The 57,671-nt window shown below is 59.1% G+C and carries 46 protein-coding genes and 1 pseudogene (1 of these 47 running past the window's edge); 19 read left to right on the forward strand and 28 right to left on the reverse strand.

Going from position 1 to position 57,671, the window contains the following annotated elements:
* Positions 1-509: 509 nt before the first annotated feature.
* The gene (locus D8U82_RS02740) at positions 510-1,037 is read right to left on the reverse strand and encodes an SH3 domain-containing protein (RefSeq protein ID WP_080923200.1); all 528 of its coding nucleotides are present in this window, start codon (positions 1,035-1,037) and stop codon (positions 510-512) included.
* A 511-nt stretch (positions 1,038-1,548) separates the two neighbouring features.
* Positions 1,549-1,758: a hypothetical protein gene (locus D8U82_RS02750; RefSeq protein ID WP_130901616.1), complete on the reverse strand. Its 210-nt coding sequence runs from the start codon at positions 1,756-1,758 to the stop codon at positions 1,549-1,551.
* A gap of 921 nt (positions 1,759-2,679) precedes the next feature.
* Here D8U82_RS02750 and D8U82_RS02755 point away from each other — a divergent pair.
* A complete protein-coding gene (locus tag D8U82_RS02755) occupies positions 2,680-3,201 on the forward strand; it encodes an isochorismatase family protein (RefSeq protein ID WP_130901617.1) in 522 nt (173 codons plus the stop codon).
* Between the two features lie 663 nt (positions 3,202-3,864).
* Positions 3,865-5,166 (forward strand): hypothetical protein, encoded by a 1,302-nt coding sequence (locus D8U82_RS02765; protein ID WP_130901618.1) that lies wholly within the window; start codon positions 3,865-3,867, stop codon positions 5,164-5,166.
* A gap of 517 nt (positions 5,167-5,683) precedes the next feature.
* Here D8U82_RS02765 and D8U82_RS02770 read toward each other — a convergent pair.
* From D8U82_RS02770 to D8U82_RS02790, 5 genes and pseudogenes are all read right to left on the reverse strand, one after another.
* Positions 5,684-6,160 carry a hypothetical protein gene (locus D8U82_RS02770; RefSeq protein ID WP_241668035.1) on the reverse strand — a complete coding sequence of 159 codons (477 nt, stop codon included), beginning with the start codon at positions 6,158-6,160 and terminating at the stop codon, positions 5,684-5,686.
* A gap of 114 nt (positions 6,161-6,274) precedes the next feature.
* Positions 6,275-8,236, reverse strand: a complete 1,962-nt coding sequence (locus D8U82_RS02775) for an integrase (protein ID WP_130901619.1) — start codon at positions 8,234-8,236, stop codon at positions 6,275-6,277.
* Entirely contained in the window at positions 8,233-10,116 is a 1,884-nt protein-coding gene (locus tag D8U82_RS02780) for an integrase (protein ID WP_130901620.1), read from the reverse strand. The genes D8U82_RS02775 and D8U82_RS02780 overlap by 4 nt, the downstream gene beginning before the upstream one ends.
* Positions 10,061-11,434, reverse strand: coding sequence for a site-specific integrase (locus D8U82_RS02785; protein WP_241668036.1), 1,374 nt, complete (start codon positions 11,432-11,434; stop codon positions 10,061-10,063). The genes D8U82_RS02780 and D8U82_RS02785 overlap by 56 nt, the downstream gene beginning before the upstream one ends.
* Before the next feature lie 187 nt (positions 11,435-11,621).
* Positions 11,622-12,326 (reverse strand): annotated as a pseudogene (locus tag D8U82_RS02790) (mechanosensitive ion channel family protein); the annotation flags it as partial.
* Between the two features lie 191 nt (positions 12,327-12,517).
* Here D8U82_RS02790 and D8U82_RS02795 point away from each other — a divergent pair.
* Positions 12,518-13,858 (forward strand): DEAD/DEAH box helicase, encoded by a 1,341-nt coding sequence (locus D8U82_RS02795; protein ID WP_130901622.1) that lies wholly within the window; start codon positions 12,518-12,520, stop codon positions 13,856-13,858.
* 50 nt (positions 13,859-13,908) lie between these two features.
* On the opposite strand, the gene D8U82_RS02800 is transcribed toward D8U82_RS02795, so the two are convergent.
* Together D8U82_RS02800 and D8U82_RS02805 are read right to left on the reverse strand one after the other, a co-directional pair.
* Positions 13,909-14,184 carry a hypothetical protein gene (locus D8U82_RS02800; protein ID WP_073472880.1) on the reverse strand — a complete coding sequence of 92 codons (276 nt, stop codon included), beginning with the start codon at positions 14,182-14,184 and terminating at the stop codon, positions 13,909-13,911.
* Between the two features lie 89 nt (positions 14,185-14,273).
* Positions 14,274-15,008, reverse strand: coding sequence for a thioredoxin family protein (locus D8U82_RS02805; RefSeq protein ID WP_130887201.1), 735 nt, complete (start codon positions 15,006-15,008; stop codon positions 14,274-14,276).
* Positions 15,009-15,180: 172 nt separating this feature from the next.
* Here D8U82_RS02805 and D8U82_RS02810 point away from each other — a divergent pair, with 172 nt between their 5' ends.
* The gene (locus D8U82_RS02810) at positions 15,181-15,573 is read left to right on the forward strand and encodes a transcriptional regulator (protein WP_130887200.1); all 393 of its coding nucleotides are present in this window, start codon (positions 15,181-15,183) and stop codon (positions 15,571-15,573) included.
* A gap of 120 nt (positions 15,574-15,693) precedes the next feature.
* Here the strand turns inward: D8U82_RS02810 and D8U82_RS02815 are convergent, their stop codons facing one another.
* The 3 genes from D8U82_RS02815 to D8U82_RS02825 all read right to left on the reverse strand — a co-directional run bounded on the left by D8U82_RS02815 (position 15,694) and on the right by D8U82_RS02825 (position 17,749).
* Positions 15,694-16,563 (reverse strand): DUF6279 family lipoprotein, encoded by an 870-nt coding sequence (locus D8U82_RS02815; protein WP_130887199.1) that lies wholly within the window; start codon positions 16,561-16,563, stop codon positions 15,694-15,696.
* A gap of 77 nt (positions 16,564-16,640) precedes the next feature.
* Complete coding sequence (locus D8U82_RS02820; RefSeq protein WP_016771158.1) at positions 16,641-17,357, reverse strand: TorF family putative porin; 717 nt, start codon at positions 17,355-17,357, stop codon at positions 16,641-16,643.
* 203 nt (positions 17,358-17,560) lie between these two features.
* On the reverse strand, positions 17,561-17,749 hold the full coding sequence (locus D8U82_RS02825) for a hypothetical protein (RefSeq protein ID WP_016985943.1): 189 nt from the start codon (positions 17,747-17,749) through the stop codon (positions 17,561-17,563).
* Positions 17,750-18,088: 339 nt separating this feature from the next.
* Between D8U82_RS02825 and D8U82_RS02830 the strand changes: the two genes are divergently transcribed.
* From D8U82_RS02830 to D8U82_RS02840, 4 genes are all read left to right on the forward strand, one after another.
* Entirely contained in the window at positions 18,089-18,925 is an 837-nt protein-coding gene (locus tag D8U82_RS02830) for a S1-like domain-containing RNA-binding protein (protein WP_016771157.1), read from the forward strand.
* A 44-nt stretch (positions 18,926-18,969) separates the two neighbouring features.
* Positions 18,970-19,362, forward strand: coding sequence for a DUF2177 family protein (locus D8U82_RS02835; RefSeq protein ID WP_016771156.1), 393 nt, complete (start codon positions 18,970-18,972; stop codon positions 19,360-19,362).
* A gap of 58 nt (positions 19,363-19,420) precedes the next feature.
* Positions 19,421-19,549, forward strand: a complete 129-nt coding sequence (locus D8U82_RS28575; RefSeq protein ID WP_277751185.1) for a hypothetical protein — start codon at positions 19,421-19,423, stop codon at positions 19,547-19,549.
* A 66-nt stretch (positions 19,550-19,615) separates the two neighbouring features.
* A complete protein-coding gene (locus D8U82_RS02840; protein ID WP_130901623.1) occupies positions 19,616-20,545 on the forward strand; it encodes a DMT family transporter in 930 nt (309 codons plus the stop codon).
* Here the strand turns inward: D8U82_RS02840 and D8U82_RS02845 are convergent.
* Positions 20,493-21,674, reverse strand: coding sequence for an MFS transporter (locus D8U82_RS02845; RefSeq protein WP_130901624.1), 1,182 nt, complete (start codon positions 21,672-21,674; stop codon positions 20,493-20,495). The two genes, D8U82_RS02840 and D8U82_RS02845, sit on opposite strands and share 53 nt — an antisense overlap.
* A gap of 103 nt (positions 21,675-21,777) precedes the next feature.
* Between D8U82_RS02845 and D8U82_RS02850 the strand changes: the two genes are divergently transcribed.
* Positions 21,778-22,671: a LysR family transcriptional regulator gene (locus tag D8U82_RS02850; RefSeq protein ID WP_130901625.1), complete on the forward strand. Its 894-nt coding sequence runs from the start codon at positions 21,778-21,780 to the stop codon at positions 22,669-22,671.
* Positions 22,672-22,813: 142 nt separating this feature from the next.
* Positions 22,814-22,942: a PA1414 family protein gene (locus D8U82_RS28580; RefSeq protein ID WP_003184145.1), complete on the forward strand. Its 129-nt coding sequence runs from the start codon at positions 22,814-22,816 to the stop codon at positions 22,940-22,942.
* Positions 22,943-23,104: 162 nt separating this feature from the next.
* Here D8U82_RS28580 and D8U82_RS02855 read toward each other — a convergent pair whose 3' ends face one another.
* The 4 genes from D8U82_RS02855 to speB form a co-directional block, all read right to left on the reverse strand.
* The gene (locus D8U82_RS02855; protein ID WP_071174740.1) at positions 23,105-24,484 is read right to left on the reverse strand and encodes a sodium:solute symporter; all 1,380 of its coding nucleotides are present in this window, start codon (positions 24,482-24,484) and stop codon (positions 23,105-23,107) included.
* A 159-nt stretch (positions 24,485-24,643) separates the two neighbouring features.
* Complete coding sequence (locus tag D8U82_RS02860; protein ID WP_130901626.1) at positions 24,644-26,146, reverse strand: cytosine permease; 1,503 nt, start codon at positions 26,144-26,146, stop codon at positions 24,644-24,646.
* A gap of 51 nt (positions 26,147-26,197) precedes the next feature.
* Positions 26,198-26,620: a nuclear transport factor 2 family protein gene (locus D8U82_RS02865; RefSeq protein ID WP_122505894.1), complete on the reverse strand. Its 423-nt coding sequence runs from the start codon at positions 26,618-26,620 to the stop codon at positions 26,198-26,200.
* 10 nt (positions 26,621-26,630) lie between these two features.
* A complete protein-coding gene (gene speB, locus D8U82_RS02870) occupies positions 26,631-27,581 on the reverse strand; it encodes an agmatinase (protein ID WP_003222717.1) in 951 nt (316 codons plus the stop codon).
* Between the two features lie 396 nt (positions 27,582-27,977).
* On the opposite strand from speB, the gene D8U82_RS02875 reads away from it, so the two are divergent.
* The gene (locus D8U82_RS02875; RefSeq protein WP_007956593.1) at positions 27,978-28,871 is read left to right on the forward strand and encodes a LysR family transcriptional regulator; all 894 of its coding nucleotides are present in this window, start codon (positions 27,978-27,980) and stop codon (positions 28,869-28,871) included.
* Positions 28,872-28,877: 6 nt separating this feature from the next.
* Entirely contained in the window at positions 28,878-29,474 is a 597-nt protein-coding gene (locus tag D8U82_RS02880; protein ID WP_125925329.1) for a DTW domain-containing protein, read from the forward strand.
* A gap of 34 nt (positions 29,475-29,508) precedes the next feature.
* On the opposite strand, the gene D8U82_RS02885 is transcribed toward D8U82_RS02880, so the two are convergent.
* The 3 genes from D8U82_RS02885 to D8U82_RS02895 form a co-directional block, all read right to left on the reverse strand.
* A complete protein-coding gene (locus tag D8U82_RS02885) occupies positions 29,509-30,870 on the reverse strand; it encodes an HlyD family type I secretion periplasmic adaptor subunit (protein WP_125925330.1) in 1,362 nt (453 codons plus the stop codon).
* Positions 30,871-30,880: 10 nt separating this feature from the next.
* Positions 30,881-33,040 carry a type I secretion system permease/ATPase gene (locus tag D8U82_RS02890; RefSeq protein ID WP_125925331.1) on the reverse strand — a complete coding sequence of 720 codons (2,160 nt, stop codon included), beginning with the start codon at positions 33,038-33,040 and terminating at the stop codon, positions 30,881-30,883.
* A gap of 169 nt (positions 33,041-33,209) precedes the next feature.
* The gene (locus D8U82_RS02895) at positions 33,210-34,568 is read right to left on the reverse strand and encodes a TolC family outer membrane protein (protein WP_016771146.1); all 1,359 of its coding nucleotides are present in this window, start codon (positions 34,566-34,568) and stop codon (positions 33,210-33,212) included.
* A gap of 532 nt (positions 34,569-35,100) precedes the next feature.
* Here D8U82_RS02895 and D8U82_RS02900 point away from each other — a divergent pair.
* On the forward strand, positions 35,101-42,948 hold the full coding sequence (locus D8U82_RS02900) for a retention module-containing protein (RefSeq protein ID WP_130901627.1): 7,848 nt from the start codon (positions 35,101-35,103) through the stop codon (positions 42,946-42,948).
* A 297-nt stretch (positions 42,949-43,245) separates the two neighbouring features.
* Here D8U82_RS02900 and D8U82_RS02905 read toward each other — a convergent pair whose 3' ends face one another.
* Together D8U82_RS02905 and D8U82_RS02910 are read right to left on the reverse strand one after the other, a co-directional pair.
* On the reverse strand, positions 43,246-43,641 hold the full coding sequence (locus tag D8U82_RS02905; RefSeq protein WP_024012057.1) for a YbaN family protein: 396 nt from the start codon (positions 43,639-43,641) through the stop codon (positions 43,246-43,248).
* A gap of 10 nt (positions 43,642-43,651) precedes the next feature.
* Positions 43,652-44,239, reverse strand: a complete 588-nt coding sequence (locus D8U82_RS02910; RefSeq protein WP_016771143.1) for a YecA family protein — start codon at positions 44,237-44,239, stop codon at positions 43,652-43,654.
* A gap of 405 nt (positions 44,240-44,644) precedes the next feature.
* Between D8U82_RS02910 and recQ the strand changes: the two genes are divergently transcribed.
* The 3 genes from recQ (at position 44,645) to D8U82_RS02925 (ending at position 49,277) form a co-directional block, all read left to right on the forward strand.
* Positions 44,645-46,774, forward strand: a complete 2,130-nt coding sequence (recQ, locus tag D8U82_RS02915; RefSeq protein ID WP_024012058.1) for a DNA helicase RecQ — start codon at positions 44,645-44,647, stop codon at positions 46,772-46,774.
* A gap of 132 nt (positions 46,775-46,906) precedes the next feature.
* Positions 46,907-47,341 carry a MarR family transcriptional regulator gene (locus D8U82_RS02920; RefSeq protein WP_016771142.1) on the forward strand — a complete coding sequence of 145 codons (435 nt, stop codon included), beginning with the start codon at positions 46,907-46,909 and terminating at the stop codon, positions 47,339-47,341.
* Between the two features lie 127 nt (positions 47,342-47,468).
* Positions 47,469-49,277: a FimV/HubP family polar landmark protein gene (locus D8U82_RS02925; protein WP_130901628.1), complete on the forward strand. Its 1,809-nt coding sequence runs from the start codon at positions 47,469-47,471 to the stop codon at positions 49,275-49,277.
* 103 nt (positions 49,278-49,380) lie between these two features.
* Here D8U82_RS02925 and D8U82_RS02930 read toward each other — a convergent pair whose 3' ends face one another.
* On the reverse strand, positions 49,381-51,570 hold the full coding sequence (locus D8U82_RS02930) for a patatin-like phospholipase family protein (protein WP_130901629.1): 2,190 nt from the start codon (positions 51,568-51,570) through the stop codon (positions 49,381-49,383).
* Between the two features lie 71 nt (positions 51,571-51,641).
* Between D8U82_RS02930 and D8U82_RS02935 the strand changes: the two genes are divergently transcribed.
* The gene (locus tag D8U82_RS02935) at positions 51,642-51,929 is read left to right on the forward strand and encodes a SelT/SelW/SelH family protein (RefSeq protein WP_130901630.1); all 288 of its coding nucleotides are present in this window, start codon (positions 51,642-51,644) and stop codon (positions 51,927-51,929) included.
* Here the strand turns inward: D8U82_RS02935 and D8U82_RS02940 are convergent.
* Positions 51,923-52,816 carry a DMT family transporter gene (locus D8U82_RS02940; protein WP_016771138.1) on the reverse strand — a complete coding sequence of 298 codons (894 nt, stop codon included), beginning with the start codon at positions 52,814-52,816 and terminating at the stop codon, positions 51,923-51,925. The two genes, D8U82_RS02935 and D8U82_RS02940, sit on opposite strands and share 7 nt — an antisense overlap.
* Before the next feature lie 72 nt (positions 52,817-52,888).
* Positions 52,889-53,653 carry a helix-turn-helix domain-containing protein gene (locus D8U82_RS02945; protein WP_130901631.1) on the reverse strand — a complete coding sequence of 255 codons (765 nt, stop codon included), beginning with the start codon at positions 53,651-53,653 and terminating at the stop codon, positions 52,889-52,891.
* A gap of 135 nt (positions 53,654-53,788) precedes the next feature.
* On the opposite strand from D8U82_RS02945, the gene D8U82_RS02950 reads away from it, so the two are divergent.
* Complete coding sequence (locus D8U82_RS02950) at positions 53,789-54,604, forward strand: UDP-2,3-diacylglucosamine diphosphatase (RefSeq protein WP_071171397.1); 816 nt, start codon at positions 53,789-53,791, stop codon at positions 54,602-54,604.
* A 110-nt stretch (positions 54,605-54,714) separates the two neighbouring features.
* On the opposite strand, the gene D8U82_RS02955 is transcribed toward D8U82_RS02950, so the two are convergent.
* The gene (locus tag D8U82_RS02955) at positions 54,715-55,305 is read right to left on the reverse strand and encodes an HD domain-containing protein (RefSeq protein WP_056783723.1); all 591 of its coding nucleotides are present in this window, start codon (positions 55,303-55,305) and stop codon (positions 54,715-54,717) included.
* 14 nt (positions 55,306-55,319) lie between these two features.
* Complete coding sequence (locus D8U82_RS02960; RefSeq protein ID WP_122611674.1) at positions 55,320-55,631, reverse strand: DUF962 domain-containing protein; 312 nt, start codon at positions 55,629-55,631, stop codon at positions 55,320-55,322.
* A 165-nt stretch (positions 55,632-55,796) separates the two neighbouring features.
* Here D8U82_RS02960 and D8U82_RS02965 point away from each other — a divergent pair, with 165 nt between their 5' ends.
* Positions 55,797-56,858: an AraC family transcriptional regulator gene (locus D8U82_RS02965; RefSeq protein ID WP_201278847.1), complete on the forward strand. Its 1,062-nt coding sequence runs from the start codon at positions 55,797-55,799 to the stop codon at positions 56,856-56,858.
* Here D8U82_RS02965 and D8U82_RS02970 read toward each other — a convergent pair.
* A protein-coding gene (locus tag D8U82_RS02970) for a TrkH family potassium uptake protein (RefSeq protein ID WP_024012066.1) crosses the window boundary here: on the reverse strand, positions 56,815-57,671 show its 3' portion. The gene runs 598 nt beyond the window's last position; the window shows 857 of its 1,455 coding nt (coding positions 599-1,455); its start codon lies off the right edge, out of view; it ends in the stop codon at positions 56,815-56,817. The genes D8U82_RS02965 and D8U82_RS02970 overlap by 44 nt on opposite strands.

The following is a 57,671-nucleotide window of genomic DNA, read 5'->3' on the forward strand; positions in this document are numbered from 1 at the left end:
GTCCCACCCAAAGCCCACCCACGCCTGAGTGCTTCAGAAACCGTCTGTCTGACGCACACCCATCATGTCGAAACAAATGAAACGTCCTTCATCACGACGCCTTCCTACAAATAGGCCTGCCACGGCATTGCAGGCTGCTCATGTAACTCCTCCTGTTGCCCGTACACTGTACGGGCTTTTTTAACCCCTCCGCACGAGTCGCTCATCCTTACGGACTTGTTGGAAAGAAGGTGGTGCACAGATGAGGCCTGCAACTGATCCGAAACAAAAGACGAAAAGGTGCACCCATCCATATATCAGGAAGGGGTATTACCTAGAGTTGTTAAGCGATGTTTATGTCTGCGTTATGTGCGGAGAACAGCGACCAGCAGAGCAATGGGATGACTTTGAGCTCCGCTCCAGAACGCCTCGTGGATTGTCTCCAAAATAGTTGAAGTGACGCTCAGCAAGACAGCACTGGCCAATTTCGACACCACACCACACGTTGGATGGAGCAAAGATTTCGGCATTCAAACGCCGTAACGCTTTTTCCCTCCTGATGTGATGCAGTATCTGCCACCTCGTGGGCCTATACAGACGTTGCCAGACGAGCAGGGACAGGATGAACTGAATTCACGGCTAGGTTTGTACGCAGGTTGTGGTGCGGTCGGTACGGGTCTTGGCTGGGCTTTGGCGAAGCAGTTCGATCCGCTGCAAAGATTTTTGGACGATAACCATCGCGCAGGCTGGCCGTCGATGCTTATCCGAACCCAATCATTCGCTTTTTCGTAGACCTGAACCTTCGCTCCACGCTGCAGCTTGGATATCACCTTTCCACTAGGTTGATCCCTGATGTTGAGTTTGTCCGCGCTCACGTATAGTTCGATTGGCGAGGGTGGTGTAGGGGATGCAATAGCTGTAGGTGAGGCGAGTGAGGTCGGCGTGGTGACGGCACTTGGCTGGGCTTGGGTTGAAGGGTTTTCCTTTTTGCCTATCGCCCAAAGCACGACGAACAAAATAAGAAGCGGGAAAAACCATGACTGGGATTTCTTGCGCATATCCTTTGCTCACATTAGGAACTTACGCTCTAGTGCCTGCTTGGCCAACTCAGCTTGCTGGCTACTGAGAGTTTAGCCACACTTCCAGGCTTTGCAGGCGACCTAGCTCGTATGGTCTCTGTTTTCCTGAGCTCAAAACCGCGAAGAGTGGCTGTCGGTCAGGGTGGGTAGGGAACCACTTGGAGACTTCAATGTTGCGAAGCTCAGCATCGCTGAGAGCCCATCTGACGATCATATCCGCTGGTGCTCGGTATACCGTCTACAGACCAGCCACGCTTTGCGAGCTCTTCGGTTACGCCGATGATTCCGGCGCCATCAAAAAAATCGGCGGTATCTGGGTAGTGAATACCGGCTAGAGACACCTTTGGCACTCCTGCCTCTGGGTCGAAGTGGGATAGAAAATGCCACCCACCAGTAGTGCTTTCAGGGTAAGGAAAGTTGATGGCTGCTTATCCAGTTATGTAATGCTCAAACGAAACGCATTTGAGATCAAGATCGAAGAGCGTCTGACTCATGGGAGCTGTTTAAGCCGGGCTAAACCCTGTTTGATGTGCCCGGCGTTCTCACCAATCGCCCATAAAGCGCCGCGAACATTCTCCCCAACCTCAGCGTTCCCTTGGGCTTCGACATGGAGCGTTAACTCCATCAGAGCCGCCTCTAGGGCGAGCTGATTTTGGTACATCCTTTCCAGCACGTCTGATAACGAATATTCGCCTGCCATTTTTCTTTTCCTTTCCTTGGAATCATCCGGGATTATCTGCACTGGCACGACCTAGGGTTTCAACCGCTTCTCACGTAGTTTGTCAAACACATCGCATAAGCCTGATCGGTTGCCAAGTATGTATTGAAGCCCATAATGGGGCTTTTCGACATATCCCCGACAACTTCGATGGGGCGATCAAGGTCGGCGTCGGTATGCCTTAGGGGATATCAGGCGACTGATGTCGGCTTCTATCGAGCCGCTCTGCGCGAGCTATCTGCGTCCATACGTCCTGGTCACCTGCCATTTTTTCGGGAGAGGCGAGCCGTGACGCAGGATAATTGGTAGCAGACAAGTCGAAGTATTCGGCGATTCGGCCCCACATCCATTTCCAGCGAAATACATCGTCATTGGTAACATTGAATGCCTGGTTTGGCCGCAGCCGGCGGGTGGCCGTTTACAGATTTTGTTTTGCCAACTGCCGGGTACGCGTCATAACGGTGAGTCTGTCCCACTGCCCTCTCGATCCTGGAAACACAAAACGGCGATTGGTTTGTTTGCAAATCAAGGCATAGACGGCGAGGGCGGTTGCCATGTTCGTCATGTTGCCCACGGTAACTCCAGTGACGGTATACGAGCAATGAACGCTCGGAGAAAGTACAACCCATCGCAGTATCCACCTGTCAGGCAAATCGGTCTGATCGAAGAGTCAGCCAGACGTATCTATCCCAAGATCCGGCTTGTCAGTTCGTTACGATATTGCTAGTTTCGATCAATGACTACCTATCTGCTCACCTCGACTACAACCACCACGACCGCTGAAAGCGGAGCGTGCGAGGTTTCGTGAGTCAATAGCAGACGAACTTCAAAGGCCCGCCAGTGATGGACAGGGCCTTTTTTTTACGCCTTGTGTCGCTGGCTCAAACGCAAGGAGACGCACCCATGAACGCCCTATTGATACTCGATATCCAGGTCGGGCTAGTCCACGGCCCAGACAAGCCATGGCGCTGCAAAGAGTTGCTGGAGACAGTGAATAGTCTGATGGAAAAAGCCCGCAGCGCTGGTGCCCCGATTTTTCTAGCACGCCACGTCGGGCCCGTTGGCACACCAATAGAACCAGGTAGCCCCTTAACTTCGCTTGTGCCAGAACTGAAGCTTTCTGGGACAGAAGTGGTATTTGAAAAACGGCGACCCAACGCCTTCGAAATGACTGAACTGGCGGGGAGTTTGCGCTCTCACGGGGCTAGCGGTGTGGTAATCACTGGAATGAAAACTCAATACTGCGTCGACAGCACATGCCGAGCTGCTCGTGATCTTGGCTTGGACGTTGTACTTATCGGCGACGGCCATACCTGTTCAGACACGGCAGTTATGAAGGCTGAGGACATCGTTGCTCACCACAATGCAACTCTTGGTGGGCCGTTCTGCCATGTAGTTCGTGCTGACGAGTGGAGCTTCAATTAAGCCCGGAAATATTGGAGCGGAGTGGGGCGCCGTAAGCACTGGCACCATATGTCACTTCGTACAGTCATAACAGGTTGTCGATAGAACGCTACCGTAAGGCGGCAGCTGTCGCCACCAATGGAGACGAAGGGCCGGCACTGCTCCACACTGCATCTCGGAAGCGGCGCATGTGTCGGCTGGCGTGACACGAAGAAGTGGGCTATCTATTTCTGACTCACACTGGCAGGAGGCCGACATGAGGTTTCAGAGCGATATCGATGCGCTAGCGGCGATCGAGGAAGACGCAAAGGCGATGCTAAACGGATAGGGCTGCCCGACGATGCACACAAGCTTGAGGTAGTCATTGTCCTTCGACAGATCGTCGACTTGGCCACTTACATGGAGTCGGCTGATCGATTCATTGAGACGCCGATCGATGCTTGATGAGGTATCGCGGCAAACCACAGACGGTTAGCACGATTCGTTTACGGCTGTTCCGTCTGTAGGTTCGTATGTTAGAAGGCATTCTCGGGCACAACGCCGGGCTAATCAGAGCGCCACCATTTCCTTTAAGATCGACGCTTCATTTCACATCGTCTATCCGTCGGAAGTACGTAACCAACTGTGTAGTCGCGACGGGTTAGCTACGATCATTTGTTATTCAATCGCTGGATAGTGACCCCTATGGAAGGCTCAGCTAACCCTCAGAACTCAGCGGGTGATATGTCGGATGAAGTAGTGACGAGAGAATCGCTTTTCGATCTGGCTTGGTCGACTCCAATGAGCAAAATTAGCTCGCGATTCGGAGTCTCCCCCAGCTATCTCACGAAGGTCTTCGTCAGCCTGAATATTCCCAGGCCGCCTGTTGGCTACTGGGCGCAAGTCGCGGTAGGAAAAGCTAAGGCTCGCCCAGTCTTGCCTGACGCTCAACCTGGCGAACCGACGGTGTGGCACCGAAATGAAGCACCGCTTCAGGTTCAGCGACCGTCAGCAATCAAACAAAAGAGAGTGAGTCGTACGGCGCCTCGCAATGCTGACGCGCAACCTCGAAGGCACCCACTTTTACTGAACATTGAAGATCACTTCAAAAAAGTGCGGGAGAGCGAGAACGGCTACGATAGGCCTACCAAACGTGCAATGGCGGATTTAATAGCGAGCCGCAGTGGGCTAGCTCATGCGGTCGACTTCGCAAACCAGTTGTTCCTAGCGTTTATGAAAAAAGGCCTCACCGTTACCTTGAGCGATTCCGCCGAGCGCATGAGCCGCGAACAAGTTGATCATAGGGACAACCCCTCATCGAGATATTTCTATCCCTCGCTTTGGCAGCCTCAACGTCCAACAGTGGTTCATGTTGGAAGCGTCGTTTTTGGCTTATCCATTTACGAAATCAGTGAATACGTTGAAGTCAAAAGCGTAGACAAAAGGTTTGTCCGGCTGGGTTCACGTCCAGAGAGAAAACGTGTTGCCCCGTATCGAAACGAATGGGTAATGCGTGCCGACATGCCCAGCGGTCGACTGTGCCTTCAGGTTTACTCTCCTTACTACCGGGCGGAGTGGGTTCAGCGGTGGAAGGAAGACCAGCCTGGCGATCTGGTCAATAAAATCCCAAGCATCGTGAAGCTGTTGATCGCTGAGGCTCCAGGGCTTGCCGAGAAAGTGAAGCTCGAACGGGAGAAAGCCGAGCTCGAAGGGCAAAAGCACCAGCTGCAATTAGCTGAATGGAAAAGAAAGGAGGAGGAAAAACGGCACCTCAAGGCCATACAGGACAGCCGTGAGCAACTCGAATCCGTAATTCAGACGTGGGCAAAGGTGAACAGTGTTCGCGCATTCTTCGCCGATATCGAAAAATCAGCGCAGTGCCTCGATGGTGTGGCGAGAGAGGCTGTCATGGAGCGGCTGGCCAACGCGAAGGAATTGGTCGGCGACCTTGATGCGTTAAAACACTTCGCTGACTGGAAACCACCACTGCTTCAGGGCGGTGAATAGAACGCCCAGCCATCACAATGAGTGAGTGCGCGTGTAGTTAAAATCCGAGTGCGGAAGAATGCAATTGGGTTTAAATCGTAACGCTTGGATTTGCGAGCAGCGCTTTTCCTCTCAAAGTCATTCAGGTTCCTAGGCTTTTCTAGCGGGAATGTTTAGGTGTGGCGCCTATCCAGCTTTTGAGATCCCAACGCATTCAGAATGTCGGTGTTACCGATTAATGCGCACGAGCCTTTGGCACGCGGAGCGCGCAGGCGTGCGGGATGGACGCCCGAAGGGCCGAGATGCCGGCACTTGCGCCAAGGCTCGGCTTACGAAAGCCCCTCCCCGAAGAGGCACGGCCTAATGCTGGTGGTGGGAACAGAGGCCAACACCATACTGGGGTGAGCGTGGGTAGCCGGGGAACCGGCGAGCAAGCTGCAGCTGGATTGCTCCGTGGCTCGGGGCGTAAGAGAGGTCGTCGACGATGATGGAGCAAGGTAGGTTGCTGCGGCCCGCCCTTACCATCACCACGTATGGCTCAGGGTCGGTTCGGCGGATGAATGGGGACTACATTGTCAAGTTGGCGCAGACGGCGCTCCGATTTCTCCCAGGCACGCAGTAGCATGAGCTCGCGGCCCAGCGCCGCTTTGTACTTGTCCTCAAAAGATCCTGCTTCAGATTTGGCTTTTGCTGTCTTGGCCTTGGCCTCACGTATCTTCAACGCACCCGGAAGACTCTGCTCCTCCTGCTCCTTGGCACGCTGCTTGATCTCGCGAATCAACGCTGCATAAACGGAGCGCTGTTTCTTGATGCTGCCCGCGCTCTTACCTGCCTCCATGGCCACCGCGTTGAGTGTGATCTTCGTACCGGGTGGAACCACTTCGCTCTTGCCTGCCACCAGGCGATTTAGGGCAGCGTAATAAGGCTTCAGGGTACTCGATTCTTCAGGGCTGTCCGGCATCGGTGACTCCTTTGAAATCCAGTGTTGGCCGTGGTGGTGATGGTAGCTGGCCATGGTCGATCCTTGGTACAGCTTGGCTGAGGGCATTAGGGGATCCGCGCGTGCAGGCGGGTCGCACCTGATGCCGCTCATATCCCAGATGACATGGCATGGGTCGATAATGCAGCTCTACCCCTTCGCTATGATCCGGTCTCGTATCTCCATGAAATCGACCAGGTTTTGCTGCTCTGCTCGGTACTCTATGCTTTCGGGATCAAGCTGCTCAAGGTCAAACCTCATGATGTTGATGGTTTCCTGCATGACCGATTCCTTGGCTACTAACGCTGAGCACCCTGGACATGTCTCGTAATTGCCGTGAGCACGCTTGTCACAAGGTTCTGCAGACGTACAAATTCCGAGCGGGCTTTCCTTGTGTGATCTGAGCCCCAGCTTTGCCATGCGCTGCATTTCTTCCTCAGTCTCACTCAGCCAGACAGAATCGTTACGTTCCTTCATAAGTTGCCGCCCCCGAGTGCCATAGAGGCGTTCCGACGACTTGTAGACATCCCGAATGAACATAGCCCCATCGGCTTCTTGCTTGGCCTTCCTGAGCTCTTGGGCAAGTTCGGGATTAATGAGCGCAAAATAGTAGTTTTTCGCTGAGCAACCTTTCGTGTAGTACTGAGACATGACCCTGGTGAGGTGCGTCAAGAGTCGCTTCAGCGAGGGCAATGTGATCAATCCACATTGAGCCGCAAATACCGCCATTGACCGGCGGAACTGATGACTGGAAGCGAGCCAAGGCTTTCCAATCTGGTATTTTTTGTCGCTCCGCCAGTCTCTTAGTGGGTCGATCGTCTCCAACTCCAGGATATCCTCATTTGTTATGAGGATAGGATCCAGGCGGAATTCAAGGTTCCGCTTCTTGAAGTGCCCGGCTTTGGCGTCTTTTCTACCATTGCTGACAGGGTGTACTGAGGTGCTCAAAAAGAGTGAATCCTTGTGGGGGGAGAAGGGGGAAAGAATGGAATTGACCTTGGTGAGTACTTCGATGGGCTTCAAAATGGCATCCGTTGTGATCCACTTTGTCGGCTTGGGTTTGCTGTGCAGCTTGGTACTGATGCCGATCACGTACAGAGCTTTTTTGTTCCACCCCTCCACCGGTTCCAAGCAACCTTTGCACAGCCCCGTCACTTCATGATCGCGCATCAAGGTGAAGAGGTGAATGAGATTTTTTGCGCAATGTGCGGCTAGCGAAAGGAAACTCAGAAGCGAAGGAGCGCTGACCAAGTTGTATCTCCGGCATAAGTCCGTCAAGTTCAAATCTGCGACAGCCTGCTCGAAAGTAATCGGACTCTGCATGTGCGAGACTTTTTGAGCTTGGGTGCCAGGGCGACTTAGCTCTCTGTAGTGAGTGTTTTCGTTTTTGGCGAAATAGGGGTTTTCTACTGATCGCCGTAAGAAAATATCGATCTTGTAGTGATTCTGGATATAGTCGTCCAGGCAGTTAGAGTATTGATTGTACTTTTTCAGCAGGATTCGACTCGGAATGATTGGGGTCTGCTGCCCCTCGTTACGGGAACATCGCGCGATTTTTTGCATGTAGGGAAATATCTTCCCATCCAGCATCAGGCCCCTCTGACTGCTATCAAGCTGATTTAGCGTTCTGACCAAAGCTACAAGATCTCGATTCAAGGTCTGGGGGATGGACTGCTGGAAGTCCTTGAATGTTGCGAATGATGAAAAGACGGTTTCAGCAGCAATGTTTGCTCCTGCGCAATAATTGCAAACTTTCTGCAGTAATTGTCTCATCTTGTGCATCGTAGAGAGGCGAAGGGGGAGCCCCGTTTTATTGTTCGTGGCAAACATCTTGGTAATGAATATTTTTTTACACAACAATGTATTGGACAGGGAGTGCGTGTTGGGGGTATAGAACGGCAAGAAGCTGAAATAAGGGTTGTCGCCCACGTGGAAAGAAAAGTCAGCCAGTTTCCACTCATCGTCAGCGAGAAGGGTGATGCCAACTTCATCGCTAGAAATCACGGTCTGCTCACTAAGACGGCGAAAATCCATGCCGTAATAAATGCGGGTGTGCAGGTCTTTTGCGTGGCGCAGGCTATCGAGTCGGGTATCGTTAGTGGATTTGCTCATTGGATCACCTTGGCTCGGATGAGTCGGCTATAGAGTCGCTCCCAGTAGTCGCTAAGCTGAAAGTTGTCTGTGATCTCCTGTGTGATTCGTTCAATTAAGGCCCTGGCCTCCGGTCGGAATTGGATAAGTTGGGCCATTACTGCATCGATGCGGAGAATCGCATTGCCGTGAACGGTGTGGAACTGATGTACGTCGGTGCAGGCGTTCAAGAACTCCGAGGTCACCCAGCGCATACTTAATACCTTCCGGATAGAGTTCTCGTCAGCATGCAGACGGAATTTGCTGCAAAAAATACATCCCACGAAGTTTCGGCAGTTTGGCTGGTAGGCCGTGGGGGGCTCTACGGTCTCCTTGGGTTCCCCACCCCCGCACCCTGATGCTGGGGTAGGCAGAGCGTAGTGGCTTTCGAAGATCTCGCGCGCGAGTGTCATAACCTCGGAGATCTCGTCGATTGCGTTTTTTTCTTCTGCGCCAGCGTAATGCCTGAGAACAGTTTTACCGCTTGTTTGCATAAGGGCCGAGACTACTTCTACAGGATGGCCAGTACTGAGCAAGTAAACGGACTTGTACTTACGCAGTTTCTGATATCCTAGGCCGGAAAACTCTGGTTCCAGAAAGCTCCTGATTTTACCGTTTGCGAAATGTATGCATGAGGACTTAATAGGGGTTGGTTTGGCCGCGTCCTTAGTGATGTTTATGAAGAGGTATGGGTGAGGCAGACCATTGGTGAGGTACTCGCGCAGCTCCAGGAACTTTTTGAAGTCTTTCAGAAATACCTTCTGGATTTCAAAATACTGCTCCATGCCACCAGCACGCTGCTTGATAACGACGAAACCAGCATTTTCACTATTTTCTACAGTGTAATCATTTGACCACACCAGCTCGCGCAATGGAGCTTCATTAATTCCAGTATTGGCTACAAAATGAGAAATGAATGCATCTTGGGCCAACGCGGCTAGCCAAATCCGCTTCCGGTGGCGAAGGTTAAAGTTTGCATCTTCCAGCTCGCGTAACGCTTCGTGCCTCTGCCTGTTTAGATGACGTTCAGTCTGTGATGACCTGGTCTTGCACTCTTCTAAGGAATTGACCCTGCCATCTCGATAATTCCAAAAATTATGATTTCCGACTTTAGCTGTGTGATGAACTGCCGGAGTGGTAATCGCGTACTCTGCTGGAAGGAGAGTGGCTTCAGTGTCCATGTAAGGAATACGGTATGGAAACGCCCGTCCTTTGAGCACGAAGTCTGTTAAGCCTTCGAATAGATAGCGGTAGGGAGTGAGGTGGTCGGTCATTTCCCCCATTGAGGGTGTTTCAGTTGTCTCCTTATTGAGGCTGCTGTGAGAGATGATGGGCAGGTCAGTGAGGAAGTTAAGAGGGGAGCCTGGGAAAAAAATGTAGGCGCTTTTGATCGCCTGACTCTGAAGGCGATTGGCAGTGAAGGTGCCGATACCTTCAGGACTCCGAACTTGTAATTGCAAGTGAATAGAGAACTCGTCCAAGGCAGTTTTGTATGCTTCTGCGTTGGCTAGGAAACCGCAGTGGTGATTGGCATCACACCAGTCGCTGAAATTCACAAATTCGGTCGCGTTGGTATAAAAAGTATACCCACTGCCGATGTGTCGGTTGCCCGTTTCTGCGCACCATGCACGAACAGCGCGTGCACGTTCAGGGCAGAGAGATGACTCATCTACCGGTTTTGGGATCTTTCGGCTGTTGGCGTCGCGGCTGCCATAGCAGAGTGAACCGATACTGATTTGTCGGTCACTGGTGCAGCGAATTACAAGGCGCTCAATCGCGCAAGTGGAGATGACAGTTTGGTATTGGTCATTCGTCAGTGACTCCAGGTTGAGGAGGTGGACGGTTTGCTCGGCGCTGTTCATTCTTCGTCATTTCCGTTCGGACGAGGCTTTCGAGGTGAACTTCGAAGCCTGATTGTGCTTGGGCCAGGCGCGGATGATCCTGGTAGTATTTGAGGTAGCGCATAGTCACGTTTATATCCTCTTGGTTTAATCTATTTTTCAAAATGTCTAAAAGTTCGAGTTGGTTCATCTTTCCGTTCTCCATGTCGCCGCTATTATCTTCGATGAGGTTCATGCCAAAAGTGGCCCTTAGATCATGAAGCTGGTAGTTGAATCTTTTATTCTCTCGCTTCACTACCTCTATGACCTTCTTGCAGAAGTGGCGTAGTGCTGAACCTTTTTCGGTGCTGAAATCGAATAAATGCTCGTCTGCCTTAGCCACGTAATAAGGTTTTCCTGTGCGAGTCAGGAAAATATACTGCTGAGAGTCTTCCGTTATTGGGGACTTGGCCGCGCGTTGTTTGTGTCTGTCGGAATTGATATAAACGTGCAGCATATGGTGAACCCATGCGGGCATCATGACCACTTGCTCTTTACTGTTCTTTGCCTCCACCGGGCTATCTTCGAAGGCTACGTTGATTCCGTACAAGGCATATTTTTCGGGATCATCTTCATCCCCCACCCTTTGCGTGATAGAGTCGTGTCGTAGTGTAAGGTTGGTCTGAACCCGCATTCCGGTTGTCAGCCCAATAATGTGCACTAGCAGCATTTCTGGGTTTCCCAATTCAAACAGTGCCCGCATAACGCGATCCTGGTTTTCGCGAGATATTGGGCAGAGTTTTCCACCGTCAACAATGTATTTTCCTACCGGTATGGACTTGCTTTTTTTGAAGGTCAAGTCAGTTGAGATGACTTCCTTTATGTGGGTGTTGCCATGCCTGTCAGTGTATGGAATCTGCCGAGTCGTACTTACCCACATCACCTGCTTCGGCTTGAAGTTTCGGGTGGTGGTAAGCCAGCGATACAGTCCTTGGACACTGTAAATCTTACGGTTGCAATACCCTTTGCTGCGGGCACCGCTCATGATTTCGCTTTTGAGTGTCGCCCTATATCGGTACGTGGGGCGAAGGGATTGGGGGCCGTCAAAGTTTAGAAAGTCTAAGCCGCTGTCATCCATTTTGTTCATGAAGTCAGCAAGGTCACCCGCAGCGTTCGCTGCCGAGGATTCGCTCATGCCCTGTTCTGTAATTGCCTCGAATAGATAGAGGCTCCCTTCCTGCCACAACGCGCCATTAGGGCGCAGGATTACATATAGATGAGGGGCGTACTCGTCGGAGAGCCGGATTGGCCTGGTGGGATAGGGTTCGGGCTGGCCATCATCAGCATCGTAAGCAGCCATCCAGTCAAAGGCCTCTTCGGGCCTACAGGGCTCCCATAGCCTGACGTTCTTGAGGGCTATCTTGCGGTAGCGGGGAGGCGTTTGTGGTTTCTGGGGGCTCTGGGCTGGCATGGCAGGTTCTTACAGAAGAGGTGTCTGTCCATTGAAGCTCAGCTCCTGGGTAACGTCAAATCACTGGAGTTCACACGTAATTCTGCACTTTGACGGTGTGCAACGTGATGTCGACCACGTCGCCATCGGCGCCGACTTGTGGCATTTCGATCCAGTCGCCGACGCGCAGCATGTCGTTGCTGGTCAGCTGCACGCTGGCGACGAACGACAGCAGCGTGTCCTTGTAGACCAACAGAATCACCGCCGACATCGCACCCAGACCCGACAGCAGCAACAGCGGCGAGCGGTCGATCAGGGTGGCGACGATGATGATCGCGCCGAACACGTACAAAACCATTTTCGCCAGTTGCACGTAGCCTTTGATCGAGCGTGTACGCGCATGCTCGGTGCGCGCGTAGATGTTGAGCAGGGCGTTGAGCAGGGCGCTGACCGCCAGCAGCAGGAACAGGATGGTGAACGCCAGCGCGACGTTGCCGAGAAAATTCATCGCGGTTTTGCTCAGCTCCGGCACCAGGTGCAGGCCGAACTGGATCACCAGCGACGGCGTCATTTGCGCCAGCCGTTGAAACACCTTGTTGTGCCGGAAGTCGTTGATCCAGTGCAGTGCCGGTTGGCGGCCGAGCATGCGGCTGGCATGCAGGATCAGGTAACGCGCCACCCGTCCGAGCACCAGCGCGATGACCAGCAGCACCAACAGCGCCAGTCCCGATTGCAGAAGTGGGTGCTCTTCGAGCGTGCCCCAGAGGCCTTGGGCTTTGAGCCAGAGCTGTTTGATATCCATAAGCGAAACGTTTCTTCTGTAAGACGCGAGGGCCGATTAGAGCATTTAAGACGCTGTGTATTGCTGCGAGTGACAAATCGGGCAACAAAAAAACCACTGATTGTCGGCGTTTGCACAAAGAAACTCGGCCTGAGCGCTCGAAACCGGTAACCTATGCAGCTGTTTTTTTGCATATCTTCGAGGTAGCACCCGTGTTTTCCCAATTCGCCCTGCACGAACGCCTGCTCAAAGCTGTGGCCGAGCTGAAATTTGTCGAGCCAACGCCTGTGCAAGCCGCGGCCATTCCGCTGGCGCTCCAGGGGCGTGATCTGCGGGTGACGGCGCAAACCGGTAGCGGCAAAACCGCCGCTTTCGTCCTGCCGATCCTCAATCGCCTGATCGGCCCGGCGAAGATCCGCGTCAGCATCAAGACGCTGATCCTGCTGCCGACCCGTGAACTGGCCCAGCAGACCTTGAAGGAAGTCGAACGCTTCTCGCAGTTCACCTTCATCAAGTCCGGCCTGATCACTGGCGGCGAAGACTTCAAAGTCCAGGCCGCGATGTTGCGCAAAGTGCCGGACATCCTCATTGGCACCCCGGGGCGAATGATCGAGCAACTCAATGCCGGCAACCTCGACCTGAAAGAAGTCGAAGTGCTGGTGCTCGACGAAGCCGACCGCATGCTCGACATGGGTTTCGCCGAAGACGTGCAGCGTCTGGTCGACGAGTGCCCGAACCGTCAGCAGACCATGCTGTTCTCCGCGACCACCGGCGGTTCCGGCCTGCGCGAGATGATCGCCAAGGTCCTGAACAACCCGGAGCACCTGCAGCTCAACGCGGTCAGCCAGCTCAACTCGACGACTCGCCAGCAAATCATCACCGCCGACCACAATCAGCACAAAGAGCAGATTGTGAACTGGCTGCTGGCCAACGAGACCTACCAGAAGGCCATCGTCTTCACCAACACCCGCGCCATGGCCGACCGCATCTACGGCCGCCTCGTGGCTCAGGAATACAAAGCGTTCGTGCTGCACGGCGAGAAAGACCAGAAGGATCGCAAACTGGCGATCGATCGTCTGAAGCAGGGCGGTGTGAAGATCCTCGTCGCTACCGACGTTGCAGCCCGTGGTCTGGACGTCGACGGTCTGGATCTGGTGATCAACTTCGACATGCCACGCAGCGGCGACGAATACGTACACCGCATCGGTCGTACCGGCCGCGCCGGCAACGATGGTCTGGCGATCTCGCTGATCTGCCACGGCGACTGGAACCTGATGTCGAGCATCGAGCGCTACCTGAAGCAGAGCTTCGAGCGCCGCACCATCAAGGAAGTCAAAGGCACCTACGGCGGCCCTAAAAAGGTCAAGGCTTCGGGTAAAGCGGTTGGTGTGAAGAAGAAAAAGACTGACGCCAAGGGCGACAAAAAGAAAGCCGCCGCCAAGACGCCGACCAAGCGCAAGAGCGTCAACCGTCCAAAGCCGGATTCTCTGGTGAGCAGCGACGGCATGGCCCCGCTCAAGCGTCGCAAGCCAGCTGAACCTGCGGCTGAGTAAGCTTTAGACCGCGCATAAAAAAACCGGACATTGTCCGGTTTTTTTTCGCCTCAACTGTCGGCCTTTTTCTCCGCCGAACCCAGTTCCTTCAAACGCTGATCGATCAACTGGCACTTGTCCGGCAGATCCGCACTGGCCGTGCCCAGATCCATTTTCTGCAACTCGGCGTTGATCTCCTTGGCTTTTGCCGGATTCTGCTCGGTGAGCTTGGAGACTTCCTTGGCCAGTTGTTCGCGTTTGATCGTCGCCTCTTCCGGCGTGCAAGCCCAGACGGGCAGGGCGCAGGCAAGGGTGGCGGCGAGGGAGAGCTTGATCAGGGTTTTCATGGGCAGGCCTCAGTTCCGGTTAAGGCGGGTTAACCGGTTGAGGGCTGAAGCCTGGTAAAAGTTCAGAAACTGTGGGGGCAGGGTTGCGCTCAATCGGCATGGCAGCAGCCCGACTTCGGCGCACCGTCATACCGATCATGATGCCGCACCCATTCCATGATCTCGTCCTCGTTCCTGCCTTTGGGCGTCAGATCAAGGTAGTGGTAAGCGCCAACCAGCATGTCCAGACCGCGCGCGTATGTGGAATAGGTGTGGAAAATCTCGCCTTCGTCATTGCGATAAAACACGCTCAGCCCCGGCATTTCTTCCTCGGCGCTGTCGGTTCTTTCGTAGTTGTAGGTAGCCTTTCCCGCCGCGACGTCCTCAGCCCGGGCGCAGACGCCGAAGTCGTAATTGAAATCGCAACCTTCTGACGAGACCCAGTCGAACTTCCAGCCCATCCGCTTTTTGAAGTCCTGAAACTCGTTGAATGGCGCATGGGAAACTGCAACCACCGCGACGTCGTGATGGGCCAGGTGCTGGTTGGCGCCATCAATGTGGTCACTGAGGAACGAGCAGCCCTGGCAGCCTTGCTCCCAGCCTTTGGCAAACATGAAATGGTAGATGATCAACTGGCTGTTGGTGCCAAACAGGTCGTTGAGCTTGAGCTCGCCGTTCGGCCCTTGAAAATGATAGTCCTTGTCGACTTTCACCCACGGCAGGGCGCGGCGCTCGGCGCTGAGGCGATCGCGTTCCCGGGTGAAGGCTTTTTCGTGGGCCAGATGCTGTTGACGGGCGGCGAGCCATTCTTCGCGTGATACCACCGGATGGTTTGCAACGTTCATGACGATGTCTCCTGCGGGTTGAACCGGCTGTTTCAGCCTAGTCGTTCAACGTGCGAGCTAATCGACAGCCGTCGGTCGGTCGGGGCCGGAAATACTGCTGAACGGCTGCGCAGCGCTTCGGTCACAACCTTGAACGCGGCACAAAATCACCCGCACCGGAGGTTGGATCAGGATGACGACTTATAACTGGGATTTGATTGAACGTTTGCTGCATGAAGTGCAGAACAGCGCTGGCCACAGCTTCGCTCCCCGCGCGTATGCCGAAGACCACGCGGCCGAGAAAGCCAGCGCCGGCGAGCCGATCGACAATCTCGATCACTTGAAAACCCTGGCCTGTGATTATGAAAAGATGTTGCTGGAGCGCGGATTCATCGAGCCGCGGCCGGATCACGAGGGCAGTACTGGCAACAACTTCATTCTGACCCCGCGCGGCTCCAGCCTGCTGAGCCTGATCGACAGCAGCATCCCCGGCAACGACCATCCGCGTCAGGTGCTGGATGAGCAGGAGGATGCGCTGGATGAGGTGACGTTTGATGAAGTCGCCTCGAAGGCTCAAATCGCCTGAGCCAGCGAAATCCCCTGTGGGAGCGAGCCTGCTCGCGAATACGGTCTGTCAGTGACATTTGATCTGTCTGATATTCCGCTTTCGCGAGCAGGCTCGCTCCCACATTGGATTCCAGTGATTTCAAGGTTTCTGCGCGGCCTTCAGGCACTTGAGGTCATTGAAGTCCTTACGCACTCCCTCGATTTTCTTCAACAAACGCTGACGCTGTTGCGGCGTGCTCTCGGCCATCAAGTCGACAAACAGCGAGCGCGCCTGGGCTTCGGTGTTGGCGTAGGCCTTGCGGTAGTCCGCTGTCCACAAGCGCTCGCGATTGACCAGAAGTGTCTCGATGCGTTGTGGGAATTCGGGGCTTTGGCGTTGCGCAACGGCGGCGCTGAACTGTTGCTGCCAGTGCGCGCGGTTGGCGATCCATTGGGTGTTCTGGTCGCCCAAGGCGTTGGTCCAGGCCACGACGCGTTGTTTCTGCGTGTCACTGAGCGGGCCTAGCCAATCGTTCAGGCGTTTTTCCATGCGCTCGCCGCGTTCCTTGATCTGCTGAGCCAGCGGCGGTTTCACGTATTCCTGCTGACGTTTGCGCAAATCCTTGGCAAACGCGTCGTTCATTTCAGCCACCTGTTTATCGTCCAGGCCTTGCAGCAACTCAATGGCCGAAGGGGTGATTTCCCGGGCGGTTTCGGCGATGGCCTGTTTGGCTTCGGCGGTGCGCTCCTGCAGCGCGGCGTCGCTCACTTGATTGCTCTCGACCATGGCCTGCAAACGGTCCAGCCAGTCGAGGTAACCCGGTAACTGCGTGGTGCAGTGCCAGCTCAGATGTTCCTTGAGGCGTTCATTGAACCAGTCTTTCTGTTCGCCGTTCATGTCCACGTAGTCGCTCAGCGACCACGGGATGATCACGTCGAGGTTGCGGTAGGCCAGGCCCACGCGGCTGCAAGCGCCGAGGGCGAGGGTGAAGATCAGCAGGGCGGCAATCTGTTTGAACCAGCGAGACATGGGCAAATCCTTGCGAGAGCCTGGCGTCGGAAATCTGATTCTTATGTGATGCAGGATGCGCGCGGCAGTTCAGCCGATCAATAGAACGTGCGTACAGCCTTAAGGGTGACGAGGCCGTCGCACTCGCTGTTGTGCCCGGAATAGGCCGAGCAATCACTGCCGCTGAGGCTGGAGTCGCTGTAGATCAGATCAAGATCGACGCCCATGAACGGCCGCGACAGTTTCACCGACCAATCAGTGAAACTGCTGATATAGCCACCGTCCACCGCCGCCGGTGTATTCAACTGGTGCGTGGTGTATTTCATGCTCACGCCAATGCCGAACGGCTGATTGCCAGTGAGGTCGGCAAACAAGGTGTTGTTCTGTTTATCCGGGTCGTTGCTCAGGGCAATGCCAAAGCGACTACCGAGCAGAGTCAGGCCCCCAAACAGCTCCTGGCTGTCGAGGGTGTCCACGCGGGGATAGCTGTAATGGATCATCCCGACTTCATAGCCGAGCACCTGATCGAACGGCTGCTTGAAGCCGACGTAGGAATCGATCTCGAGGTTCTTGCCCGGGCTGATGCCCATGCTCGGCGCGTACTGGCCGAAATACACGCCGCTGTCGTGGCTCAGATCAAGGCCACCGTGGAACGAGCCGACCGCCGCCGGTTTGACCAGACCCTGGGCCATGCTGCGGCTGGGCGTAGTGCCGAGCTTGAGATCGAAGTCACCCAGTTCACCCTGAAAAACCTGCGCGTGCGCGGTCGCGCCTGACAGCAGGCTGACGAACAATAAACAGGGAAATGGGCGCATGCGTCACTCCATGAACCGCGAGCGCAGGGCGAAGGCCTGCTGAAACGCTTGATCTAGACGCGTGCAAGGATACCGGCGAATGCCCGGCATTGATGGCCGTTCGTCGATTTTCGGGAATTTTTGTTTAAAGCGAAGGGGGATTGCGCGGTGCCAGTCCAGGCGCTTCGAAGCTCAAAGCGCCTCTGGACGGGGTAAAACCGGTGTTACTTCTTGCCCAGGCTGATCTGCTTGGACGGGCCGAATGTCTGGCCGCTGACGCCTTTGGCAATTTGCTGGATCTCGCCGCCGGACTTGAGGAATGCTGCGATCTGATCGTTGATCGATTCGCTGGTTTCAACGGCTGGAGCTGGCTTTGCTTTGCTGGTGGATGCTTTTACACGCATGGCGGCCATTAACCTTTAGAAAAGTAACTCGGCCAGGCATCGTACAGGAATAACTTGACAATAGCTTGGTAAATATCCCCCGGATTAACCAACCGTAACGCTGCATTATTACCGGCCGCTCACTCGTAATAAGCAGCTAACCTGCTGTTTTAAATAAGAACATTTAATTGAAATGAGGCAAATCAGCACGGCTGTGAAGCATCGGACCGGACTGACGAGCGGCACCCCATAGGGCAGTGATCAAGCAAAATCAACAGGTTGACGCAGATTTTCCGCTGCGAGGATCTGTCGCCCGACGTTGGCGGCAAAAACGGGTAGAATGCCGCCCACGTATTGAGGGTTTCGGAAATGGCTTTAGTCGGGCGTTACAACAGTTTGCAAGTGGTTAAACACACTAACTTCGGTTTATATCTGGACGGCGGTGCCGACGGCGAAATTCTTTTGCCCAACCGTTATATCCCCAAAGATATTCCCAGCGAAGATGAAGACTGGCTCAACGTATTCATCTATCTGGACAGCGAAGACAAACTTCTCGCCACCACGGAAAAACCCAAAGTTCAGGTCGGCGAATTTGCCAGCCTGAAAGTGGTTGAAGTCAACAGCATCGGCGTGTTCCTCGACTGGGGGCTGCCGAAAGATCTGTTGCTGCCGTACTCGGAAGAAAAGCGCCAGATGACTGCTGGCGAATACTGCGTGGTGCACGTCTACCTCGACAAACACACGCGCCGCATCACCGCCACCGCGCGCCTCGATCGTTACCTGGACAAGACCCCGGCCACCTACAGCCCGGGCCAGGAAGTTGATCTGCTGGTAGCCGAAGCCACCGACATGGGCTTCAAGGCGATCATCAACAACAAGCACTGGGGCCTGATTCACAAGAACGAGATCTTCAAGTTCATGCGTTCGGGCATGCGCGAGAAAGGCTTCATCAAGGAAGTGCGCGCCGACGGCAAGATCAGCCTGAGCCTGCAACCGGTTGGTCAGGAAGCGGCGAGCAGTCTGAGTTCGAAGATCCTCGGCAAGTTGCGCGAAAACGACGGCACCCTGGCGGTCAGTGACAAGAGTGATCCGGCGTTGATCAGCAGCCTGTTCGGCGTCAGCAAGGGCAACTTCAAGAAAGCCATCGGTTCGCTGTACAAGGAAGGCAAGATCGTCATTCACGCCGATCGCATTGAACTAACCTGAGCCTTGAGTGGCCCATGTTGCAGGCCACACAAGAGGTTGGATCGATGAAAAAGGCGCTGATCGCTTACGTCGCAACGCTGCTGACGTTTCTGCTGCTCGATGGCATCTGGCTCGGGCTGCTGATGGCGCCGACCTATCGCGAACTGCTCGGTTCGCTGATGCTGGAAAAACCGCTGCTGTTGCCCGCAGCGGTTTTTTATTGCCTGTACGTTATTGGCTGCGTGGTGTTTGTCGTGTTGCCGGCGCTGAGCTGGCAGAGGGCGGCGAAGCTGGGTGCGCTGTTGGGGCTGGTGGCCTACGGCACTTATGACCTGACCAATTGGGCGACTTTGCGCGACTGGTCGGTGCAGGTGAGTTTGATGGACTGGGCGTGGGGGACAGTGGCGACGGCGGTTGCTTGCACGGTGGGTTATTTGATGGCGAAGCGATTTGCCTGAGCTGATCCGGCAGTTGTGTTGGCAATGCTGGCCTCTTCGCGAGCAGGCTCGCTCCCACATGTTCATCGAACCCTCTGTGGGAGCGAGCCTGCTCGCGAATGACGGCGCAGCCGTCAACCATTCAGCGCTGACGCCACTGACCAACTTAATGTCTTTTCCAGACGGCTTTTTCCGCGCATCTGATTGATAATCCCCGACACTGTTTTCTGACCAATGGATGGCCTGCCATGTTGTGTGTGTTCGAGGTGATGCGGTGAGTGCCGAGCGGCGCAATGCCGACGGTTTTGCCCTGCAAGTGATGATCGGCCTGTGCCTGATCTGGGGTGTGCAGCAAGTCCTGATCAAGTGGGCGGCAACGGACATCGCGCCGGTGATGCAAGCGGCGGGGCGCTCGGGGATTTCTGCCTTGCTGGTCGGTGTGCTGATCTGCTGGAAGGGTGGTTGGGATCAGGTCGGCAGCACCTGGCGCGGCGGTTTGCTGGCCGGTGCACTGTTTGGTCTGGAATTCCTGTTCATCGCCGAAGGTCTGCAACTGACCACCGCCGCGCATATGTCGGTGTTCCTCTATACCGCGCCGATCTTCACCGCACTCGGCGTGCATTTCCTGCTGGCCAGCGAGCGTTTGCGCCCGTTGCAATGGCTGGGGATTCTGCTGGCGTTCATCGGCATCGCGATTGCCTTCGCTGGCGGTGTGTCGTGGGACAACCTTGATCGGCGCATGCTGCTGGGCGATGCCTTCGGCGTATTGGCCGGCGCCTGTTGGGGCGCGACCACCGTGGTGGTGCGCGCCTCGCGACTGTCGGAAGCGCCGGTGACATTGACCCTGTTTTATCAGCTGATGGTCGGTTTCATCGGTCTGCTGTTGATCGCGTTGTTCAGCGGCCAGATCACCCACGTCAGCCTGACTACCGTGGCGGTGGCCAGTGTGCTGTTCCAAGGGCTGGTGGTGTCGTTCTTCAGCTACCTGGTGTGGTTCTGGCTGCTGCGCCGTTATCTGGCGGCCAACCTTGCGGTGTTCTCGTTCATGACGCCGTTGTTCGGCGTGACCTTCGGCGTGCTGCTGCTCGGCGAACAGTTGAGCCTGAACTTCGTCATCGGCGCCGTACTGGTGCTGCTCGGCATCACTTTCGTCAGCGCCGAACAGTGGCTGCGTCGCCGTTTGCGCAAGGCGCTGGGCCAGTAGCCTTGGCCTGCATCGCCAGCGCGCCGGCCAGCAACAGGCCGGCACCGGCGATCAGCAGCGCCGGCTGCAAGCCGCCGCTGAAATGGCTGCTCAGCGCCGCCAGCAGCGGGCCGCTCAGCTGGCCGACAGCGAAGCACGCCGTGAGCATCCCGGCGTTGCGCTGAGTGGCGTGGGGCGCCAGCTCTCGCGAACGCTGCATGACCAGTTGCATGCAGGCCAGAAACGGCGTGCCGCAGAGGATCACCCCCAACGCCAGGCCGAGGCCGCTGCCCAGCAGACAGGCGAACACTCCGGCCGCTTGCAGCCACAACGTCGCCATCAGCCAGTGCCGCGTGGTCTCGGGATCATGTCGGCGCAGACTCACCAACCACACACCGCTTGCCGCGCCGAGGCCAAAGCACGGCCAGAACAGATCCGCCTGCAACTGGCCGTGGAACTGCGCGTTGGCCATCTGCGACAGGAACGTTGCCGGAATGATGTAGCCGATGCCGTACAGCGCGTATACCAGCGCCAGCCGGGCAATGCCGCGATTCGCTGGGTTCACATGGGTTGTCGCTGGCCTCGCTACCCCCGTGGGCTGCGGTAACAACCGCCAGACGCCGAGCATCATCAGCAACGCGGCGGCCGCGTAAATCAGCCACAGCGTCGCCGATGTCTGCTGCAAGCGGTGTGAGACCAGCGCCAGCAAGCCTGTGAGAAAAATCCCCAGACCCGGCCCGGCAAAAACCAGAGCACCCCAGCGCGGGCGACCCGCTGCCGCCGCCAGCGGCTGACTGAGTGAAGTAATCATCACCAGCACCCAGGCACTCGCCACGCCGGTACCAAAGCGCAACAGCAAGTGCGACCAGAAACCGTTGGCCCAGAACGACGCCAGTGTCAGCAGCACGCACAGCCATAGCCCGCCATGCAGGCGACGCTGCACCTGCTGCGGCCGCTGGGCGAACATCGCATCCACGGCACCGAGCAGATAGCCGAAGTAGTTGGCCGCCGCGATCAGCCCGGCGGCGGTGAGGTCGATCTGCCCTTCGCTGAGCAGGTGCGGCATCTGAGGTGTCAGGGCGAAACGGCCAATGCCCATGGCCATCATCAGGGCAACGAAACAGGCGGATAAACGTATCAGCGGCGACATGGTCGGGCTTCCTTCAAAGCAGCAATGACCGTCAGGCTAGGATCGATTGACTTTCTTTAAAATTGAATAATAGTGAGTAACTTGTTCTGTTCAGGAGAAAGCAGTGGAATTCAGCCAACTGCGGATATTTCAGGCGGTCGCCGAGGAAGGCTCGATCACCCGTGCCGCCGAGCGTTTGCATCGTGTGCCGTCGAATCTGTCGACGCGCCTGAAACAGCTCGAAGAGCAGTTGGGTGTCGAACTGTTCGTCCGCGAACGGCAGCGCTTGCAGTTGTCGCCGGCGGGCAAGGTTTTGCTCGACTACACCGGCAAACTTTTCGCTCTGCGCGATCAGGCCAGTGCGGCGGTGATGGGTGGGCAACCGGCCGGCGACTTCGTGCTGGGCACCATGTACAGCACGGCGGCGATCCATCTGCCGGCGCTGCTGGCGCGGTATCACAAGCAATACCCGACAGTGAATTTGCAGGTGCAATCGGCACCGACCGGCGAATTGCTCGAAGGTTTGCTCACCGGCCGCCTCGACGCGGCATTGGTCGACGGACCGCTGGAACTGGCCGGGCTCGATGGCGTGCCGCTGTGCGAAGAACGCCTGGTGCTGATCACCGAAATCGACCATCCACCGGTGCACAGCGCGCGCGACGTGGAAGGGCGTTCGGTATTCACCTTCCGTCAGGGCTGTTCCTATCGCATGCGTCTGGAAGCGTGGTTCTCTCATTACCACGCGGCGATGGGCCGGCCGATGGAGATCGAGTCGTATCAGGGCATGCTCGCCTGTGTGATTGCCGGCAGTGGTGTGGCGTTGATGGCCGAGTCGATGTTGGCCAGCTTGCCAGGTCGCGAAAGCGTCGCCGTGCATCCGTTGGCCGAGCCGTTCGCGGGTGCGACAACGTGGCTCATGTGGCGCAAGGGTATGACCGGGGCCAACCTGAATGCCTGGATCGACGTGCAGCAAGCGGTCTATCCCGTGGCTTTGCATGAAGTCCGTGAAACAGCCTGAACCAAACACACCGGATTCTGTTCAATTCAGTAACAGATCATTGCGGATTTGGCCGAGCATTACGTAGGACTTCGGACTATTATCAGTGCGAAGCGGCCTCAGAATTCCGGCCGCTCAGCACCACCCTGAAGGGGGCATGACGATGAAAGAGAAAATCCAGAACTGGCTGCACGATTTGGGAGTTGCCCTCGGTTTGATCGAACCGCCTCTGCAACCGGTACCGATTCGCACGGACGACGAACAGCGCCGACGCCAGCCACGTCGCCGTTAGTACCTGCGATCAGAGATTTCAAGATCGCAGCCGTCGGCAGTTTCTACAAAGTGTAGGAACTGCTGAAGGCTGCGATCTTTTGTTTTTTATCAGGCAAAAAAAAACGGGTGTGGCCACCGACGCCACACCCGTTGAAGAAAACATCAAGTCGTTACAGCCGATTCACACCGCCGTTGCCACGGTCGCCGGGCGCGGCGAGAACAGGCTGACCAGTACAAAGCTCACCAGGCTGACACCCAGGCTGTAATAGATCGGCGTGTTCGCGTCCATACCGTCCTTGACCATGAACACCAGCGCCGTGATAAAGCCCAGCGTCATCGCGCTGATCGCCCCGGCGGTAGTCGCACGCTTCCAGAAAATCGCGCCCATCAGCGGAATCAGCATGCCGCCGACCAAGAGGTTGTAAGCCAGGGTCAGCGCGCTGATAACGTCATTGACGACCAGAGCAATGCCCAGCACCGCGATCCCTGTCAGCAGCGTAAACAGGCGGCTGACCGCGACGTTGGACTGTTTGCCGCCGCGCAGTTTCGGCAGCAGGTCTTCGGTCAGGGTGGTGGACGCGGCGAGCAGGCCGGCGCTGGCGGTGGACATCATCGCCGCCAGTGCAGCAGCGATCACCAGGCCACGGATGCCGTCAGGCAGCGAGACTTTGACGATGGCGGCAAAAGCGTTGTTGACGTTGTCCAGATCCGGAATCAGTACATGCGCAGCCATGCCGATCAAGGCGCAGACCAGGCCGTAAATGATGCAGTAGATCCCGGCCGAGGTGCCGGCGTATTTGGCGACTTTTTCGCTTTTGGCGGTGAACACCCGCTGCCAGATGTCCTGGCCGATCAGGATGCCGAAGAAGTAGATCATGAAGTAGGTAATGATCGTGTCCCAGCCGATGCTGGTGAAGTTGAAGCTGGCCGCCGGCAGTTGCGCGACCAGTTGATCCCAGCCGCCTACGCGGTACAGGCAGATCGGCAACAACACGAACATCAGGCCCACTGTCTGGATGCCGAACTGGACGATGTCCGTCAGGGTCAGCGACCACATGCCGCCGATCGTTGAATAAGTCACCACGATACCGCCGCCCAGCAGTACGGAAATCCAGAAGGGCAGACCGAACAACACTTGCAGCACGGTGCCGATCGCCAGAATCGAGGTCACGCCGATCATCAGCGCGTAAGCGAGCATGATCGTCGCACTGGCGGTGCGCGCCATCGGGTTGTAGCGCTTCTCCAGGACCTGGGTAACGGTGAATACCTTGAGTTTCAGCAAGGGCTTGGCGAGGAACAGGTTCAGCGCGACGATGCCGCAGCCCAGTGCCGCGCACAGCCAGAATCCGGAGATGCCATGCACGTAACCCAGACGCACGGTGCCGACGGTGGAGGCGCCGCCGAGGACGGTTGCTGCCATGGTGCCCATGTACAGCGACGGTCCAAGATTACGCCCGGCAACCAGATAGTCTTCGTGGGTCTTGGCCTTGCGCATGCCGTAGTAGCCGAGAATCAGCATCGCAGCGGCATAAATGAGTACGACGAATAAATCCAAAGCCATGATGGCGTGTCTCCGATTGTCTTTTTTATGGTCAAGCAAATGGGGTCTGCAAGGCTTCCTGTGGGAGCGAGCCTGCTCGCGAAGGCGGTCTGTCAGTCACACCAATGTTGGATGTGCTGAAGTCTTCGCGAGCAGGCTCGCTCCCACAGGGGATTCGTGTCAGGCGGTCTGACGCAGTTGAGGTTTTATTGCGGCTTCACTGCGCACATCCGTTGGCCCAAACACCTCCCGAGGCTCAGGAAACAAGCGCAGCAGCGTCAGATACACCACCGACGCCAGGCCCAATGTCACCGGCAAGCTGATGTCGATGCCACCGGCCAGTTCGCCCAGCGGGCCGACAAACTGCCCCGGCAGGTTGACGAAGCACAGGCCGACCAGCGCACTCGGAATCCACGCCCCCAGACCGCGCCAGTTCCAGCCGTGGTTGAACCAGTAGCGTCCGCCCTGTTCGCCGCGAGTGAACACTTGCAGGTCATCCGGGCAGTAGAAGCCGCGCCGTACCAGCAGGCCGATGATCATGATCACCATCCATGGGGTGGTGCAGGTGATGATCAGCACGGCGAAGGTCGACACGCTTTGCACCAGGTTCGCCGCAAACCGGCCGATGAAGATGAAGGCGATCGACAGCACGCCGATCAGCAAGGTCGCCTTGACCCGGGAGAGCACGCGCGGGAATACGCTGGACATGTCCAGCCCGGTGCCATACAGCGAGGTGGTGCCGGTGGACATGCCGCCAATCACCGCAATCAGGCATACCGGCAAAAAGAACCAGCTCGGCGACACAGCCAGCAAGCCGCCGACATAGTTGTTCGCGGCGATGTAGTCCGGCGCCTTGATCGCGACGATAGTGGCGGTGGCGAGGCCGAACAGGAATGGGATCAACGTTGCCAGTTGCGCGGCGATCACCGCCAGCATGATCCGGCCCTTTGGCGTCTCACGCGGGATGTAGCGCGACCAGTCGCCGAGGAACGCACCGAAGGAAATCGGGTTGCTCATCGCCACCAGCGCCGCGCCGATGAATGCCGCCCAGAACCCGGCCTGACCCAGCGCCACGCTGCCGGCGTACTGGCTGTCGAAAGCAGGGGCGAAGGCGAAGATGCCGAGCAGGAACAACAGGCTCGCGGCCCACACGGCGATGCGGTTGACCCACAGCATGATGCGGAAACCGTAGATGCACACGGTCAGCACCAGCAGCGCGAACAGGCCGTAGGCCAGGCCCAGGGTCAGGTCGGTTTCCGGCAAATCGACGAGGCGTTTGGCGCCGCCGACCAGCGCATCACCCGAGCTCCACACTGACAGCGAGAAGAACGCGATTGCCGTCAGCAACGACAGGAACGAACCGACAATCCGCCCGTGCACGCCGAAGTGCGCACCGGAAGACACGGCGTTGTTGGTGCCGTTGAGCGGGCCGAACAGGCCCATCGGCGCGAGGATCAGCGCACCGACCACCACACCCAGCACAATCGCCCAGACACCCGCCTGAAACGACAGGCCGAACAGCACCGGGAAACTGCCGAGCACAGCGGTGGCAAACGTATTGGCGCCGCCGAAGATCAAGCGAAACAAGTCGCTGGGTCCGGCGTCGCGCTCATGATCCGGGATCTGTTCGACCCCGTTTGTTTCGATGCTGCTAAGGCTTTTTTCGTTGTTGTTGTTATTCATGATCTGCTCCGATCATCAGGCGCGCTCATCGTGCGTGAGCGTCACCATTGGCTAAGGGGGTGGCAGCCCTTCCGGCATTGCGGACAAATGTTCGTGACAGGCCAGCCATAGGCCTTGTTGTTCTAGGCTCGACGCTTGTCTTCTGAAAACAATCGTCTCGCGCTCCTGGCTGAAGTGTTGCTCCCCTTGCATGCGCAGCTCGGTGGCCACGTCATGGATGAAAATCGCCACGTCACCCTGCAGGCTGACAAAGGCGTTGCTCGAGGTGCACGACAGCACCTCGAATCCATCCTCGGCACGCCAGCGGTCCCACAACGCCTGATAGGCATCGCGCGACAGCAATGGCTGGTCGAGGGTGTAGAAAACGAAGCTGGCATCGGCGCTGAACGCACCGAAGTAGGCTTCGCGATCATTACGGGCAAACGCGGCGACCAACTCGGCGGCCGCATGCAGAACCTGATCACGTGCGTGCATGACCCGACCCTCAGCGATGAACCACGCCAGGCAGTACGCAGAGCATTTCGTACAGCAGGTTGGCGGCCAGCAGCGAGGTGTTGCCGGTGGTGTCATAAGCGGGCGAGACTTCTACCAGATCGCAACCGATCAGGTCGAGGCCCTGGCAGCCACGGACGATTTCAATCGCCTGAATGGTGGTCAGGCCGCCGATTTCCGGGGTGCCGGTGCCGGGCGCCCAGGCCGGGTCGATGCCGTCGATATCGAAACTCAGATACACCGGACCGCCACCGACTTTCTCGCGTACTTCAGCCATCAACGGCGCCAGCGACTTGTGCCAGCACTCTTCGGCCTGCACCACACGGAAGCCCTGATCGCGGCTCCAGTTGAAGTCGTCGGCGGTGTAACCCTGCGCTCGCAAACCGATCTGCACCACGCGGTCGCAATCGAGCAGACCTTCTTCGACGGCACGACGGAACGTGGTGCCGTGGGCGATCTTCTCGCCGAACATGTGATCGTTGACGTCAGCGTGGGCATCGATGTGCACCAGGCCTACCTTGCCGTGTTTTTTATGAATCGCTCGCAGGATCGGCAGGGTGATGGTGTGGTCGCCGCCCAGGGTCATCGGGATCACGTTGTGCTCGAGGATATTGTCGTAGGCTTCTTCGATGATGCGTACGGCGTCGAGCAGGTTGAAGGTGTTGATCGCCACGTCACCAATGTCGGCCACCGACAGCGAGTCGAACGGCGCGGCACCGGTGGCCATGTTGTACGGGCGGATCATCACCGATTCGGTGCGGATATCGCGCGGCCCGAAGCGGGTGCCGGGGCGCAGCGAAGTGCCGATGTCCAGCGGCACGCCCACAAAGGCAGCGTCGAGGCCGGCAGCGGTCGGTACATGGGGAAGTCGGAGCATGGTGGCGATGCCGCCGAAGCGCGGCATTTCATTGCCGCCCAGTGGTTGGTGAAGAATCTTGTCCACGGGTAGGGCCTCATCGTCTTTGTTTTATTTATGCCGGCGCGCCGTTGAGCACAGGTTCGGACGCCGCTGTGTGGCCCGATGATGCGAAATGTAGTGACGGGGAAGAATCGCTACGGGCAAAAACTTAGTTCAGATTTTTCTAAACTAATGGGAGAGGTGGGATTAGACTTTGGTGGGTTCGAATGAAGTGTAGGGCTGAAGATTGTTGCCCTCACCCCAGCCCTCTCCCAAGGGAGAGGGGGCCGACCGAGTTTTTGGCGGAATCTGCATCGACCTGAAAAATCGAGTTGAACTCAGGATTTGAAAGCCATGGAGATCAGCTCCCTCTCCCTCGGGGAGAGGGCTGGGGTGAGGGGCTTTTCCCACAGACACATAGTTGCAAAGCCCGGAGTAGACATGGCCAACGCTTTACCCGACCTGAAACTCCTGCGCATCTTCGTCAGCGTCGTGCGCCATCAGGGTTTTGCCAATGCGCAGCAGGAACTCAACCTGTCGACGTCGGCGATCAGCACTTACATGAGCCAGCTCGAAGCCGCGCTCGGTCTGGTGCTGTGCCATCGTGGGCGCGGTGGCTTCAGCCTGACCAGCAAAGGCGAGCTGTTCCATCAGGAAACCCTGCGCCTGCTCGCCGAGCTTGAAGGCTTCGAGCAATACGCTGCCGCGCTCAAGGGCGAACTGCGCGGCACGCTCAATCTCGGGGTGATCGATTCCACGGTCAGCGACAAGGCCCTGCCGTTCGCCGAAGCCATCGGCGCCTACAGTCAGGAACACCCGGCGGTGCATTTGCACCTGTCGGTAATGAGTCCATATGAGTTGCAACTCGGCGTGCAGGACAATCGCCTCGATCTGGCCATCGGTGCGTTTTCCACGCGCATGAGCGGTCTGGTCTACATGCCGCTGTACCGCGAGCAGCACTGGCTGTATTGCAGCAGTCGCCATCCACTGTTCAACGAACGGCGCATCCCCGAGCAGGTCATCACCCAGCAACGGATGGTCGGGCGCGGTTACTGGAGTCAGGCGGAACTGGCCCGGCACGGTTTCAAACACAGTGCCGCGACCGTGGAAAGCATGGAAGCGCAGCTGATTCTGGTGCTCTCCGGCGCCTACATCGGTTACCTGCCCGAGCACTACGCGCAGGCCTGGGCCGACAAGGGTGATCTGCGCGTTCTGCTGCCGGCGACCTTCGGTTATCAGGCGCCGTTTTCGATGATCATGCGCAGGGGCCGCAGCCGCGAGCCGCTGATCCAGACTTTCCGCGATTTGCTCAAAGCGCAATTGAATCAGGCGTAACCCATCATGTCCCGAGCCCAATGCCCGCGCTGCCTGCGCCCCCAGACCCATTGCCTGTGCCCATTGATTCCGCACCTCGATAGCCGCACCCGAGTATTGCTGCTGCAGCATCCGAGCGAGGTCAGTCACGCGCTCAATACCGCGCGGCTGGCGGCGCTGGGGCTGAGCAATGCCGAGCTGATTGTCGGCGAGGTATTCGAGGATTTGCCGAAACTGTTGAACCGGCCGGGCTATCACGCGCGCTTGTTGTTCCCGGCTGACGATGCGCAGCCGCTGCAGGCTTACGCACCGAATGATCAGCCAATTTTGCTGGTCGTCCCGGACGGCACCTGGCGCAAGGCGCGCAAGATGTTGCACCTCAATCCGCTGCTGGCAGCACTGCCACGGGTGACCCTGACCGAGGGCGGCGTGTCGCGCTATCGCTTGCGCAAGGCACCGGGGCCGGGAGCGCTATCGACTATCGAGGCGATCGTGCAGGCGCTCGAAACCCTCGAAGCACCGACGACGTTTGCGCCGTTACTGAAACCGTTTGAAGCGCTGATCGAAGGGCAGATTGCGGCGATGGGGGAGGAGACCTTCCAGCGTAACCATGGCGACAAATGATCGTTCCCACGCGGAGCGTGGGAACGATCATTGGCTAGCGTTCGCGCATCGCCTCGGTCCGCGCTTTCAGCACCGGTTTGAGCAGGTAATCCAAGACGCTTTTCTCACCGGTAATAATGTCCACCGTCGCTACCATCCCCGGGATGATCAGCAGTGGTTTCACGTCGCCGCCCAAGTGATTCTTGTCGGTGCGCACCTGAATCAGATAGAAGCTGTTGCCCTTGTCATCGGTGATCGTATCGGCGCCGATCAGTTCGAGCTTGGCGCTCAGCCCGCCGTAAATCGTGTAGTCGTAGGCACTGAACTTGACCATGGCTTTCTGGCCCGGATGCAGGAACGCGACGTCTTGCGGGCGGACCTTGGCTTCGATCAGCAGGTTGTCTTCCAGCGGCACGATTTCGACCATGTCGCTGCCCGGCTGGACCACGCCGCCGATGGTGTTGACCTTCATCTGCTTGATCACGCCACGCACCGGCGACGTCACCGTAGTGCGGCTGACGCGATCGTCGATGGCGATGCTCGACGCGGTGATTTTCGACAGGTCGGTGCGTTTCTCATTCAGCTCTTTGGCGGCCTCGGAGCGGAAGGTCTGCTCGGATTCGTCGATCTTGCTGCGGATCTCGGCGATGGCCGATTCGGCCCGGGGAATAGCTAGCGTGGTGGCGTTCAGCGAACCACGGATCTCCACGGCGCTGCGCCTGAGCCTGAGGATTTCCACTGGTGACACGGCGCCGGTTTTCACCAGCGGTTCGGACATGTTCATCTCTTGTTGCAGCAGCGCCAGGCTCGAGCTGAACTGGCCCTGCTTGGAGCGAAATTCGGCCAGCTCCTGGGTTTTCTGCCGCAATTGTTCGCTGAGGGTGCGCTGTTCACTGGCCAAGCGGCGTTGGCGTTGCTCGTACAGCGAGCGCTCGTCCTCGGCGACTTGCGGCGCTTTGGCGATGACTTCAGCGGAGAGTTTGAAGGGGCGTCCCTCGGCCTCTGCTGACAGCCGTTCAACCTGCGCGGTCAGCGCGTAACGGTCGGCCTCGCTCTCGCCCTTGTTCGAGCGAAAGCGCGTGTCATCCAGACGCAGCAGGGTGTCGCCCTTGCCGACCATCTGGCCTTCGCGAACGTAAATCTCGGTGACGATGCCGCCCTCAAGGTTCTGGATCACCTGAACCTTGCTCGACGGGATCGCTTTGCCTTCGCCCATGGTCACTTCTTCGAGCACGGCGAATTTGGCCCAGACCAGGGCGGCGATCAGCAGCGCTGCGGCCAGCCATACGGTGATCCGCGATTTGCGCGGCGAATCCTGCAATGCTGCGCCGGCGGTTTCCGGCATGAACTCGGCTTCGGCGCTTTTGCCGAAACTGTCGAAGTAACCGCGCTTGTTGCTATCGGAAGTAGCTGGCATGGCGTAACTCCTAGACCGCCGCCGAGCCGACACGGCCCTTGCGCAGTGCATCGATGACCGCTTCTTTCGGGCCGTCAGCGACGACCCGGCCGTTGTCCAGCACCAGCAACCGGTCCACCAGGCTCAGCATCGAGGTGCGGTGGGTGACCAGCAGCAGGGTTTTGCCTTGCACCCAGCCATGCAGTTTCTGCCGCAGCGCATCTTCACTGCTGTTGTCCATGGCGCTGGTGGGTTCGTCGAGCAGCATGATCGGCGGATCGAGCAGTAACGCGCGCGCCAGCAACACCGCTTGGCGTTGGCCGCCGGAAAGCAGCTGTCCGCGTTCGCCCACCGGTCGGTCGAAGCCTTGCGGGTGTTGTCGGGCCAGTTCAGTGACGCCGGTGAGCTCGGCGACTTCGAGCATGCGTGAATCGCTGATGTAACGCGCGCCCAGGGTCAGGTTGTCGCGCAGGCTGCCGGCCAGCAGCGGCAGGTCGTGGGCGACATACCCGATCTGCTGGCGCAGGTCAGCCACGTCCAGTTGGCGCAGGTCGAGGCCGTCGAGCAGCAGCTGGCCTTGCTCCGCTTCGTAGAAGCCCATCACCAGCCGCGCCAACGTGCTTTTGCCCGAACCGCTGCGGCCGATGATGCCGACCCGCTCGCCGGCTTTCAGACTGAAGCTGACTTCGCTCAGCGCCGGTGCGTTCTGGCCGTTGTAGTGGAACGTCACGCCGCTGACGTCGAGGGCGCCTTGCAGCTGTGTGCGTTCCAATGGCCGTTGTTTGCCGTCGCGTTCCTGCGGCAGGGCCATCAGCGCGTCGGTGCTTTTCATTGTTAGTTGCGCTTGCTGGTAGCGGGTGATCAGCCCGGCGATCTGGCCGAGCGGGGCGAGTACGCGGCTGCCGAGCATGTAAGTGGCAACCAGCGCGCCGACGCTGAGGTTGCCGGCAATGATGCTGTAGACCCCGGCCACAATCGTCGCCATCCCGGAAAACTGCTGGATGAACAGCGTGCCGTTGGTGGCCAGCGCCGACAGGTTGCGCGCATGGCTGTCGAGGCGGGTGAGGGCGCCGTGGGTGCTTTCCCATTTGTGCTGGCGCTCGCTTTCGGCGCCGCAGGCCTTGAGGGTTTCCAGACCGCCGAGGGTTTCGATCAGCACTGCCTGACGCTCGGCGCCGAGGCTCAGGCTTTTCTGCACGGTGTCACGCAGGCGCACCTGAATCGCCATGGCGAAGATGATGGTGATCGGAAATGCCAGCAGCGGAATCACCACCAGCCAGCCGCCAAGCAGGCCGATCACTACCAGCATCAATACCACGAAGGGCAAGTCGATCAGGCTGGTCAGGGTCACGGCGGTGAGAAACTCACGCAGGCCCTGGAAGTCGTGAATGCTCTGGGCAAAGCCGCCGATGGTCGCCGGCCGCGCTTTCATCGACATGCCGGTGATGCGCTCGAACAACGTTGCCGAGAGGATCACATCGGTTTTCTTGCCGGCGGTGTCGAGCAGATGCGCACGCACCACGCGCAGCACCAGTTCAAAACCGGTGCCGATCAGCAAACCGATCGACAGCACCCACAGCGTCGAGGTCGCCTGATTGGGCACCACGCGATCGTAGGTCTGCATGACGAACAGCGGCACCATCAGGCCGAGCAGGTTGATCAGAAAACTGGCGAGAATCGCATCGCTGTACAGCCATTTCGACAGTTTAAGGGTGTCGCGAAACCACGCATTTACCCGTGGCACCAGCGGCGCGCGCAGGTCTTCGAGTTCGTGGCGCGGACGGGCGAACAAGGCCTGGCCGCTGTAGTGCTCGTTGAGTTCTTCGCGGCTGACCCATTGCTCGCCGCCGTCGGCTTCGCTGGGCAGCAGCAGGGCTTTGCCGTCCTCGCCAAAGCGCCGCAGCACGGCAGTGCGCCCGTCGTTGAGCAGCAGCAGGATCGGCAGGTTCAGCGGCGATATGTCTTTCAGGTCACGGCGCAACAACCGCGCCTGCAATCCGGCCCGCGCGGCTGCACGGGGCAGCAGATCGAGGCTCAGGCGTTGTTTGTTCAGAGGCAGCCCGGCGCTCAGGCTGGCACGACTGACCGTGGCGCCATGCAGTTTGCAGAGGATCAGCAGACCGTCGAGTAACGGGTCGTCGAAGCTCAGGCGCGGATCGACCCCGGTGGCGCCGGGTTCCATGCTGGTCATAGTGATTGCCTCTGTTGAACGGGCTCGGTTATCGGATCGTTCCCACGCTCTGCGTGGGAATGCCTCTAGGGACGCTCTGCGTCCAGTGACGCGGAGCGTCACGGGCTGCATTCCCACGCAGAGCGTGGGAACGATCAGAGATCGCAGCCTTCGGCAGGTCCTGCAGGATCTATTTCAACTCGGGCAGACGCGCCTGGTTTTTCACTTCGGTCGTGGCAATCGCATCAGCCGGCAGCACCACGCGTTGCTTGCTCAGCAATTGGCCCATGTTCGCCAGCACGCGGTACATCGAGTATTCCTCGGTGTAGCGGATTTCGGTGTAGCGACGGTTGGCGTTGTACAGCTCGTTTTCGCTGTCGAGCAGGTCGAGCAGGGTGCGTTGGCCGAGGCCGAACTGGTCCTGATAAGCGGCGCGCACGCGTTTGGTGGTTTCTGCGTATTCGCGAGCGGTCGGCGTCTGCTTCTTGGCATTTTCCATGGCGTTCCAGGCCAGACGAATGTTCTCGTTGAGCTGACGCAGGGCGTTGTTGCGGATGTCCATCGCCTGGTTGATGTCGTGGGCATTCGCGGCCAGACGTGCCTTGTCGCTGCCGCCACGGAACAGGTTGTAGTTCATCACCACACCGACACGCCATTCGTTGTCGTGGCCTTCATCACCCTGCACGTTGTTGTTTGCGCCGACTGCTGCTTCGGCATCGAAGCGCGGGTAGAACGGCGACTTGGCCACTTCGTACTGGCTCTCGGCGGACTGCACGTCAGCCTGAGCCGATTTCAGGTACGGGTTGTTGTCGACCATGCTCTGCTGCGCTTCACGCAGGTCCGGCGGCATCTCACCGCGAGTCGAGGCCGGGGTTTCCAGCTCATCGGGCATGCGTCCGACCACGCTGTAGAAATTCGATTCGGCGTCGGCCAGATCGACTTCGGCGGTGTCGAGGTTGTTCTGCGCCAGTGCACGACGGGCAACCGATTGATCGGAGTCGGCGGTGCTGCCGATGCCGCGCTCGGTGCGCAGGCCGATCTGGTCGTTGACGCGCAAGTGCGCCTGCAGGTTGTTCTTCGCCAGCGTCACCAGTTCCCGACGCTTGAGCACTTCGAGGTAGACCTCGATGGTGCGCAGGGCCAGATCCTGTGCGGTGCCTTGCGCGTAGTAGGCGCGCGAATTGGATACGCCCTTGGTGCGCTCGACCTCGTTGGCGGTGTTGAAGCCGTCGAAGATCATCTGCCGCAAGCGCAGCTCGGACTGGGTGTAATTGAGAATTTCGGTGTTGTGATTACCGAAGGCACGGGTGTTGGTGTTGTCGCTGTAGCCGCGCCCGTAGGCCGCGTTCAGATCGACCGACGGATAAAACCCGCCCTTGGCCACTTTCACCTGCTCATCCGCAGACAGGCGGGCGTCCACGCGCGAAGCCAGTTCCGGGTGGGTAGCGATGGTGCTCTGAATCGCCTCGGTGAGGTTCATCGCCTGGGCTTGGGAAGTGCAAGCCATGGCCAGCAAAACCGCGCTGCAGAGGGGGGTTAAAACGCGCATGGGTGCATCTCCCTGGATCTCAATGTTGTGTTACCGTCGCCAAATATTTGACGTAAATTTAGGGTGTAAGCGTTTCACTCTTGTAACAACAGAGCTAAGAACATCCTAGAGCGTAGCTAAGAAAAAATTTTCATAAGGTTTATTCCAAAAAAAACTTATGCGGTTTTTCAAAAGCAGCACATTGTTCAGCTCGAAAGCCTTTGTTTTATGCGCTTTAGGGAGCTCGAAAAGGCTTGAGGAAAGTTCCATTCACTTTGCGAGACACTGCGAAGTACTGCTGAAGGGGAGGGACGCGTAGCGTGGAATGAGCGACAGATTTTTGTCACTCGGGTGATTCACCACCGTTACGTAGCGCTAGTGGGTCGATGGATTGAACAGGGTTGGCAAGTGCTTGATAGCGCTGACAATTCACCTCAAACCGGGCCTGCGAAACGAACTGTCGAGGGTGCGAGCGTCGCCCCCGGCAACCCGATTGAGCCATGGGCTGCTTCGCGAACCAGTGCCGACGGTGGTCGGCAGCGGAGGATTTCACATGGCAACGCTCATCGGTACGGTCACAAAAGTCATTGGTCAGGTGTTCGCTCAGGCGAGCGACGGCATCAAGCGTCCGCTGTTCGAAGGCGATCGTTTGTACGCTGGCGATCAACTGATCACCGGCGCGGAAGGCGCGGTGGCAGTGAAACTGCAAAACGGCGAGGAATTGACCCTCGGCCGGGGCAGCAGCATCACCATGACCGGGCAATTGCTGGCCGACCAGGCTGTGCCGGTGAACGTCGACGAAGCGCAGACCCCAAGCCAGGCGCAACTGACCGATGTCGAGCAAATCCAGCAAGCCATCGCCGCCGGTGAAGACCCGAGCAAAACCGCCGAAGCCACCGCTGCCGGCCCCAACGCGCCCACCGGCAACACCGGTGAACTGGGCGGCGGGCACAGTTTCGTTCTGCTCACCGAAGTCGGCGGCCGAGTCGATCCGATCATTGGTTTCCCCACCGCTGGCTTCAACGGTATTCCCGAATTTCCCGAGTATCGTCGCGACGCGGACATCGACAATGGCGACGACACGCCAGCGCCGGTCGTGGTGCCACCGCCACCAGTGAACAACCCGGTCATCCTCAACGGCCTCAATGGGGCGGATGGCGAGCTGAACCTCAATGAAGCCAATCTGCCTGACGGTACAGCGGCCAATCCAGGCGCGCTGACGCAAAGTGGCAGCTTCACGGTCTCGGCAGCGGATGGTTTGAACAGCCTGAGCATCGGCGGCATCAACTTGATTGTTGGCGGCGTGCCGATCGGCTTTCCCCAGTCGATCACCACCCAACTGGGCAACACCCTGACCATCACCGGTTACAACGCAGCGACCGGCACGGTCAGCTACAGCTACACCCTCAACGGCAACGAAACCCACGCGGCCGGCGACGGCGTGAACAATCTCAGCGAACAGTTCACCGTGATCGCCACCGACAGCAATGGCGACAGCGCCACTGGCACGCTGGACGTGAACATCACCGACGACGTGCCCAAAGCGTTTGACGACGCCAACGGCATTGCCTCGGAAACCTTGCTGACCCTGACCGGAAACGTCCTCACCAACGACATCCAAGGCGCTGACCGTGTACCCACCGGACCGGTCACGCCGGGTACTTTCACCGGTACTTACGGCACGTTGGTGCTGAACGCCGACGGCACCTACACCTACACGCTCAATACCAGCGATGCCGATTTCAAAGCCTTGACCGGCGGCGGTAACGGCACTGAAACCTTCGCCTACACAATCACCGATGCCGACGGCGATAGCAGCAGCGCCAATCTGGTTCTGCAGATCCACAACAACGACGATCCAGTAATCATCGACGGCCTGAACGTCGCCGGTGGCGAGCTTACGATCTACGAAAAAAACCTCAGCGACGGCAGCGCCCCGGACACTGGCGCGCTCACCCAAAACGGCACCTTCACCATCACCGCACTGGACGGCGTCACCACGCTGACAGTCGGTGGCATCGCCGTGGTGACCAATGGTGTGGCCGCAGGTTTCCCGCAATCGATCACCACGCCACTGGGCAGCACGCTGACCATTACCGGGTTCAACGCTGCAACCGGCGTGGTCAGTTACAGCTACACCCTGGCTGACAACGAAACGCATCCGAACGCCAACGGCGCCAACAATCTGCCTGAGCAGTTCGCGGTCACGGTGGTCGATGACAACGGCACGACGGCCACCGGCACCCTCGACGTCAACATCGTCGACGACCTGCCGAAAGCCAACGACGACAGCAACGGTACCGCGTCAGAAAGCCAACTGACGCTGACTGGCAACGTCCTGACCAACGACGTACAAGGCGCCGACCGCGTACCCACCGGTCCAGTCACGCCGGGCACTTTCACCGGCACGTTCGGCACCTTGGTTCTAAACGCCGACGGCACTTACACCTACACCCTGAACACCAGCGATGCCGACTTCAAAGCCTTGACCGGCGGTGGTAACGGCACAGAGACCTTCGCCTACACCATCACTGATGCCGACGGCGATAGCAGCAGCGCCAATCTGGTTCTGCAGATCCACAACAACGACGATCCAGTAATCATCGACGGCCTGAACGTCGCCGGTGGCGAGCTTACGATCTACGAAAAAAACCTCAGCGACGGCAGCGCCCCGGACACTGGCGCGCTCACCCAAAACGGCACCTTCACCATCACCGCACTGGACGGCGTCACCACGCTGACAGTCGGTGGCATCGCCGTGGTGACCAATGGTGTGGCCGCAGGTTTCCCGCAATCGATCACCACGCCACTGGGCAGCACGCTGACCATTACCGGGTTCAACGCTGCAACCGGCGTGGTCAGTTACAGCTACACCCTGGCTGACAACGAAACGCATCCGAACGCCAACGGCGCCAACAATCTGCCTGAGCAGTTCGCGGTCACGGTGGTCGATGACAACGGCACGACGGCCACCGGCACCCTCGACGTCAACATCGTCGACGACCTGCCGAAAGCCAACGACGACAGCAACGGTACCGCGTCAGAAAGCCAACTGACGCTGACTGGCAACGTCCTGACCAACGACGTACAAGGCGCCGACCGCGTACCCACCGGTCCAGTCACGCCGGGCACTTTCACCGGCACGTTCGGCACCTTGGTTCTAAACGCCGACGGCACTTACACCTACACCCTGAACACCAGCGATGCCGACTTCAAAGCCTTGACCGGCGGCGGTAACGGCACCGAAACCTTCGCCTACACCATCACCGATGCCGACGGCGATACCAGCACTGCCAATCTCGTATTGAACATCCACAACAACGACGATCCGGTGCTGCTCAATGGCCTCGACGTCAACGGCGGCGAACTTACCGTCTACGAAAAAAACCTCAGCGACGGCACCAGCCCCAACACCCCGGCGCTGACCCAGAACGGCACTTTCACCGTCAGCGCTCTCGATGGTCTGCAGACCCTCACAGTCGGCGGCATCGCGGTGATCACCAATGGCGTGGCCGCAGGCTTCCCGCAATCAATCGTCACCCCGCTGGGCAGCACCTTGACCATCAGCGGTTATGACCCGACGACCGGCGTGGTCAGCTACAGCTACACCCTGGTCGACAACGAAGCCCACTCGACTGCCAGCGGCGCCAACAGCCTCACTGAGAACTTCGACGTCGTCGCGACGGACACCGATGGCAGTACCGCCAGCGGCCAGATCAACGTCAATATCGTCGATGATTTGCCGACCGCGCATGCGGACGCGGCTTCGGTGGCGGAGGGCGGTACTGTCAGCGGTAACGTACTCAACAACGATGTCGGCGGCGCGGATGGCCCGGCGATTACCGGCGCAGTGGTCGGCGTGCGCGCCGGTGCCGACACCTCGACTTCGGCCATCGGCGGACTCAATTCGCAGATCAACGGCACCTACGGCTACCTCACGCTTGATGCCAACGGCAACGCCGTTTATCACAGCAATCCCAACGCGGTGAACGGTCCGGGTGCGGTGGATGTGTTCACCTACACCGTGCGCGATGCCGACGGTGATGAAAGCACCACGACGATCACCATCGACGTCTATAACAGCTGCCTGAAAGCGGTCAGCGACACTGACGTCACCGTCTACGAAAAAGCCCTCGACCTGAACAAGGATGGCCAGGATCTGGCAGCGGGCAGCGTGGTCGGCAGCGATCCGAACAGCACTGGCGAAACCGCTTCTGGCACCCTGGTCGGCTCGGTCACTGGTGCGGTCGGCGCGATCAGTTATGCGCTGGTTGGCAGTGCCACCGGCAACTACGGGCAGATCGTTCTCAATGCCAATGGCACTTACACCTACACGCTCACTTCGCCAGCGACCACTACGCCGCACGCCGACGACGGCGCCAACAGCCTGAGCGAAACCTTCACCTATCAGGCCACCGATTCGCTGGGCAATGTCGTCACCAGCACGATCGTTGTGAGCATCGTCGATGACGTGCCGAAGGCGCTGAATGACAGCAATGCCGACAGCGCAACAGAAGTCCAGGTGACCCTGACCGGCAACGTCCTCGACAACGACGTGCAGGGCGCCGACCGCGTCGCCAGCGGCCCGGTAACCGCCGGTACTTTCACTGGCACTTACGGCACGCTGGTGCTCAACGCCAACGGCACTTACACCTACACGCTGGACGCCAACGACGCCGATTTCAAAAACCTCCAGGGCGGCGGCAACAGCACGGAAACCTTCGCCTACACCATCACCGATGCCGACGGCGACACCAGCACCGCCAATCTGGTGCTGAACATCCATAACAACGACGATCCGGTGTGCCTCGACGGCCTCGATGTGAAGGGCGGCGAAATCACCGTCTACGAGAAAAACCTCAGCGACGGCAGCAGCCCCAACACCTCGGCGCTGACCCAAAGCGGCAGCTTCACCGTCACTGCGCTTGATGGCCTGCAAACCCTCACGGTCGGCGGCATTGCGGTGATCAGCAATGGCGTCGCCGCCGGTTTGCCGCAATCGGTGGTCTCGCCATTGGGCAGTACGTTCACCATCACCGGTTACGACCCGGCCTCCGGCGTGGTCAGTTACAGCTACACCCTGGTCGACAACGAAGCCCATCCGAACGCCAACGGTGCCAACAGCCTCAGCGAGAGCTTCGACGTGGTCGCCACTGATACCGATGGCAGTACCGCCAGCGGTCAGATCAACGTCAACATCGTCGACGATTTGCCGACTGCCAACGCCGATACCGGCTCGGTAGCGGAGGGCGGCACGGTCAATGTCAGTGTGCTCGGCAATGACCTCAGCGGTGCCGACGGCGCCGCCACGGTGGTCGGCGTGCGCGCCGGCAGCAACACCGCGACGTCAGCCAGCGGCGGGCTCAACAGCAACATCAACGGCAACTACGGCTACCTGACCCTCGACGCGGCGGGCAACGCGGTTTACCACAGCAACCCGAACTCGGTGAGCCCGCCGGGCGCGACCGACACGTTCACCTACACCATCCGTGACAGCGATGGCGACGAAAGCACCACAACGCTGACCATCAACGTCGCCGACAGCAAACTGGTCGCCTCGGTCGATCAGGATGTGACGGTCTACGAAAAAGCCCTCGACCTGAGCAAGGATGGCCAGGATCTCGCCCCCGGCACAGTCACCGGCAGCGAACCGGGCAACACCGGCGAAACCGCCAGCGGCACGCTGGTCGGTTCGGTCAGTGGCGGCAGCGGCGCGATCACGTACACCCTGGTCGGCAACGCCACCGGCAGCTACGGGCAACTGCTGCTCAACGCTGATGGCACCTACACCTACACGCTGACGTCGGCACCAAAAACCGCGCCGAACGCCAACGACGGGCCGAACACCCTGAGCGAAACGTTCACCTACAAAGCCACCGATGCGCTGGGCAACAGCACCACCAGCACGCTTGTGGTGAACATCGTCGACGATGTGCCGAAAGCCGTTGCCTCGGATCGCTCGGTTACCGCAGTGGAGATCGATTCGAACATCCTCATCGTCCTCGACATCTCCGGCAGCATGGCCGATCCCTCTGGCGTGCCGGGCCTGTCGCGGCTGGCACTGGCCAAGCAGGCCATTGGCGCCTTGCTCGACAAGTACGATGATCTGGGCGATGTGAAAGTGCAGTTGGTGACGTTCAGCAGCAATGCCGCCGACCGCACCACGGTGTGGGTCGATGTCGCTACTGCCAAGACATTGCTCGCCGGCCTCAACGCCGGCGGCGGCACCAACTACGATGCCGCCGTGGCGGTGATGCAGACCGCGTTCAACACCTCGGGCAAACTCACCGGGGCACAGAACGTCGGCTACTTCTTCTCCGACGGCAAGCCCAACGAGGGCGACATCGGCACGGCTGACGAGGCCGCGCTGAAAAACTTCCTCGACGCTAACAACATCAAGAACTACGCCATTGGTCTGGGCAGTGGCGTGAGCAACGCCAACCTCGATCCGCTGGCCTACGACGGCATCAACCACACCAATACCAATGCGGTGGTGGTCACCGATCTCAACCAACTCAACTCGGTGCTCTCCGGCACTGTGCAGGGCGCGCCGGTCACCGGTTCGCTGCTGGGCGAGGGCGGCTCGTTCGGTGCCGATGGCGGTTTCATCAAGTCGATCGTGGTCGACGGCACGACCTACACCTACGATCCGAAAGCCCTCAGTGGCCAGGGTTCGTTGACCGCGAGCGGCGGCGTCAACCACGGCACTTTCAATACCGCCAACAACACCGTCAGTATCGCCACCAACAACAGCGGCACGCTGGTGGTCAACCTCGATACCGGCGAATACAGCTACACCTCGCAGAAAACCACCGCCGTGGTCATCACCGAAAACATCGGCTTCACCGTCAGCGACAACGACGGCGATCTGGCCAGCTCCACCCTGACGGTGAAAGTGATCCCCAACGCGCCGCCAGTGGCGATGGACGATCACGTCATCACCAACGTGCTCTCGGGCAACATCGTGGTGCCGGGTGAGCTGCTGCTGGCCAATGACAGCGATCCGAACGGCGACACCCTCAACGCCACGCCAACCAGCTTCAACACCGGTTGGGTTTCGAAAGCGGCGGACTTCACCGGTACCGGCCTGATCGGTTTCACTGGGCAGAACAATAATGCGGCCAACCAGAACCTGGCCAACGTGCGCAGCGCCTTCAGCGCCAATGCCGCGACCATGACCGCCGTGCTGGTGGTCAGCGGTTATCTGGGCATGGTGAGCAACAGCAATGCCAACGATGAAGATCGCATCACCGTCAATCTACGTCAGGGCGAAACCCTCAATCTGGATCACAATCTGGGTGCCGGGAAGATCAGCATGGAGTATTCGCTCAACGGCGGTGCCTGGATGGCGCTGGCGGACGGCCAGACCCTCAGCGCCTCGGCTGACGGCGTCTACCAGATTCACATCACCAACATTGGTAATGGTGGCGGCAACCCGAACGCGGCGGAAAACTACCAACTGACCATGACCCTCAATTATGCGGGGGCCCACGACATCACGCCGGACTACCACGGCACCTACACCGCCAACGACAACCACGGCGGCAGCGACACGGCCAACGTCAGCATCAGCTATCAGGACGGCCACACCCTGACCGGCACTGCTGGCGACGATGTGTTGGTAGCGGGCAGCGGCAACAATGTGATCAACGCCGGCGAAGGCAACGACGTGCTCAGCGCAGGCTCCGGCAACAACGAAATGCACGGCGACGGCGGTAACGATTTGCTTTACAGCGGTGCCGGCAATGACCTGCTCGACGGCGGCACTGGCAGCGACACCGCCAGCTACGCCCACGCCACGGCCGCCGTCACCGTCAACCTCGGCCTGCTCGGTGCGCAGAACACCCTCGGCGCCGGCACCGACACCTTGACCGGTATCGAAAACCTGCTCGGCTCGAACTTCAACGACAGCCTCACCGGCGACGGCAACAACAACGTGATCAACGGCGGCCTCGGCAACGACTTCCTCAATGGTGGTGCTGGCGATGACTTGCTGATCGGTGGCATGGGCAACAATACCCTGACGGGCGGGGCAGGGGCCGACACCTTCCAGTGGCTCAAGGGCAACAGCGGCCACGACCTGATCACCGACTTCACCCCCGGTACCGACAAACTCGACCTGTCGCAACTGCTGCAAGGCGAAAACGCCAGCACCGCGTCGCTGGACGACTACCTGCACTTCACCGTCAGCGGCAGCGGCGCCTCGGTGATGACCAGCATCGACGTCAGCGCCATGGCCGGCGGTACGCCGAACCAGACCATCGACCTGGCTGGCGTCAACCTCGCCAGCCATTACGGCGTGACACCGGGGGCGGGCGGCATGGTGGCTGGGGGGCATGACACGGCGACGATCATCAGCGGCATGCTTAATGATCATTCGTTGAAAGTGGACACGGTTTGATCTGAGGTCTGAAACGACAAAACCCGCCGCCCCGGTTGAATCGGGACGGCGGGTTTTGTCTGTCTGTACAGATGTGTTGGCTGTGAGTCCGCCTTCGCGGGCAAGCCCGCTCCCACAGGGTTCTTCAGTGGATGCAGAATATGTGTCCGACCAGGATCAATTGTGGGAGCGAGCTTGCTCGCGAAGAGGCCGGGTTGATCACCAAGTAACTCAGCAGACCAACATCACCCCGGCAACTCCAGATTATCCAGCACCCGACTCACTGCCAGTTCGCCAAGCATGATCAACTGGGAGGTATCAAGTTTTACGCAACGTCTTCTGCCGCAAAATATAAACCGTCACCAGCACCGCACTGGTCAACATGAACCCCCGCGCCCAAACCAGCGGCACCAGATAGCACGAGAACAGGATGCTCACCCACATCAGGCCGATCGCGTAGACCTTGCCTTTGAGCGGGATGCCGTTGCCTTCGAGGTAGTCGCGAATCCAGGGCCCCAGTCGTGGATGTTCGACCAGCCAGCGATAGAAGCGTGGAGAGCTGCGCGCGAAGCAGGCTGCGGCGAGCAGGAGGAAGGGGGTGGTGGGCAGGACCGGCAGGAAGATGCCGATCACCCCCAATGCCACGCTGAGCCAGCCGATGGCCAGCAGGACGTAGCGCAACATCAGGGGGCGGTTGCCTATGGGGTTGTCCATAGGCCGGGTCTTAGTGGTGACGAGGCTTGAGGATCGCCGGTTTTTCGTCGGGGGCCTGGCACAGCAGGTACAGCGCGGTCAGGGCTTCCGGGATCTGAACGATCATGTCGTCCATCAGGTTGGCGTCCTTGGCGATGTCTTCGAATTCAGGCTGCTCGTCGAACAGGCCGGAACCGACCATGATCGGCAGGAGCATTTCGCTGACTTCTTCTTCGGCGGTTTCGAACCAGGCCGCTTCGCGCAGGAACACGCCCTCCATGAAGCCGATGCACCAGCCGCGCAGTTCGGAGTCGTCCGGCTCTTCGCCCAGATCCAGTTCGCACGGCAGTTCGAATTCTTCATCCGAGGCCAGTTGGCGAGCGATGTGCGCCTTGAGGCCGATCAGCGTGGCTTCGATTTCGGCACGCTGGGCTTCGTCGGTGTAATGCGGCTCTTCGGCGAACAGCGCGTCGATCCACTCGCGCTCCGGAACGTCTTCGGAGCAGATCGACAGCGCGGTCAGGTAACCGTGGGCGGCGACGTAATCCAGCGCCTCGTCGTGCAGCTCGTCGGCGTCGAGGAAGACTTGCAGGCGGGTCAGTTGCTCAGCGAAGGACATTACGGGGCTACCTTGGGGAATAAACAATGCGGGAATTCTAGGCCTTCTTGCGCGCTCTAGCCAGCCGCTTGGCAGATTTGCCCGAATTACCGGCCTCACTGGAAAGATGAATAACCCTGTGGGAGCGAGCCTGCTCGCGAAGGCGCTGTATCAGGCACTTTTCTATCGACTGACAGGTCGCTTTCGCGAGCAGGCTCGCTCCCACAGGGTTTTGTGTGTGGCAGGTTTATCAGTGTCTTCTCAGCGGCACCCTCTGCGGCGAAGGCCTCGGGTATACTGCCGCGTTTTGCGATCCCTGCCGGCGCTGCGCTGGTCATGCAATGTGTTCTTACGTTTTGTTTAAGCAGCCGAGGCTGCTCTGAACCAGCCTGAGCAGGGATGTATCGGTAGATTTTTGGAGTTTTTATGCTCGAACAGGCTCAACGCGTCCTCAAGGACATCTTCGGCTACGACAGTTTCCGTGGCCGTCAGGGTGCGATCATTGAGCGCGTGGCCAGCGGCGGTGATGCGCTGGTGCTGATGCCTACTGGTGGCGGCAAGTCGTTGTGCTTCCAGGTGCCAGCGCTGTTGCGTGAAGGTCTGGCGGTAGTGGTATCACCGCTGATCGCACTGATGGACGATCAGGTCGCCACCCTCGAAGAACTGGGCGTGGCCGCCGCTGCGCTGAACTCCACGCTGAGTGCCGAGCAGCAGCGCGACCTCGCTCTGCGGATCAAACGCGGCGAAGTGAAAATGCTCTATTTGGCGCCCGAGCGCTTGGTGCAGCCGCGCATGCTGGCGTTCCTGCAAAGCCTGGAAATCGCTTTGTTCGCCATCGACGAAGCGCATTGCGTATCGCAATGGGGCCACGATTTCCGCCGCGAATACCTGCAACTGGGTCAATTGGCAGAGCTGTTTCCCAACGTTCCGCGCATTGCCCTCACCGCGACCGCCGACAAGCGCACCCGCGAAGAAATTGTCGATCGCCTGCACCTGCAGAATGCCGAGCGCTTCCTGTCGAGCTTCGACCGTCCGAATATTTTTTACCGCATCGTCCCGAAAGAGCAGCCGCGCAAGCAGTTACTGGCCTTCCTCGCCGAACGGCGCAGCGATGCAGGCATCGTTTATTGCCTGTCGCGCAAGAAGGTTGAAGAAGTTGCGGCGTTCCTCAGCGAACAGGGTTTTCCGGCGCTGCCGTATCACGCCGGTCTGCCCAACGATCTGCGCGCCTATCACCAGAAGCGCTTCCTCAATGAGGAAGGCCTGATCATGGTTGCGACCGTGGCGTTCGGCATGGGCATCGACAAGCCCAACGTACGCTTTGTCGCGCACCTTGATCTGCCTAAATCCCTCGAAGCGTATTACCAGGAAACCGGGCGCGGCGGCCGTGACGGGCTGCCGGCGGATGCGTGGATGGCTTACGGTCTGCAAGACGTGGTGATGCTCAAGCAGATGCTGCAGAACTCCGAAGGCGACGAGCGGCACAAGCGTCTGGAGCAGCACAAGCTCGACGCCATGCTCTCGCTGTGCGAAGAAACCCGCTGCCGCCGCCAGGCGTTACTGGCCTATTTCGACGAAGACATGCCCGAACCGTGCGGGCATTGCGACAACTGTGTCGACGGCGTGCAGACCTGGGACGCCACCGAGCCTGCACGTCAGGCCTTGTCGGCGATTTTCCGCACCGGCCAGCGCTATGGCGTCGGTCATCTGGTCGACGTGTTGCTGGGCAAGGACAACGAAAAGGTGCGCAGCTTCGGCCATCAGCATTTGTCGGTGTTCGGCGTTGGCAAGGCGTTGAGCGAGAGCGAGTGGCGCTCGCTGTTCCGCCAACTGGTGGCGCGTGGGTTGGCCGATGTCGACCACGAGGGTTATGGCGGTCTGCGCTTGAATGACAGTTGCCGGCCTTTGCTCAAAGGCGAAGTGAAACTGGAACTGCGCCGCGACCTGAAACCGCAAGTCACCGCCAAAACCGGCAGCAAGAGCCAGGCCAGCCAACTGGTGCGCGGCGAAGAACGCGAACAGTGGGAAGCGTTGCGCGCACTACGGCGCAAGCTCGCCGAAGAACACGGCGTGCCGCCATATGTCATCTTCCCCGACTCGACGCTATTGGAAATGCTCCGCAGCCAGCCGACGTCTCTGGCGGAAATGGCCCGGGTCAGCGGCGTCGGCGCACGCAAGCTGGAACGTTACGGTGAAGCCTTCCTCGAAGTGCTCGGCGGCGAGGCGGAGGCGCCGAAGGTGGTCGCCGATGTCCGTCACGAGCTGATCACCCTGGCCCGCGCCGGCATGACCCCGCTGCAGATCGCCGGGCAGTTACAGTGCTCGGAGAAGAACGTCTACGCCATGCTCGCCGAAGCCATCGGCAAGCAGCAATTGTCGCTGGAGCAGGCGCTGGACTTGCCTGAGGAGTTGATGGGCGAAGTGCAGGACGCGTTCCTCGACGGTGAGGGCGAGTTGCCGTCCGTCGCTGAAGTCGCCGAGCTGTTCGCCGGGCGTGTGCCGGAAGGCGTGCTGTATTGCGTGCGGGCGGCGTTGCAGTCTGAATTCGAGATGTGAAACGACGTATGCGCCAAGCCCCGTGCAGTTGTAACGATTCAGTACAGAGCGACTCTTGCCTATAACTGCCGCCCATGCTTAGCTGACTAATAATTAGATTTTCCGTATTTTCAGTCTAACCGTGAGTGTTTTATGCCGTTAACCGATCAACATCGCTTTGGTATGCAACTGGCCCAGATGTCCCGTGGCTGGCGTGCCGAACTGGATCGTCGTCTCGCCGGGCTGGGCCTGTCGCAGGCGCGCTGGCTGGTGCTGCTGCATCTGGCGCGTTTTGAAGAGGCACCGACCCAACGCGAACTGGCGCAGAGTGTCGGCGTCGAAGGCCCGACCCTGGCGCGCTTGCTTGATAGTCTGGAGAACCAGGGACTGGTGCAACGCCAGTCCGTAATGGAAGACCGCCGGGCGAAAAAAATCGTGCTCTGCGCACCTGCCTTGCCCTTGATCGAACAAATCGAAACCATTGCCACGCAGCTGCGCCACGAATTGTTCGAGGGCGTCGACGAGGCGGATTTGAAGGTGTGTATGCGCGTACACGGGCACATTCTGGCCAACCTGGAAAAATCTTGAGGCACATCCCGCCAGTGATTTTTTGAGAGATCGCGCTGAGCCGACTATAAGAACTACTGGGCAATATCGTGTTCGTACCGGATGTGCGAACGCATAGAAACCGGTTTTGCTTATTTAAGGGATGCTCATGCTCGCAAGTCGGCACGTGCTGCGCGGGGGCGCCAAATGGCTGCTGCTCGCTGGTGTATTCAGCTATTCGACCTGGTCGATGGCGTTGGGGTTGGGCGAAATCACTGTTCACTCAGCCCTCAATCAGCCGTTCAAGGCCGACATCGCGCTGGTCGATGTCGGCACGTTGACGCAAAACGATCTCTCGGCCAGCCTGGCTTCGGCGGATGAGTTCGGCCGGGCGGGCGTCGAGCGGGTGTTCTTTCTCAATGACCTCAAGTTCACTCCGATCCTGCGCGGCAGCCGCCAGATGATCCGGGTGACGTCCGGCAAACCGGTCAACGAACCTTTCCTGAATTTCCTCGTGCAGCTCGATCAGCCCAACGGCCGTCTGCTGCGCGAGTACACGGTGCTGATCGACCCGCCGGGTTCGCCGGGCATCGTGCCCGCCACCGACGAGCCGGATCCGCGCCCGCAATCCTCTGAATTTCCAACCGTCGAACCGGTTACCGCACCGCCCCAGGCTGCCCAGGGCAAACGCACTGCGGCGCCTGTGCCGCCAACGCCGGCGGCACCTGCGAACGATGCGCAGGCCGAGCAACTGGCCGCCAGCGTGCTGCTCACCCAGCAACTGCAAAAGACCCTCGACGAACAGAACCTCAGGCTGCAAGAGCAGCAAGTGCAAATAGCCGACGGCAAGAAGCAGATCGAGGAGTTGCAAACCCGTCTGGCCGAAGTGCAGAAAGCACCGCCACCGCCCGTGGTCGCTCCGGTTTCGGCCGCTGTTTCAGCCCCGGTCGAGGCGGCAGACGATGGCGTGAACTGGCCGCTGCTCGGCGGACTTCTATTGCTGCTGGGCGTGCTGGCAGCGTTGCTCATACGTCGCCGTCAGCAACGTTCGACAGCAGACGGCAGGCCGCTGCCGCTATTGCCCGTGAGCGCCGAAGAAGACGTCGACGAGCCCGAGCTTCAACAATCTGTCGGTGCGCACGCGGCTGCGGATCATCGCGACGAGCCCGGTGCCGGCGACGTGCTGGAGGCTGTGGGCATCTATCTGGCCTACGGCCGACTCAGCGAAGCCGCCGGGCTGCTGCGCGATGCCTTGCACAAGGAGCCTGAGCGCACTGATCTTGGTCTGCAGTTGCTGGAGGTTCTTGGGCGCCAGGGTGACAGCGGCGCTTTTGAACAGCAGGAAAACCGCCTGCGTGCGCTTGGCGTCGATGACCGCGAACTGATCGAAATCCGCGCTCGCCATCCAAAACTGGCAGGCGCCGCACCGGCGGCATTTGCAGCAACGCCAATCGCGCCCGAACTGCCCGTGGCCTCGGCAGCGACCGCAGCCGCGCCGCTTGCAGCGTCGCCCAGCGCTCTCGAGGATGATTTCGAATTGAATCTGGGCGAGCTGTCGATGGATTCAAATTGGGATCTGAACGACAGCCGCACTGATGCCGCGTCACCGCCGGTCGATGATCCGGCGCTGGGCACCAGCCTGTCGGTGTTACCTGTCGATTTCGAACTGCCACAGGCTGCATCTGCCGAAGAAGCCGAACTCGAATGGATCCCCGAACCCGACGCCCAGCCGCTCGACGATGACTTTCTCAATGAGTTCGGCGATCCCGAGCCGTCGCTGGTGCTGGAACCACTGGATCTGCAATTACCCGAGTCCACCGACACTGACACCGAGGCCGCCGGCAAGCTCGAACAGGCACAAACCTGCATCGACGACGGCGACATCGACAGTGCAATCGCGCTGCTCAATGAATTGCTCAGGGAAGGGGATGAGCCGTTGAAGCAGACAGCAAGGACGTTGTTGGCGGGGATTCGCTGAGCGCCGACGTATTTCGTGTTCATCCGAGACCGCTTTCGCGAGCAGGCTCGCTCCCACAATGGAATGTGCTTTCCCTGTGGGAGCGAGCCTGCTCGCGAAGGCGTCAGAACGTCTGCCCTAGATTCAGATAAACCGCCTGCTCATCCGCATCATTCAACCCATACGTGAAGTTCAACGGCCCCAGTGGCGTGTCGAAGCCGATAAACACACTCGCGGCATTGATGTAGCCGCTGTCGAATTCATTGTCGTTGTTCCACGCCCGACCGCGTTCCAGCGAGGCGCCGGCGTACAGCGGGAAGTCCAGCGGCAGGTAGGAGCGCGGCGTCAGGCGGCGGTAGTACACGGCGCGCATCAGGCTGACGTTCTGCCCGGACAGCGCATCCTCTCGGAACCCCGACAACTGCCGCGCGCCGCCGAGCAGGAAGCTTGAGGTCACCACATTGGCATCGTCCAGCGTCCGACCGTAGCGCCCGCCGAGAATCAGCGTGTCGGGCCCATGGCTCATGGCCTTGTCGAAATTCAGTTCCCATTGGCGATAGCGATTGTCTGAACCCAGGCCCGGTTCGAACTGGGCAAACGTCAGGCTGACGTCCTTGCCTTCGTGCGGAAAGTAGACGTTGTCCAGCGAGTCGTAGGAATACTTCACGGTATAGAAGCCTTCGTTGAAACTCTCGCTCGGCAGATCCTGATCACCGATGCGCACGTCAGCCTTGCCCCAGGCCTGGCCGACGCCGAGTCGCACTTCACCGTTGTTGCCGATCTGCCGCCCAAGATTGAGGCCGAAGCCGTAGCGCTCGACGCGATACTGGGCGATCGGATCGTTATCCAGCACCGAGTCAACGTTCTGCGCCTCGAACGACCCGTAGGGTGCGACGAAGTAACGCGAGCCGACGTCCAGCGGCTGATAGAACTCGCTGTACAGCTCCTGCTTGTCGCCGATCTGCGCGCGGGTCAGCCATTCCGCGCCGAGGCGGTTAATGCCGTTGACGCGGTAACTGGCGCCGAGGTTGAAAGCGCTGTCGCCGCGCATGTCGTCCGACAGATTGAGGCCGACCCGCAGATAATCGGTACCGCTGCGCTTGCCGCTGGCGCTGATGACCAGTGTGTGATCCTGGCGTTTGTGCACGACGCGGTAACGCACTTGATCGAAGTAATCGAGGCCGTACAGCGTGCCCATGTCCGAATGCAGGCGGCCCAGGTCCAGCGGCGCGCCGATCGGTTGGCGGATGTAATAGCGAATTACGTCATCGTCAACTTTCGAGTCATTTTCGACGCGGATCGCGGTAATGATCGGCGTGCGCTGCCCCGGCTGGCGGGCGGCGTTCAGTTCCGCGTCCTGGGTTTCCGTCGGCTTGAGTTGCGCCAGCCGCGCATCGAGGATCCGCGTGGCGCGGTAACCGGCGTCGATCATCTCCTGAGCCTTGCCGAAATCGGTCACGCCGAACGCGGCCAGCGCAGGCTGGATCAATACGTCATTGGCGTGCAGCGTCGCCAGTTGTTCTTCGGAGTTGCGCCGGGTCATCAAGGTGATCGACTGATTGAGCACGTCCACCACGGTAGTCAACTGCTTGCGGTTGCGCAGCGGTGTGCCGATATCGACGACGATGGCGATGTCGACGCCCATTTCCCGCGCGACATCCAGCGGGATGTTGTCGGTCATGCCGCCGTCCACCAACAACCGGCCATCAAGCTCGACCGGGGCGAACACTGCGGGGATGGACATGCTCGCGCGGATCACTTGCGGCAGGTGGCCTTTGCGGAACACCACTTTTTCGCCATTGGCGATGTCGGTGGTCACGGCGCGAAACGGGATCGGCAGTTTGTCGAAGTCGCGGGTGTCGCTGGTGTGCGCCAACAGGCTTTCCAGCAACAGTGCGAGGTTCTGGCCCTGAATCACCCCCAATGGCAGGCCGAGGCTGCCGTCGTCGCGAAAGCTCAGTTTCTGTTTCACCAGAAAGTCGCGGTCGTCCTGCTTGCGGCGAAATGGCACGTCCTCACGCGGCGGCGCGTCGGACAGCGCCGCTTGCCAGTCGATGCTCAGGGCGAGCTTTTCCAGTTCATCGATCTTGTAGCCCGAGGCGTACAGCCCACCGACCACCGCGCCCATGCTGGTGCCGGCAATCGCGTCGATCCTGATGCCTTGTTCTTCCAGCGCCTTGAGCACGCCGATGTGCGCCAGCCCGCGCGCAGCGCCGCCGGACAGCACCAGGCCGACTTTCGGTCGTGGCGCCTCACTGGCGAGAACCAGCAGGGGAAGGAAACCAAGCAGCAGGCAGAGCAGCAAACGGCGCATTGTGAGTCTCGGGGCAAACGGTAAAGCCGGCTATTATAGCGGCGCCCTCTGTCTCAGGAGTTTCAGCGATCATGACCGTCGTCAAAGCCGAAGTTGTCATCACTTATTGCACCCAATGCCAGTGGCTGCTGCGCGCGGCCTGGCTGGCTCAGGAACTGCTCAGCACCTTCGCTGATGACTTGGGCAAAGTGTCATTGGTGCCGGGCACCGGCGGGGTGTTTCACATCACTTGTGCGGGTGTGCAGATCTGGGAGCGCAAGGCCGACGGTGGTTTTCCTGAGGCCAAGGTATTGAAACAGCGAGTGCGCGATCAGATCGATCCTGACCGCGACCTCGGACACAACGACCGCACTCAGTGAGAGGCGGCCTCGGCGGCGACGGTTTTCTTGTCGGCCGAGCCTGACATCCGCGCCGACACCACAATCGCGACGATGATCAACGCGCCACCGATGAGCATGCGCAGGGTCGGGGTTTCGCTGAACAGCAGCCAGGCGATGGTGATGCCGTAGACCGGCTCCATGGCGAACACCACTGCCGCCGTGCGTGCCTTGATCACCGCCAGACTGGCGACGAACAGGCTGTGCGCCACGCCCGTGCAGAACACTCCGAGCAGGGCGATCCACAACCAGTCCAGCGCTCGGACCTGACTCAACTGCGGCGCCGCGACCGGCAACAGACACAACGCCACGACGACGTTCTGGCACAACGCCGCCTGCACCGCCGGGATGCGCCCGGAACTGGCGCGGTTGGTCAGCGACAGCAGGGAAAACAGCAGGCCGGACAGTACGGCCCAAAGCAAGCCGACGGTGGCGCCGCTGCCCAGATCAAATGCGGGCGTCACCAGCACCAGACCGATGCTGACCAATACCACCAGGACGATTTCATTGGCACGGATGCGTTCGCGGAAAATCAGTCCTTCGAGAATCACCGTAAACGCCGGGAAACTGGCAAAGCCCAAGGTGGCGATGGCCACCCCGGCGATCTTCACCGATACGAAAAAACTCACCCAGTGCCCAGCCAGCAACACGCCGCTGAGGGCGAGGCGCCGCCAGTCCACGGCCTGAAGTTTCTGCCAACCATGCTGGCTGGCGAAACGGGCGAAAAATGCCAGGGCGAGCACGGCGAAAGCCGCACGTCCAAAGACGATCACAGCAGGGGATGCGGCAGCGAGTTTGCCGAACACACCGGTCAGGCCGAACATCAAAGCGCCAATATGCAGAGCGCCGAGGGCGGTACGCGGAGTCATTGCATTCCTTTTTTCAGGTTCAACTTCATGGGGCCATTGAACCGCGTCTCGGCCTGCAAGTCTGTCGGCAGGCTATCGTCTTTTGTCGCAGGAATCGCGCCGAAGATGTCCGGGCGAGGAGCCGAATTCACGTAGGACTGCGGCCGAGAACGCACTTTGCGAGCTGTAACCGACGCGACTGGCTACTTCACCAATCGGCAATGCAGTGTCGCGCAGCAGTTGCACCGCGAGATGCAGGCGTCGACTGCGGATGTAATCCATCGGCGTCTGTCCGCATTCGGCCATGAACCGTGCGTGCAGGCGCGCGCTGGACAACCCGGCCACGCGCGCCAGGTCAGCGACTTGCAGCGGATAGCCGGCGTATTGCTCGATGTGCGCATCCAGCGCGGCGTAGGGCAGGCGACGCGCGCGGAGTTCGGCAGGTTGCGCGTGATTGAGACTGGCCAGCAGCAACACTGCGCCTTGCTGCGCGATCAACGGATCGCTGACCGGACTGTTCGCCAGCCAGTTGACCAATTGGCTCTGCCCCGAGTCCAGCGACAGCCGCCCCGGATGATCGAGCAAGCGGCGACAGGCCTCGGCGTGCGCGCCCAGCGAGTCCTGCACCCATTGCCCTTCAGGGATGTCGAGCACCAGGCAGCTGCTGCCTTGGGGACTGTCGCAGGCATGATGAGCGCCGGACGGAACCACCACAACACTCTGCTGACGCACTTGGCTGCCACAGCCCTCGACCTCGAAATCCAGCGCACCGGACAGACCGAACACCAACTGCGCGTGCTCGTGGCTGTGCACAATCAGGTCGTGGGTGTACTGGCGCAGGGTGAGGATCGGTCGCATGGCAGGTTGTCTCCGAGGTGGCCGTCAGTCTACACCGCCGTACGCCGGATGCGTTGTCACACGACTGACTCACGCTTGTCACGGTCGATTAACCGGGCGCGCGCAAGCTGGCGAAAACATCGCAGAGGGTTGCCCATGACCAGCGCCGAGCTCGCCCGACCCAGCCGCAAACAACGGGTGCGAACCCTGTGGATCTCCGATGTGCACCTGGGCACGCGGGATTGCCAGGCCGAGCACTTGTCGCAATTTCTCAAGGGCTACCACGCCGACAAGGTTTATCTGGTCGGTGACATCATCGATGGCTGGAAACTGCGCAGCGGCATGTACTGGCCGCAAGCCCACACCAACGTCATCCGCCGCCTGCTGACCATGAGCAAGCGCGGCACCGAGGTAATCTACGTCACCGGCAACCACGACGAATTCCTGCGGCGCTATTCGAAACTGATTCTGGGCAATATCCAGTTGGTCGACGAAGCGGTGCACGTTACGGCGGACGGCCGGCATTTGCTGGTGATTCACGGCGATCAGTTCGATGTGATCACCCGTTATCATCGCTGGCTGGCGTTTCTCGGCGACTCGGCCTATGAATTCACCCTGACCCTCAACCGCTGGCTCAATCACTGGCGAGCCCGTTATGGCTACGGTTACTGGTCGCTGTCGGCGTACCTGAAGCACAAGGTCAAGACAGCGGTGAGTTTCATCAGCGACTTTGAAGAAGCCATCGCCCACGAGTGTGTGAAGCGCGAACTGCATGGCGTGGTGTGCGGGCATATCCACCATGCCGAGATTCGCAAGGTGGGGGAGGTGGACTACCTCAATTGCGGCGACTGGGTCGAATCGTGCACCGCGTTGATCGAGCATTGGGACGGCACGATCGAGTTGTATCGGCTGGCGGATGCCCAGGCGCGGGAGGCGCAATTGAAAGCTGCCAAAGTTGCCGAAATCGCCTGAGCGAAAGAGAACCCTGTGGGAGCGAGCCTGCTCGCGAAGGCGTAGTGTCAGACAAAACTTATGTGCCTGATACAGCGCTTTCGCGAGCAGGCTCGCTCCCACATGTGTTCTCAGGCCGGGCTGTGTTCTTGCATCGCAGCCTTGTAAATCGAGTTCTTCGGCTGCGCAAACAGCCTTTCCATCATCGGCTCGAAGAAACTCAGCGGCAGCGTGTCGTACGCCGGATCAAACGCCGCCGCGTCGTACTTGGCGCAAAATTCGGCAGTGGCGTGGAACTGCGGATGGTCCTTGAATTGCTCGCGCAAGTGCCGGTCCATGCCCAGGTGATGAAAGAAGTAATAGCCCTGAAAGATCCCGTGCTTCTCCACCATCCACAGATTCTCCGCACTCACGAACGGCTTGAGAATCGCTGCGGCGATGTCCGGATGATTGTAGGAGCCGAGGGTGTCGCCAATGTCGTGCAACAGTGCGCAGACCACGTATTCCTCGTCACGCCCGTCGCGAAAGGCGCGGGTCGCGGTTTGCAACGAGTGGGTCAGGCGATCCACCGGGAAACCACCAAAGTCGCCTTCAAGCAGCTTCAAATGCGCGAGGATCCGCGACGGTAGCTGTCTGGCATAGGCACTGAAATCGGCGGCGATGATCGCCCAGTCTTCCTCGGTGCCGTCCTTCATATGGGTGAAGCGAGCATGGGCATTCATTGGCAGACCCTCATTCAGAACGCCACGCGACCGAGAATCATGTCGCGGTACATGACGAAATCGCCGAGCAGGCTGTACAGCGGATGCTGAAACGTCGCCGGGCGGTTTTTCTCGAAAAAGAAATGGCCGATCCAGGCGAAGCTGTAACCGGCCACAGGCAATGCCAGCAACAGCAGCCAGGCGCCTTTGGCGATGCTCAGGGCGAGGATGAAGATGACCAGAGAAGTGCCGATGAAATGCAGACGACGGCAGGTGCTGTTGCTGTGTTCGGCGAGGTAATACGGATAGAACTCGGCGAAGCTGTTGAACTGCTTGATGTTTTCCACGACCGCGCTCTCTGTGGTGATTGTTCTGGCGACAAGTTGTTCGGCGAGGAGCTTATTTGAGTCTAGAGTGATCATTGGCGTGGGCCAGTGACAATCGGCGCCACTTTAGTATCCTTCGCAAATAGGGCGGTTATCTGCAGCCCGTCATGTAAAAGAATAACAACCATGAGCGAACGAACGACTTCTGCAAGCTGGGCGATGGGGATTGTCAAAGCACTGGAGATGGACGGCCTGGATTGCCGGGTTCTGTTCAAGCAACTGGGGCTGGATTTCACTGCCCTGGAAGATCCGGATGCGCGTTTCCCGCAGGATTCCATGACCCGGCTCTGGCAGCGCGCGGTCGAGGTGTCCGGCAACCCGGCGATCGGCCTGAACATGGGCAAAGTGGTGCGCCCGGCCTCGTTTCATGTCGCCGGCTACGCGCTGATGTCGAGCAATACCCTGGCTGAAGGCTTCCAGCGTCTGGTGCGCTATCAACGCATCATTGCCGAAAGCGCTGACCTGAGTTTTCGCCTGCTCGACGAAGGTTACGCGCTGATTCTCACCGTGCATGGCGATCATCTGCCGCCGACCCGGCAGAGTGCCGAAGCGTCACTGGCCTGCGCGTTGGCGCTGTGCGGCTGGCTGACCGGGCGCCCGCTGCACCCGGTCAAAGTGTTGGTTCAGGGCGATCAGCCGACAAACCTGCAACCTTATAAAGAAGCCTTTCACGCACCGCTGGTGTTCAACGCGCCTTACGATGCGTTGATCTTCGAACGTGCCGATATGGAGGCGCCGCTGCCGACCGCCAACGAAGCCATGGCGCTGTTGCATGATCGCTTTGCCGGGGAATATCTGGCGCGGTTTTCCGAAAGTCGCGTGACGCACCGGGCACGGCAGGTGCTGTGTCGTTTATTGCCCCAGGGCGAGCCCAAGCGTGACACCGTGGCGCAGACGCTGCACCTGTCGCAACGCACTTTGCAGCGGCGCTTGCAGGAGGAGGGCACCAGTTTTCAGCAGTTGCTCGACGACACCCGGCGCGAGCTGGCCGAGCAATATCTGGCGCAACCGAGCATGACCTTGCTGGAAATCGCCTACCTGCTGGGCTTTGCCGACCCGAGCAACTTCTTCCGCGCGTTCCGCCGCTGGTTCGACACCACGCCCGGCGAGTACCGCTTGCGCCTGACGCAGGTGCCGGACGCGGTCAATGACGCCAGAACGCCGGAATACACAGCACAAACACCGTAATGATCTCCAGTCGGCCGAGCAGCATGCCGAACGACAGAATCCACTTCGCCGCATCCGGCAGGGTGGCGAAGTTGCCGGCCGGGCCGATGGTTTCGCCCAGACCCGGGCCGACGCCGGACACGGTGCTGGCGGCGCCGGTCAGCGCGGTCATCCAGTCGACCCCGAGCAGCGACAGCAGCAGGGCGATTACGCAGATGGTGATGGCGAAGAAGAACGAGAAGGTCAGGATCGAACGGACAATTTCTTCGTCGAGGCGGTGACCGTTGTACTTCTGCTTGATCACCGCGCGCGGGTGGATCAGCTGATTGAGGTTGGCCTTGAGCAGGATATAGGCGACCTGGAAACGGAAAATCTTGATGCCGCCCGCCGTCGAACCTGAGCAACCGCCGACAAAACCCAGGTAGAAAAACAGCATCAGCGAGAAGTTGCCCCACAGGCTGTAGTCGCCGAGGGCGAAACCGGTGGTAGTGACTACCGAGGTCACGTTCAGCGCCACATGCCGCAGCGCTTCCAGCCAATGCAGCTTGGTGGTCCACCAGTACCAGGTGCCGAGCACCAGCCAGGTCACCAGCAACATCGCCAGCAAACCCTGCACCTGTTGATCCCTGATCAACGCACGGCGGTTGCCGCGCAGCGTCGCCACGTAGAGGGTGAACGGCAGGCTGCCGAGGATCATGATGACAATCGCCACCCAATGAACTGCCGGTTGCGTCCACTTGGCCAGCGACTGGTCGGAGGTCGAGAAGCCACCGGTGGAAATCGCCGACATCGCGTGGTTGATCGCATCGAACGGGCTCATCCCGGCCCACCAGA

Source organism: Pseudomonas sp. Sample_23 (genome assembly GCF_004307595.1).
GTDB classification, from domain to species: domain Bacteria; phylum Pseudomonadota; class Gammaproteobacteria; order Pseudomonadales; family Pseudomonadaceae; genus Aquipseudomonas; species Aquipseudomonas atacamensis.

Bases quoted from the DNA above. Each gene is read 5' to 3' on its own strand.
- D8U82_RS02740 (WP_080923200.1), bottom strand. From the start codon at position 1,037: ATGCGCAAGAAATCCCAGTCATGGTTTTTCCCGCTTCTTATTTTGTTC.
- D8U82_RS02750 (WP_130901616.1), bottom strand. From the start codon at position 1,758: ATGGCAGGCGAATATTCGTTATCAGACGTGCTGGAAAGGATGTACCAA.
- D8U82_RS02755 (WP_130901617.1), top strand. From the start codon at position 2,680: ATGAACGCCCTATTGATACTCGATATCCAGGTCGGGCTAGTCCACGGC.
- D8U82_RS02765 (WP_130901618.1), top strand. From the start codon at position 3,865: ATGGAAGGCTCAGCTAACCCTCAGAACTCAGCGGGTGATATGTCGGAT.
- D8U82_RS02770 (WP_241668035.1), bottom strand. From the start codon at position 6,160: ATGGCCAGCTACCATCACCACCACGGCCAACACTGGATTTCAAAGGAG.
- D8U82_RS02775 (WP_130901619.1), bottom strand. From the start codon at position 8,236: ATGAGCAAATCCACTAACGATACCCGACTCGATAGCCTGCGCCACGCA.
- D8U82_RS02780 (WP_130901620.1), bottom strand. From the start codon at position 10,116: ATGAACAGCGCCGAGCAAACCGTCCACCTCCTCAACCTGGAGTCACTG.
- D8U82_RS02785 (WP_241668036.1), bottom strand. From the start codon at position 11,434: ATGGCTGCTTACGATGCTGATGATGGCCAGCCCGAACCCTATCCCACC.
- D8U82_RS02800 (WP_073472880.1), bottom strand. From the start codon at position 14,184: ATGAAAACCCTGATCAAGCTCTCCCTCGCCGCCACCCTTGCCTGCGCC.
- D8U82_RS02805 (WP_130887201.1), bottom strand. From the start codon at position 15,008: ATGAACGTTGCAAACCATCCGGTGGTATCACGCGAAGAATGGCTCGCC.
- D8U82_RS02810 (WP_130887200.1), top strand. From the start codon at position 15,181: ATGACGACTTATAACTGGGATTTGATTGAACGTTTGCTGCATGAAGTG.
- D8U82_RS02815 (WP_130887199.1), bottom strand. From the start codon at position 16,563: ATGTCTCGCTGGTTCAAACAGATTGCCGCCCTGCTGATCTTCACCCTC.
- D8U82_RS02820 (WP_016771158.1), bottom strand. From the start codon at position 17,357: ATGCGCCCATTTCCCTGTTTATTGTTCGTCAGCCTGCTGTCAGGCGCG.
- D8U82_RS02825 (WP_016985943.1), bottom strand. From the start codon at position 17,749: ATGGCCGCCATGCGTGTAAAAGCATCCACCAGCAAAGCAAAGCCAGCT.
- D8U82_RS02830 (WP_016771157.1), top strand. From the start codon at position 18,089: ATGGCTTTAGTCGGGCGTTACAACAGTTTGCAAGTGGTTAAACACACT.
- D8U82_RS02835 (WP_016771156.1), top strand. From the start codon at position 18,970: ATGAAAAAGGCGCTGATCGCTTACGTCGCAACGCTGCTGACGTTTCTG.
- D8U82_RS28575 (WP_277751185.1), top strand. From the start codon at position 19,421: ATGTTCATCGAACCCTCTGTGGGAGCGAGCCTGCTCGCGAATGACGGC.
- D8U82_RS02845 (WP_130901624.1), bottom strand. From the start codon at position 21,674: ATGTCGCCGCTGATACGTTTATCCGCCTGTTTCGTTGCCCTGATGATG.
- D8U82_RS28580 (WP_003184145.1), top strand. From the start codon at position 22,814: ATGAAAGAGAAAATCCAGAACTGGCTGCACGATTTGGGAGTTGCCCTC.
- D8U82_RS02855 (WP_071174740.1), bottom strand. From the start codon at position 24,484: ATGGCTTTGGATTTATTCGTCGTACTCATTTATGCCGCTGCGATGCTG.
- D8U82_RS02860 (WP_130901626.1), bottom strand. From the start codon at position 26,146: ATGAATAACAACAACAACGAAAAAAGCCTTAGCAGCATCGAAACAAAC.
- D8U82_RS02865 (WP_122505894.1), bottom strand. From the start codon at position 26,620: ATGCACGCACGTGATCAGGTTCTGCATGCGGCCGCCGAGTTGGTCGCC.
- D8U82_RS02875 (WP_007956593.1), top strand. From the start codon at position 27,978: ATGGCCAACGCTTTACCCGACCTGAAACTCCTGCGCATCTTCGTCAGC.
- D8U82_RS02880 (WP_125925329.1), top strand. From the start codon at position 28,878: ATGTCCCGAGCCCAATGCCCGCGCTGCCTGCGCCCCCAGACCCATTGC.
- D8U82_RS02885 (WP_125925330.1), bottom strand. From the start codon at position 30,870: ATGCCAGCTACTTCCGATAGCAACAAGCGCGGTTACTTCGACAGTTTC.
- D8U82_RS02890 (WP_125925331.1), bottom strand. From the start codon at position 33,040: ATGACCAGCATGGAACCCGGCGCCACCGGGGTCGATCCGCGCCTGAGC.
- D8U82_RS02895 (WP_016771146.1), bottom strand. From the start codon at position 34,568: ATGCGCGTTTTAACCCCCCTCTGCAGCGCGGTTTTGCTGGCCATGGCT.
- D8U82_RS02900 (WP_130901627.1), top strand. From the start codon at position 35,101: ATGGCAACGCTCATCGGTACGGTCACAAAAGTCATTGGTCAGGTGTTC.
- D8U82_RS02905 (WP_024012057.1), bottom strand. From the start codon at position 43,641: ATGGACAACCCCATAGGCAACCGCCCCCTGATGTTGCGCTACGTCCTG.
- D8U82_RS02910 (WP_016771143.1), bottom strand. From the start codon at position 44,239: ATGTCCTTCGCTGAGCAACTGACCCGCCTGCAAGTCTTCCTCGACGCC.
- recQ (WP_024012058.1), top strand. From the start codon at position 44,645: ATGCTCGAACAGGCTCAACGCGTCCTCAAGGACATCTTCGGCTACGAC.
- D8U82_RS02920 (WP_016771142.1), top strand. From the start codon at position 46,907: ATGCCGTTAACCGATCAACATCGCTTTGGTATGCAACTGGCCCAGATG.
- D8U82_RS02925 (WP_130901628.1), top strand. From the start codon at position 47,469: ATGCTCGCAAGTCGGCACGTGCTGCGCGGGGGCGCCAAATGGCTGCTG.
- D8U82_RS02930 (WP_130901629.1), bottom strand. From the start codon at position 51,570: ATGCGCCGTTTGCTGCTCTGCCTGCTGCTTGGTTTCCTTCCCCTGCTG.
- D8U82_RS02935 (WP_130901630.1), top strand. From the start codon at position 51,642: ATGACCGTCGTCAAAGCCGAAGTTGTCATCACTTATTGCACCCAATGC.
- D8U82_RS02940 (WP_016771138.1), bottom strand. From the start codon at position 52,816: ATGACTCCGCGTACCGCCCTCGGCGCTCTGCATATTGGCGCTTTGATG.
- D8U82_RS02945 (WP_130901631.1), bottom strand. From the start codon at position 53,653: ATGCGACCGATCCTCACCCTGCGCCAGTACACCCACGACCTGATTGTG.
- D8U82_RS02950 (WP_071171397.1), top strand. From the start codon at position 53,789: ATGACCAGCGCCGAGCTCGCCCGACCCAGCCGCAAACAACGGGTGCGA.
- D8U82_RS02955 (WP_056783723.1), bottom strand. From the start codon at position 55,305: ATGAATGCCCATGCTCGCTTCACCCATATGAAGGACGGCACCGAGGAA.
- D8U82_RS02965 (WP_201278847.1), top strand. From the start codon at position 55,797: ATGAGCGAACGAACGACTTCTGCAAGCTGGGCGATGGGGATTGTCAAA.